This window comes from Phenylobacterium aquaticum, assembly GCF_022695515.1.
GTDB lineage: Bacteria > Pseudomonadota > Alphaproteobacteria > Caulobacterales > Caulobacteraceae > Phenylobacterium > Phenylobacterium aquaticum.
The window spans coordinates 1-54,702 of the sequence record NZ_JALDPT010000026.1 but is presented as its reverse complement, the minus strand read 5'-3'; the positions used below and the strand labels follow the sequence as shown (position 1 = coordinate 54,702).

Below are 54,702 nucleotides of genomic sequence, written 5' to 3'. Positions count from 1 at the left end.
GTCTCAGACAGATCGTGTCCGGGGGTGCGGCGCGTGGGCCACGGCGGCGAAACGTCGGCGAGGACCGCGTCAATGCATTCGACCGACACCCGCAGATCACCGCCCCCCGCGAAACTGAAGGTCAGAACGCCGCCCGGCGCCTCGCCCGGATCGAAGGTCAGGGTCAGCAACTCGATGACCGCGTCTTTCGCGCCTCGCCTCAGACGTCGCGCCTGGACGCCCAGGACGGATCCCAGTTGCAGGCCCGACCTCACGCGCGCGCCGCCGCCGGCCTCCCAGCAGAAGCGATTGAAGGTCACGGTCAGCAGCCGTCCCCGGGCGTCGAATCGAATGTCACCGATCTTGGCGACCGCATCCTGCAGCGTGGTCGCCAGCACCTGCAGGTCGTCCGCATCGGTCGCGAGCAGTCTCAGAGGCGCGTAGTCGGCCACCGTTTCAATCCTTGTAAGAGCCTTCGCTCCGGGTGCGTCGAACCGTTGCGCCTGGGGCCTGGATCGGCAGAGCCAGCATCCTGCGCGACGGCGGGGATTCGCGGGTCCGACGGCTTTGCTTCTAGCGCTTGAGCGCCGCGCCGGAAAGGCGGCGAGCCTTAGGCGCCGGACTTGGGAATCGCGGGCTTGGCGGGAGGCGCCTTCTCCCCGGCCTTCCGCCGGCGCAGATTCGCCCTGAGCGCCTCGGCCAACTTGGCCTCCCGGCTGGCGGCACCGGATTTGTCAGCTTTTTCCATGAAAATACGGGGTGCGGCGAAGGCGCGAACAGGTCAAGTGCGCTTTCCTCCGCTTTTTCACTTCACGCGGGCTTCGGCTTTGGCTATAGCCCCCGCCTCGCCTTTCGCCGCCGTAGCTCAGTGGTAGAGCGCATCCTTGGTAAGGCTGAGGTCGGCAGTTCAATCCTGCCCGGCGGCACCATCGGGGCCCAGGTTTTTCAAGAACTTGGGCCCCGACCAATTCCTTCCGCGCATCGCTTTCCAACCTCCGGATCGTTCGGCCATATGCCGGCGTCTTGACGCCCGCCGTAGTGGACCGCCCTCCCGTGGCGCGCGCCACGCCTCAGCCGCCAACAATCAGCCGCAATCGGCGCATGCGCCCCCCCCCCCTGAAATCCACCTGCAATCGCCGGGTCAAATCGTCCTGCGCCTTTGAAGGCCGCTCGACCTTGCGTGGATCGCCCAGGAGGAATGCGGGATGAAGAGCCTCTGGATTGGTCTCGGCCTGGTCATTGGCCTGCTGCCCATCGACGTGGCCCGAGCCGCGACACCGCCGCGGTCTGCGGCCACGGCCGCGCAGGAATTGATCGACTGGCTGCCGTCCCACTTCACCGGCCGCCTGGCCCGTTGGCGCAGCGAGACGCCGACCACGCTGCTGATCGCCAACACCCAGGGCGCGGCGTTCCGGGCGACCTTCTTCAGGCCCTGTCCGCAACTTGCCCACGCCAGGCGCTTTGAGTTCAAGAATCCCGACCGATCAGAGACCGGGGTCGACCGGTTCAGCGCGATCAGCGTCAAGGGCGCGACCTGCTATTTCCGCGACCTTGAGCCGGTTCCGCCCAACCTGCTCGGGGAGACGGCGATCGCGGGCGGGCAATAACCTACTTGATCTGCCGCCGGGCGGTCAGCCGCCCCACAAGCCCAAGCAAGGCTCCGCCTAGGACGACGGCGGAGGTCACGGCCTGCCCTGTCTCCGGCGACGCATGGGTCGCGGCAAGCACAGATGGAAGCAGGGTCACGCCGAGGGCCGCGACCGAGGACCCCAGGACCCCCTTGGAACGGTACCAGTCCTTGCCGCTCACCGCGGCGTTCTGGCTGGCGAGGTCGGCCGCCGTCTGGGCCGCCTTGACGATCAGGTCGGCATAGGCGTCCGCGCGCGTGGGCGTATCGAATTGAGCATCGCTCATCGGGTTTTCCTTCTTCACGGGGTGGACAACGGGGCGCCCTCGCCGATCCGCGGTCGCCGCGCGCGACCGATTCACGCCTTGCGAGGGCCATATTCATCCGGGTAGTAATCTGCGCCGAGCAGGAGCCGACCATGTCCGACCATCCGGGCGATGACACCTACACAGCCTTTGTCGGAAGCCGTCACCTCGCAGCCGGGCCGATCGGTCCGGTCTCTGCGGCCGCCCAGGCCGAAGCGGCCCGCGGCGCCACGCACATCGTCATCCTCTCGGACACGACCGGCCGGACGGTGGACGCGGCCGATCTAGAATCCGCGGGGCCGACCGAGCGGCCGGGGCGCGGCAGGCCGAAGCTCGGGGTGACCGCGCGCGAGGTGACGCTGCTCCCCCGCCATTGGGATTGGCTGGCCACACAGCCCGGCGGGGCGTCTGCCGCCCTTCGGCGGCTCGTGGATGCGGCGCGACGTGACAGCGTCGATGCCGACCAGACGCGGCGAAACCAAGAGGCGGTTCATCGGGCCATGACCACGCTCGGCGGAGATCTGCCAGGCTACGAAGACGCGCTCCGCTGTCTCTATTCCGGTGACCGAGAGCGGTTCGACGGCCTCATCGCCGCCTGGCCCACCGACATTTCAGCCTATCTGCACGCCCTCGCGGGCCGCGCCTAACGCCCGTTCTTGAGGGTCGCTCCGGCCAGGAAGGCGCCGAGCGCCGCCGCAAGCCACGGCCCCACTCGCGCCAACCATGCCCAGAAGGCGGTCACCCCGACCACCTTGTCCCTCTGAGCCTCAAGCTCGTCGATCCGCGCCAAAGCCGCCTGCAGGTCCCGCCGGACAGCGTCGACCAACTTGCCCGCTTCTTGCGCCTCGAGGCGCACGAGGCGTTCGCGGACGTCATCCATCTTGGTGCTCAGACTTTCCAGGCGCCGGGTCTGCGAGGCGATATTCTCGCCAATCTGTCTCAGGGTGAGGATTTGGACCTCCAACCCCGAGTTGAGGGCGGCCGACATGGTCTCGCTCATTGGCCGCCCGAGGCGGCCTTGAAGGCCCCAGTCAGCTGAGCGCCGCCGCTCATCAAGGAGCCGACGCCGCTCAACAGGCTGGCGATGTCCCCGATGGTCGCGCCGCTCTGGGTCTCTGTCGAATTCCGCGTGCCCGTCGAGTCGCTCGTCTGGCCATGGAACAGGTTCAGCGGCAGGCCGGAGAACATCTCCACCTGCTTCGACAGGGCCGTTGTCGGGGCGTCCCGATAGGCCTGATCCGCGCCGCGCAGTTGAGCGCCCAGGCCCGCCTGGGCCGCCACATTGGCCCGATCGTTCGCCTGGCGGTCCAGGCCCAACTGCCCCTGCCATTGGGCGTGCTGCATCGCGAGCTGGGCGTTAGCCGCAGACGCCTGCTGCCGCCGGTCGGCGTCCTGACCGGATAGCGCCGCCCCGGCGTTGAACATGTCCGCGTTCAGCTTCGAGAGCTGGCTGTTGCGCGCCCGCGCCAGCTCGCCCTCGGTCAACGACTTGGTGAGCGCCGCGCCGGAGCCGCCAAACGCGCCCTGCCCGGCCAGGGCCAGATCCTGGCTCGCCCGGGTGCGCCCCGCGTCGGCGTCGAAATCGGCCATGGCGGCGTTGGTCACCTGGTCGCGATAGGGGTTCATATAGGCCCCGATATTGTCCAGCACGCTGGCGGAGCTGACGCTCGGCGCCGGCCCCTGCATCAGCTTGTTGAACCAGCCCTGCCCGCCCACCGCCTCCGGATCGCCCGCCCCTAGCTGGGCGGCCCCGCTGGCCGCCTGACGCTCAAGGTCCGACACCGGCGCCACGCGGGAATAGGGGTCGGTCTGGCCGTACTTCTGGATCGCGCTGTTGATGCTCGACGCCGCGTCGTCCACCCATGTGGTGGTGGTCGAGACCGACACCGACGAGGTTCTGGTCAAGCGCCTCCTGCGCGGCAGCGAACCCGGACGCTTCGACCTCGAGAGCATCGTCGGCCCCACCCGGCACGACGCGCGCCTGCGGTGGGCGGCCCACATCACCGCCATCATCCCTCCGTTCCAGGCCCGGCGGATCATCGTCAGCGGCGGCTGATCGCACAGACCGCGCAGCTTCGAATTGCGATTATCTGTATTTAATATACAATTATCGCATGACCTCGCCCGATCCCCTGCCCGCCCTGATCGCGGCGGAACGCGCCCTGGACCGACACTGGTGGGAGACGCACCGCACGGACGCCGCCCGCCATGGCGGCGTGGCTTGGTCCGGCCTGTCCGCCGCCCCCTCGCCGCCCCGCACCGACGCCCAGATCCGCAAGGCGGCCGAGGCCCGCCAGCGCTTCCAGGACGCCTGGCGCAACTCGTCACAGGGCGCGACCTTGTCGGCCGTCGCCCGCATCCAGGCGGCCTGCGCAGCGGCCCATGCGGCGGCCGAGCGGGCCCGGTCCGCGGCGGCCCGAGGCCTCCCCTCCAATCCCGCCCCCTGCCAGGCCGCACTCGTAGAGGCCCGCAGTCACGCCGCGGACCTGCTGCGCGGCCTGCGCGCCGCCCGCCGCGCCCTCTCCGGACTCTAGGCCTGTGACATCGGGACATTTGCCAAGCCCTCCTCAGCTCGATAAAGATAGTTAGACGACCTAACTATAAGAGCGCCCTTGCCCCTCTCCGCCCTCACCTCCTCCGACCCGGAGCCCTTGGCCGAAGCCCTGCGCCCCCTGCTGCTGCGGGTGTCGCGCCGCCTTCGGCAGGAGGCCCAGAAGGCCGGCGTCTCGGCCCTCGACGCCCTCATCCTCGGCCAGATCAAGCGCGCGCCGGGGGTCGGCGTCTGCGACCTCGCCGACGCGGAGAAGCTCTCCCGCCCGACCATGAGCAGCCATGTGAAGCGCCTGGAGGCGGCCGGCTGGGTCGCCCGCGCCGACCACGTCGACGACGGTCGCCGGTCAGGCCTTCGGGTCACCCCCGCAGGCGAGGCGCGGCTCGAGGAGATCCGCAAACTCCGCAACGACTGGCTCTCCGTGCGCCTCGCCCGATTGTCCCCGGACGGCCGCGACCAGTTGGCCCAGGCCGCCCTGCCCCTCCTCCAGCTTCTGAGTCTCGACGCATGACGGACCTCGCCCTCAAGCCCGAAGAGACTGGCGCCAAGGCCGCCGTCACCCGCGGCTGGATCGTGCCGGCCATCATCGGCTCGGCCCTGATGATGCAGACGCTCAGCGCCACGGTGCTGTCCAACGCCCTGCCCACCATGGCCCGCGCCCTGCACGAGGATCCGCTGCGGCTCAACCTCGCCATCACCATGTATCTGCTGGCCTCGGCGGTGTTCCTGCCGGTCAGCGGCTGGGCGGCGGACAAGCTGGGGGCCAAGCGGGTCTTCCTCGCCGCCATGATCCTCTACGCCCTGGCCTCGGCCGCCTGCGGCTTTGCGAATAACCTCGCCGAACTGGTCCTGGCCCGGATCTTCCAGGGCACAGCCAGCGCCATGATGGTCCCGGTCGGACGCCTAGTCCTGTTGCGCACCACGCCCAAGAGCGAACTGGTCGGCGCCATGTCGGTACTCACCATGCCGGCCCTGCTGGGGCCGGTGATCGGCCCCGTGCTCGGCGGCGCCATCGTCACCTTCGCCGACTGGCGCTGGATCTTCTTCATGAACCTGCCGATCGCCGTGTTCGGCGGCGTCATGGTCTGGCGCTATGTGCCCAATGTCGCCGAACAGGACGTGGCCCCCATCGACTGGATCGGCATCCTGCTCACCGGGATAGGCCTCGCCACCCTGATCTTCGGCTTCGAGAACCTGGGCCGCCCCCTGCTGCCCGGCTATGCGGTCGCCGGCCTGTTCCTCACCGGCCTGGCCTCGCTCTTCGCCTATGGGGTCTATTCGCGCAGCAATCAGCACGCGATCCTCGACCTGCGCCTGTTCCGGATCCAGACCTTCTCCGCCTCGATCATCGGCGGCGGCTTCATGCGGCTCGCCATGGGCGCCATGCCCTTCATGCTGGCCATGCTGTTGCAGATCGGCTTCGGCATGAGCCCGTTCCAGGCCGGCCTGCTCACCTTCATGAGCGCCGCCGGCGCCATCGTCATGAAGACCGCCGCCCCGCCCATCCTGCGCCGCTTCGGCTTCCGCACGGTGCTGATCGTCAACGCCGTCATCACCGGGATCAGCTTCCTGGCCTATGGCCTGTTCAAGCCCACGACCCCGCACATCGTCATCATGGCCGTCCTGCTGGTCGGCGGCTTCTTCCGCTCCCTGCAGTTCACCAGCCTGAACGGCATGGCCTTCGCCGACGTGGAACAGCACCAGATGAGTCGCGCCTCGACCATGTCCAGCATGGCCCAGCAGCTGGTCCAGTCGATCGGCATCGGCCTGGCCGCCCTCCTGCTGCACTATTTTATGGTCGCCCAGGGCCAGCACCATCTGACCGCGGCCACCATCTCCCCCGCCTTCCTGGTGGTCGGCGCCATCACCTTCATTTCGCTGGTCTTCTATTTCCCCCTGCCGGCGGACGCGGGCGACGAAATGAACAGCCGTCGCCCCAGGGCCTGACGCCGCGCTGATCCCGACGCAATTCGGTGTCATTCTGCTCTGCCAGGGTCGGGGGACCACTGCAGCCCAGGAGGACAAGATGATCCGCAAAGCCCACGCCCAATGGCGCGGAACCGGTCGGGACGGGACTGGCGACCTGACGACCGAGTCCGGCGTGCTCTCGCACACGCCCTATTCCTTCAAGACCCGCTTCGAGGCCGAGCCGGGCACGAACCCGGAGGAACTGATCGCCGCCGCCCACGCCGGCTGCTTCACCATGGCTCTGGCCTTCCAGCTCCAGACCGCGGGCTTCACGCCGGAGGAGCTGAACACCGAAGCCGCCGTCTCCCTGGTCCAGGCCGACGGCGGGTTCAAAATCGAGAAATCCGCCCTCACCCTGCGCGCCAAGGTTCCGGGCCTGGACAAGGCCAGGTTCGACGAACTGGCGGGTGTGGCGGAGAAGAACTGCCCGGTCTCCCGGGTGCTGAACGCCGAGATCACCCTCGACGCCACGCTCGACTAGGGAATGCGGGCCGGCGACGCGCTTGCGCCGCCGGCCCGGGGTCCTATTCCGCGGCCATCAGGTGCTTACCGGCGGTGAGCGCGGTCTTGGCCGCGAGCGCCGCCTTGGCCGCCTCGTATTCGTCGGACAGGCGCTGCACCAGCTCGCCGGCGGTGGGGATGCTCTTCACCGCCCCGATGCCCTGGCCGCAGCCCCAGATGTCCTTCCAGGCCTTGGCCTTGGTGTTGCCACCCGAGCCGAAGTTCATCTTCGACGGGTCGGAGACCGGCAGGTTGTCCGGATCCAGCCCGGCCGCCTCGATCGAGGGGCGCAGATAGTTGCCGTGCACGCCGGTGAACAGGTTCGAATAGACGATGTCGTCGCCGCGGCTGGCGACGATCATGTCCTTATAGTCCTGCTGGGCGTTGGCTTCCTGGGTCGCGATGAAGGCCGAGCCGATATAGGCCAGGTCCGCGCCCATGGCCTGGGCGCCCAGGATCGCCGCGCCATTGGCGATCGATCCCGACAGGGCGATCGGCCCGTCGAACCACTCGCGCAGCTCCTGGATCAGGGCGAAGGGCGACAGGTGCCCGGCATGGCCGCCGGCGCCGGCCGCCACGGGAATCAGGCCGTCGGCCCCCTTCTCCACCGCCTTGCGGGCGAAGCGGTCATTGATGACGTCGTGCATCACGATGCCGCCATAGGAGTGGATCGCGGCGTTCACATCCTCGCGGGCGCCCAGCGAGGTGATGTTCACCGGCACCTTGTATTTCACGATCAGCTCGATGTCCTGCTCAAGCCGGTCATTGGTCTTGTGGACAATCTGGTTGACCGCGAAGGGCGCCGACGGCCGGTCCGGATTCTTGCGGTCCCAGTCGGCCAACTCCTCGGTGATCTGCGCCAGCCACTCGTCCAATTGGCTGATCGGACGGGCGTTCAGCGACGGAAACGACCCGACGATCCCCGCCTTGCACTGGGCGATCACCAGGGCCGGGTTGGAGATGATGAACAGCGGCGAGGCGATCACCGGCAGACGAAGACGTTCAGCGAGAATGGGGGGCAGGGCCATGGGCGCGTTTCCAATCGATGCGGTTCTTATTTTTACAGCGTATACACATGATCCGGACCTGTGCAAGCATAGGGTTTCCCTTGACCCAGCGGCGCCTTGACGCCCGGCCTTTCCCTGGCCCATCTGGCGGCCGATGACCAAGCCAGCCTCCCAAATCACCTCGCCCTTCCCGACCGCGACCGCGGCCGAATGGCGTGTCCTGGTCGAGAAGACGCTCAAGGACGCCCCCTTCGAAAGTCTCCTGCGCGAGACGCCCGAGGGCCTGCCGATCGCGCCGCTCTATGAGTCGGGCGCCAGCGCCCCGGCGATCACCCCGCGCCCCTTCGACGCCGAGCGCCCCTGGGACCTGCGCGCCGCGACCCGTCACCCCGATCCGACCGGTGCGCGCACCGAGCTGCTGGCCGACCTGGAAGGCGGCGCGGCCTCCGCCCTGATCCGCATCGACCCGACCGGCGAGACCGGAACCGCTATAGGCTCGCCCGAGGCCCTGGCCCGCGCCCTGGACGGCGTGCTGGTCGAGTTGGCGCCCGTCGCCCTGGACGCCGGCTTCCTAGGCCCCAAGGCCGCCGACTGGCTCAGCGCCTTCGCCAAGTCGGCGCCCAACGCCCTGCTCGCCTTCCACATGGACCCGCTCAGCGCCTTCGCCGAGGCCGGCGTCAGCCCTGGCCCCGTTGAGAGCCATCTGGTCTCGGCCGCCACAGTCGGCGCCCGCCTGGCCGAGATCTATCCGAAGTCGACCCTGTTCCTGGCCTCCGGCCGGGCGGTGCATGAGGCGGGCGGCGGCGAGGCGGGCGAACTGGCCTTCGCCCTCGCCGCGGCGGTCGCTTACGCCAAGGCCCAGGTCGTGGCCGGCGCCTCCATGGCCGACGCCTTCTCCCGCATCGTCCTGGGGCTCAGCGCCGACACCGACTACTTCCTGACCATCGCCAAGCTGCGGGCCGCTCGCCTGCTCTGGGCCCAGGTCACCGCCGCCTGCGGCGTCGAGGCGCCGGCCCGGATCGAGGCCCGCTCCTCGCACCGCATGCTGGCCGCCCAGGACGCCTGGACCAACATGCTGCGCCTGACCTCGGCCGCCTTTGGCGCGGCGGTCGGCGGCGCCGACGCCGTCCAGCTCGGCGCCTTCACCGATCCCCTCGGCCTGCCCACCGCCTTCGCTCGCCGCCAGGCCCGCAACGCCCAGCTGGTGCTGATGGAAGAGGCCCACCTCGGCCGGGTCGCCGATCCCGCCGCCGGGGCCGGCTATGTCGAAGCCCTCACCGACGAGATGGCCCGCGCCGCCTGGGCGGAGTTCCAGGCGATCGAGGCCAAGGGCGGCCTGATCGAGGCCCTGGCCTCCGGCCTGGTCGCCAACGAGGTCGCCAAGGTCACAGCCGCCCGCGAGGCCGCCGGCAAGCCGCGCATCGTCGGCGTCACGGCCTTCCCGCCCACTCAGCAGGCCCCGGTCGAAGTGCTGAGCGTGCGCCCGAAACCGGTCGACGCTCCCTCACCCCGCCTGCCCGGCCCTGACGGCCACTGTCCGCCCCTGCGCCCGATCCGTCTGGCGCAACCCTTCGAGGCCGCACAATGAGCCGCTTCCCCGACTTCTCCACCCTGGCCTTCGCCCCGCCCTCGGCGGACGCCGTTGCGACCGGGCCCGCCTGGGACACGCCCGAAGGCATCGCCGTGAAGCCGGGCTATGCCCCAGCCGATATCGAGGGCCTGGACGCCCTGGCCGGATATCCGGGCCTCGCCCCCTTCGTGCGCGGTCCCTATCCGACCATGTACCTGACCAACCCGTGGACGGTCCGCCAGTACGCGGGCTTCTCCACGGCCGAGGACTCCAACGCCTTCTACCGCCGCAACCTGGCGGCCGGTCAGATGGGCTTGTCGATCGCCTTCGACCTCGCCACCCACCGCGGCTACGATTCAGATCACCCGCGGGTGAAGGGCGACGTCGGCATGGCGGGCGTCGCCATCGATTCCATCCTCGACATGCGCACCCTCTTCGACGGCATCCCGCTCGATAAGATGAGCGTGTCCATGACCATGAACGGCGCGGTGCTGCCGATCCTGGCCCTCTACATCGTCGCCGGCGAGGAACAGGGTGTCAGCCACGCCCAGCTGTCAGGCACGATCCAGAACGACATCCTCAAGGAGTTCCTGGTCCGGAACACCTACATCTATCCGCCGTCGCCTTCGATGCGGATCATTTCGGACATCTTTTCATATACTTCGCGCGAAATGCCGAAGTTCAACTCTATCTCGATCTCGGGCTATCACATCCAGGAAGCCGGGGCGACGCTCGACCTGGAGCTCGCCTACACCCTCGCCGACGGCATCGAATATGTCCGCGCCGGGGTCGCCGCCGGCATGACCGTCGACCAGTTCGCGCCCCGCCTGTCCTTCTTCTGGAACGCGGGCATGAACGCCTTCATGGAGATCGCCAAGCAGCGCGCCGGCCGCCTGCTCTGGGCCAAGCTCATGAAGGAGGAGTTCGATCCCAAGGACAGCCGCTCCCTGTCGCTCCGCGCCCACACCCAGACCAGCGGCTGGAGCCTCGCGGCCTCGGACGTCTACAACAACGTCGCCCGCACCTGCGTCGAGGCCATGGCTGCAGCCGGCGGCCAGACCCAGAGCCTGCACACCAATTCGCTGGACGAGGCGCTTGCGCTTCCCACCGACTTCTCCGCCCGCATCGCCCGCAACACCCAGCTGTTCCTGCAGCTGGAAGGCGGCCAGAACCGGGTCATCGATCCCTGGGGCGGCTCCTACTATATCGAGCGCCTGACCGCCGACCTCGCCGCCCGCGCCCTGGAGCACATCGCCGAAGTCGAAGCCCTGGGCGGCATGGCCAAGGCCATTGAGGACGGTCTGCCTAAGCGCCGCATTGAGGAGGCGTCGGCCCGCACCCAGGCCCGCATCGATTCCGGTCGCCAGTCCCTGGTCGGCGTGAACCGCTACAAGCCGACCGTCGCCGACGAGATCCCGGTGCTCAAGGTCGACAACTCCGCCGTCCGCGAGCGTCAGCTCGAGAAGCTCGCCCGCCTGAAGGCCGAGCGCGACCCGGCCGCCGTCGAGGCCGCGTTGGACGCCCTGACCAAGGGCGCGGCCGGCAAAGCCAACCTGCTTGAGCTGGCCGTCGAGGCCGCCCGCGCCAAGGCCACGGTGGGCGAGATCAGCTACGCCCTGGAAAAGGTGTTCAACCGTCACTCCGCCAAGGCCTCGGCCGTCAGCGGCGTCTACCAGCGCGAGGCCGGGGCCACCCCGGCCAGCGACCGCGCCAAGGCCATGACCGCCGCCTTCGTCCAGGCCGACGGCAAGAAGCCCCGCATCCTGGTCGCCAAGATGGGCCAGGACGGCCACGACCGCGGCCAGAAGGTGATCGCCTCCGGCTTCGTCGATCTCGGCTTCGACGTCGACATCGGCGACCTGTTCCAGACCCCGGCCGAGGCGCCGCCGAGGCGGTGCGCGAGGGCGTCCATGTGGTGGGCGCGAGCTCCCTGGCGGCCGGCCACCTCACCCTGGTGCCGGAGCTGAAGGCCGAATTGGCCAAGCTCGGCCGCGCTGACATCCTGGTCGTTGTCGGAGGTGTGATCCCCCCGGAAGACTTCCAGGCCTTGCGCGACGCCGGCGTAGCCGCAATCTTCACGCCTGGAACAGTCGTTCCCGAGGCGGCGATCGAAGTTATGGAACGGCTGAACGAACAACTGGGCTACGCCCAGCTCGAGGCCAGCGCCTGATGCGGCTGGGCGCGGGGCTTCTGGCCGCCGGCCTGGCGGGCGCGCTCGCCGTCCTGCCGGCCAGCGCCGACGCTCCGGCCCGCCTGCACCTGATCGCCGCGTCCATTCCCGCCGTCGCTCCGGTGCCGATGGCGCCCAGCGTTAGCCGCACCCGCTACTGGCCGGTCGTCACCGCCCTGCCCCAGGCGACCGTCGTGCCCGCCGTCCTGGCGAACGGCCAGGTGCAGGGCAGCCGTGATCGCACCTTCGACAGCCGCCGCCCGTCCGATCCCAACAAGCCCCAGACCCGCCGCCATGTCGGGGTGGATCTGACCGCCGCCGAGGGCGACACAGTCGTCGCCATGGAGCCGGGCCGGATCGTCGCCTTCTACCCCTTCCTGGCCCGTTCGCCCGCCGACGGCGGCGAGCAGACCTGGGCGATCCTGGTCGCCCACAAGGACTATGTCGCCCTCTATGGCGAGGTGCGCGCCAGCTCGCTCGCGGACCGCCGCCTCGCGGTCGGCGACGCCGTCGCAGGCGGCCAGCCCATCGGGATGGTCAGCGGCACCGCCCAGCTGCACACCGAGATCTATCCCGCCGGGACGACGCATAACTACCAGTGGCCGGTCGGCGCCTCGCCGCCGCCCCAGATGCGCAACCCGACCCAGTTCCTGCTCGACACCGCCGCCAACGGCCTGCGGATCTATCCGGGCTCAGGCCACTCCGTCCTCACCGCCGCGCCTTAGGGTCCTGGCCGCCGCCGCGGGATCGCTGCGGAACCGCACCAGCGGCGGGACCAGCCCCTGCAGCATCAGCGCCCGGCGCACGGGCTTGTCGGCGCCGGTCAGGATCACCCGCGCCCCCCGCCGCGCCGCATTGCGCGCGAAGCTGGCCATGGCCGCGGCCCCGGACGAATCCATCATCTGCACGTCCGACAGGTCGAGGATATAGCCCTTGGGCCGCTCGCCGATGGCGTCCAGCGTCGCCCCCACCTGGGCCGTGGCCCCGAAGAAGAAGGCGCCGGAGATCTTCAGGGTGGCGATGTCGCGATCCAGGGTCAGGGCCGGACCGAACCCTTCGGAATCGTCCTCCCCCGCGTTGTCGCCGCCGCGCACATCCACCGCCTTGGCCATGCGGTGGATGAACAGCAGGGCGCCCAGCGAAAAGCCGGCGATGATGCCGGTGCTCAGGTCCTTGGCCAGTGTCAGGCCGAAGGTGGTCAGCAGCACCGCCGCATCGGCCCTGGAGGCCCGAATCAGGGTGGCGAACTCATGCTTCTCGGCCATGTTCCAGGCCACCAGGGCCAGCAGCCCGGCCAGGGCGGCCAGCGGGATATAGGCCGCGAGCGGCGCGGCCACGACCAGGAACGCCAGCAGAAAGCCGGCATGCAGCATGCCGGCGATCGGCCCCCGCGCGCCGGACCTCACATTGGTCGCGGTCCGGGCGATCGTCCCGGTCACCACGATCCCGCCGAACAGGGCCGAGCCGATATTGGCGATCCCCTGGGCGATCAGCTCGGTGTCTGGCCGATGCCGCCGCCCCGACATGCTGTCGGCCACCACCGCCGACAACAGGCTCTCGATCGCCCCCAGCAGGGTGAAGGACAGGGCCGACGGCAGAACGGACTGGACCTTGGCCAGGCTCAGCGCCGGCAGGCGCGGCGCCTCCAGCCCCTGGGCCAGGTGACCGAACCGCGCCCCGATGGTCTCCACCGGCAGATGCAGTCCCCAGGCCGCGACGGAGGCCAGCACCACGGCGATCAGCATCCCCGGCCAGAGCGGCTTGAAGCGCTTCAAGGTCAGGATCACCACGATCACCCCGACCGCGACGGCGATCGCCATCGGATTGGCGGTCGGCAGGGCGTGGACCAGGGCCGCCAGCTTGGGGATCAAGGGCCCGGGCTCTGGCCCAGTCAGCTTCAGGCCCAGCAGATCCTTCAGCTGGCTCGCCCCGATGATCACGGCGATGCCGCCGGTGAACCCGACCGTCACCGGATAGGGCATGTAGCGGATGAAGGTCCCCGCCCGGATCAGCCCGAGCGTCGCCAGCATCAGCCCTGACAGCATGGTGGCCAGCAATAGCCCGTCCAGGCCGTGGGCCTGCACCGTGGCGGCCACCAGCACGATGAACGCCCCCGCCGGCCCGCCGATCTGATAGCGGCTGCCACCCAGCAGCGAGACCAGGAAGCCGCCGACAATGGCCGTGAACAGTCCCCGGTCCGGCGACACGCCCGAGGCGATGGCGATGGCCATGGAGAGCGGCAGGGCCACGATGGCGACCGTCAGGCCCGCGATGGCGTCGGCCCGCAGGTCCCTGAGGCCATAGCCTTCTCGCAGCACGGTCAATAGCTTGGGTTCATACCACGTCCGCATCGGGAACCTCGCCGACTCCAGAGACCGGCAAGCCTACGCTCTCGCCCGCGCGCTAGGGCTTGATGCGAGTCAAACTCAATCCGCGACAGAACGACTGCACTTCCCGGCGGATGGGCCCTATCCTCCCCCTCGACGCCGACACGGCCAGCCAAGGAGCCCCGTCATGACCGAACTCGTCGCCCACGGCATCCCCGGCAGCCCGTTCCTACGGGCCGTCCTGGCGACCGCCGAGGAAAAGGCCGTGCCCTACCGCCTGGTGGCCCTGGCCCCCGGCCAGCATCGCACCGAGGCCTATCGGCGGATGCATCCGTTCAGCCGCATCCCGGTCATCGAGCACGGCGACTTCGTGCTGTACGAGACCCAGGCCATCCTGCGTTATCTGGACGCCATCGGCGAAGGCCCCGCCCTGCAACCCACCGATCCCCGGGCCGCGGCCCGCATGAACCAGATCATCGGGGTCAATGACTGGTACTTCTTCCCGAAGGTCGGCGGCCCCATGGTGTTCCAGCGCCTGATCGGCCCGATCCTGCTGGGCACCACGCCCGACGAGGCGGTGATCGCCGAGGCCTATCCCATGGCCCAGACCTGCGTGGCGGAGTTCGAGCGCCTCCTGGGCGCCTCGACCTGGCTGGCCGGCGAGCGCTTCTCCCTCGCCGATCTGATGGTCGGACCTCAGCTGGAATATCTGTCCCAGACGCCCGAAGGCCGCGCCCTTCTGGCCGGCACCCGGCTCGAGGCCTGGCTGAAACGGATCGCCGCGCGCCCCAGCTTCCAGGCGACCCTGCCGCCGGAGCCCCTGCGCCAGGCCGTCTAGCGTTTGCGCCCCTTGGGCTTCTTCTTGCCGCCCCAGCCGGCGGGAAGCTCCGAGGGGCCATGCCGCCGCTCGATGTCCTTCTGAAGGGCGTTGGCCGCCATCAGGTGGCCCTGGACGAAGACGTCGGCCGCCCAGCCCAGCAGCGGGATCTGCGACAGGGCCGAGTCGCCGGCCACATAGAGGCCCATGCGGATCAGGGTCGCGGGCGAGGCGCCGGCGGCGAAGCCCTGCCCCATCAGCAGCAGTCCTGCGCCGACGCTGTAGATGACGTCGATCGGATAGGCGAAGGCCAAGGCGCCATCCAGGCCGATGCCGAACGGACCCACACCGACCAGCCGGTCAGACAGGCGCTTGATACGCTCGGCGGCGCGCCATGCCCGGTGCGCCTGTTCCTGGGAAACCGCCATCCGCCCTTAACGCCCGCCTTCCTGTAAAGCTCCGCCTAGCCGAGAAACACCACCCGGCGCTTTTCCTTGCCGGCGCGGATCCGGGTCAGGATCTCGCGATATTCCGGGCTGGCCTGGGCGTCCTTGCGGGCGCCCTCGAAATAGATGGTGTCTTCCATGTGGTGCAGCAGCATGTCCGCCGACCACTTATGGCCCGTGAACAGCACGTCGGCGATCTTGCCCAGCTTGCCTGCCGCCCCAGCCAGGGTGTCGATGGCGATGATAGCCGTCATCTGCAGCAGCACCATCGGCGCGGCCCGCGCCCGCACGCCGTCGAAGATCAGCAGCAGACCGGCGCCCAGACTGTAGAGCTCGCCCGCGCCCGGAATCCAGGTCAGCAGGCCATCCAGGCCGATGCCCAAGGGGCCGATCCCAACCACGTTGTCCGACAGCTTCTTCGTGCGTTCGATGCTGTTGCGGATGTTGTGCAGATCGATATGCGACCGCGCGAAGACCATTCACCGCTCCTGGGGACTAGCGACGCCACCATGCCGTAAGCCACGCCGGGCTCAAAGCCCGCTCGCCCGCTTTTCGCGCGATACGATAGGCCATAGCAATTGCTTGCCCCTGTGACGGGAGAGCGTCTCGCGGGATCGCGCAACTCACCCTATATTTCAGGCATGGCCAAGTCCGAGACGCCCGTCCTGATCGTCACAACCCACTTCATCGAGGGCCGGCCGGTGCGCCAGCACCTGGGCATGGTGTCGTCCCAGGCGATCCTCGGCGCCAATGTCGTGTTCGACCTGATGGCGGCCATCCGCGACTTCATCGGCGGCCGATCCAAGGGCTATGAGCGCATCCTGTCCCAGGCCCGGGCCGACGCCCTGCGCGGCCTGGAGGAAGAGGCGCGCAAGCTCGGGGCCAACGCGGTCCTCGGCGTCGATCTCGACTACAACACTGTCGGCCCCAACGGCTCCATGCTGATGGTCTCGGTGAACGGCTCGGCCGTCGTCCTCTAGGCCTCGCCCCACAGGCCCGGCGGCGGCGGGTGGATGAGCGAACCCTCATAGACCAGCCCCGGCCGCCGATCCCCCTCCAGCAGCAGTGGCCCGTCCAGGTCGGCGAAGGCCGCGCCCTGGGCCAGGATCATGGCCGGCGCCATCGACAGCGAGGTCGCCACCATGCACCCCACCATGATCTCCAGCCCCAGCGCCCTGGCCTCGGCCGCCATCGCCAGGGCCTCGGTCAGTCCGCCGGCCTTGTCGAGCTTGATGTTCACGTGAGTGTAGCGGCGCGCGCAGGCCGTCAGCTCCAGCCGGCTGCGCAGGCTCTCGTCGGCGCAGAGGGGCACCGGACAGTCGTAGCCCTCCAACACGCCGTCCTCGCCGCTCGGCAGGGGCTGCTCGATCAGCTTGACGTCCAGCCGCGCGAACTCGGGCGCCAGGCGCTTCAGGTCCTCGAAGCTCAGGCCCTCATTGGCGTCCACGATCAGCCGGGTCTTCGGCGCGGCCTGCCGCACCGCCTCGACCCGGTCCAGGTCGCCGGCCCCGCCGATCTTCAGCTTGAGCACCGGACGCCGGCCCGCCGCCCGCGCCGCCTCGGCCATCGCATCGGGCGTGTCGAGACTGAGGGTGTAGCAGGTCTTCACGGGGTCGAGCCGCCCCCGCCCCGCCGCCTTCCAGGCCGGCTCTCCGGTGATCTTGGCTTCCAGGTCCCACAGGGCGCAATCCAGCGCATTCCGCGCCGCGCCGGCCGTGAGCAGGGACTGCAGCTCCGCCCGCGCGGCTCCGGCCTCGATGGCCGGCCGAACCCGCTCCACGGTGGCCATGACCCCCGCGACCGTTTCGCCGAACCGCGGATAAGGTACGGCCTCGCCGCGCCCGGTCACGCCCGCCTGGGTGATTTCGGCGACCACCACATGGGCCTCGGTCTTGGCGCCCCGGGCGATAGTGAAGACCTGCGCCGTGGGCCAATGCTCATCACGAACGGCGAGCGTTCGGATCACACGAAGTCGCCGGCCGCGGCTTCGAGCAGCAGATAGATGCGCCCGGCGTCCGAACTCAGCAGGGTCTCGACCAGGAAGCCTTCGTGGTCGCGCTCGGCGGCGTCCGCCAGCAGATCCTGATAGCGGTTGAGATAGGCGATCGCCTTGCGCTTCAGCTTGTCGTCCGTGAACAGCCGGCGCGACAGCCGGCGCGTCGCGGCGGGCGCCAGTCGGCGCACCACTTCCCGCGCCCCGTCGTCGTCGCGGGTCTGGATCGCCGCGGCGATCTCGTCGATCCGTCCCCGCGGCAGCAGGGCCGTGGGGTCGATTCCCATGCCGGCGATCTCCGTCGCCAGCTCGTCCTCCAGCGCCCGTTCGTCCGGCCCCGGAACCACGCCGCTGTCGTCGATGGAGGTCAGCAGGTCCTTCCAGGTCCAGCCGTCCCCGTCCCGCTCGGCAGGCGCCGCGGCCGGCGCCCGGGGCGCGCGGCCCTGGGCCTGGTCGAAAACGTCGGTGAATTCCTGGTCGGTGGCGGTCGGCGTCAGCCGCAGGCGCGGCCGTTGCGGCGGCTCCTCCACCGGCTCATTGAGCTCAAGTTCGAGCTCCTCCTCGATCGGTTCGAACCGGATGGTCGGCGGCGGCGTCTCGCGCACTGAACGCGCCAGCGGGGTCTGGGCGGGACGCACCGGCCGCTCGCGCGGCGGCGCCGGGGTGGCCAGCCCGCCGGCCGCGCCCGCGACCGAGCCCATCATGCGGACGGCCTCGCTCAGCATCTCGTAATTGCGCCGCACCCGGTCCTGGAACGCCTGGTCGATCGCCTGGGTCTCGTTCGCAGTCTTGCGGGCGTAGTCCATGAGCTCGTCGATGCTCTCGGTGACCGCCTGACGGACCTCTTCGGCCTGGTCCTTGGCGGTCGCCGGCAGGCGCGCGGCGCGCGCCTCGATCTCGGCCAGCATGCCAGCCAGCTCGTCCAGGGTCGCCCGCGCCGCCTGGGCGCCTTCGTCCAACTTGCGGGCGGTCGCCGCCCCGGCCTGCTCGACCATCTGGGCCGACTGTTCGATCAGGTCGCGCGCCTCGGCCAGCCGCGACTCGAACACCTGGTTCGCCCGCTGGCCGGCGGTGAAGGCGGCCTCGGACAGCTGGTCCACCTGCTCGCGCGCCGTGACGGCGTGCTGCTCGGCGGCCGTGCGGGTCTGTTCGGCGGCTTCGGCCAGGCCCTGGATCGCGGCCCGCGTCTGGGCCTCCAGCTTGGCCCGCTCCTGGGCGGCGGCTTCGGACACGGCCTCCAGGGAATGCAGGGTCGACTGGCCGAACTCGTCGCGCTCGGCCGCGGCCGACGCCGCCAGCTCGCGGAACTGCTCGGCCGCCTCGGCGATCAGCTGGCGCAGAGCCTCGCCGCCCTTGACCGCCCGGTCGCCCAGCTCGGCGGCCGACAGCCGCGCCTGGGTGATGAATTCCGACAGTTGGGCCGCATGGGTTTCGGACTGGGCGCCGAACGCCTCCTGCTCCGAGCGCAAGGCGTGGGCGGTGGTCACCAGTCCCGCCCGCTGCTCGGTGAGTCCCTGTTCGACCTGGGCGATCTGGTCGGCGACCCCCATGCCGGCGGTCTCCAGCCGGGCGATGTGGCGCGTTAGGTCCTCGCCGGCCACGCGGGCGGCGTCGCTGGCCTCCCCGGCGGCGGCGGCCAGGTCGGCGGCGCGGGCGGCGAGCGCGGCCTCGGCCTCGCGGATCTGGGTTTCGGCGAGGTCGGAGGCCTCGGCCACCATCCGCGCCTTCTGGGTGATGGAATCGGCGACCGCCGTGGCCTGCTGATCCAGGGTCTGGGCCAGTCCGCCCAGCTCGCTGCGCTCGCGCCCCAGGGTCTGGGCGAGTTCACTGGCGGTCCGCGCCGACTGGGCGGCGGCCTCGATCAGCTGTTCGCTCTCGGTCGCCAGGGCTTGGCGCAGGGCCAAAAGGGTCTCGCGGGCCTCGTCGGCGACCGCGCCGGCCCGGGCGATCTCCTCGCGCACAGAGCGAACCATGTCCGAGGCCTGGGCGCCGGCCGACAGGGCCGGGCCGACCATCTGGTCGGACAGGGCCTGGGCGCGCCGCGCCTCCAGCCCCAAGAGCTGCCCCTGGCGCATCATATAGGCCGCGACCCAGACAAAGGCCGCCGGCCCGAGCGCCATGGCGGTGAGCACCGCCAGCACGAAGGGATCGAAGTCGAAGGGCGACTTGGCGTGCTGATAGCCATAGGCGAAGGCGATCGGCGCGCAGGCCCACAGCACGGACACGAACAGGGCCGCGAGATAGATCGGCCAACCGCTTGGAATGTCAGCTCTTTGAGTCGGCGCCTCAGGCGGCGGCGCGGGCGGCTCGGGCCGGGTCGCCAGCGGGCGCGCAGAGGGCGCGGCGACCTGGGGCTCCGAGATCGGCGAGGGCGGAGAGGCGGCGACCGGCTCAGCCTCAAGCGGCGGAAACAGCGGCGGGTCCACGGCGGCGAGATCGAAATCCGGCGCAGCGTCGGGCGCAGGCCCGTCGGACTCGGGCGTCACGCCCTCATCCGTCATGGCCTGGAAATCTGCCGGCTGATGCCGCTTTCTGATTTTCATACGCGGACTTGCTCAAGCGCCTCTCGACCTGCGATCCGATCCGGACACTGACGTCCCGCACGAACTCGCGCCCCAGCCGAAAGGATTACCGGCGAACAGGGTCCGCGCAAAGCGTCATCGCAGGGAATCTTGTGGGGCGGAGGCGGTTTGTCGCGGCGGCCTCAACCAGATCTTGGTTAACTCTTGAAGGTCGGGCTCGGCGATTGGGCGCATTGGGCCGACTTCATCGGGTGATCGGAGACCTTGAGAATCTTCTTCGGCGTGACCGTCCGCGCAACCGTGCGTTCCGCCGGAACCGGCTTTTCGATCGGCTTGGCTTCCAGGGTGACGCCGAAATGCGAATAGGCGGCGGCGGAGGAATGCACCACCACGGCGGCGACGATTTCAGTCAAGGTCTGCACCGGAACTCTCCCGTATCCGATACGATTCCGCGTGTCCTTATAGGCCAAGCACGACCATAGGGCGATGTCGCATAACATGAATTTTCGGTCATGTTCCGCCGGCGGCGGACCGGCGGCCGCCTACCGTTTGCGGCAGAACACATCGCGCAGGATGGCGGTCTCCCCGACGAACCGCCCGGCGCTGTCCAGCGCCTGGGGCGCCCTCTGGCTGGAGTCGTAATAGGACGCCGATCCCAGGTCCATCGCACGGCAATAGGTGTTGGCCGAACCGCCGCTGGCGGCGATGTCGTAGCCCGCCACCAGCGGATAGGGGAACAGCACCCCCGTGGCGCCCTCATAGGGACGCCCGACCTGGGGCCCGCCCCAGGGCGCGCCCGGCGACCAGCTGCCGCCGTGGTCCCAGGCCCCGTCCAGATAGGCCTGCAGCGACGAGATCTTGCCGCCCATGCCGATGCTGGCGAGGTTCGGCACATCTCCAGCCACGTCCTTGCACTTGCCGCGATAGCCGGAGTCCTCGCAGACCCTCCAGCCGCCCTCGAACCGGGCGCTCTGGGCCTGGTCGTTGAAATTCATGCTCGCCAGGTTGTCCGACGCGGCGACCACGGTGATCTGCCGGCCCTGGAAGTCCGGCAGCTCGTAAAGGGTCACCCGCGGCAGCGGCGGCGTGGTCCGGGGTCCCGGACCTTGGGCGGCGGCGGCCGACGCCAGGGCGAGGAGGCCCACCCCCGCGATCACCGCTCTCAAAACAGACGCCATGAGGACTCCCGATACACGCAGGCGAGCCTAGCGGCCTCTGCGGCAATCGCAAACCGGCGCCCGCCAATGGGGAACGCCTAACTCGCGAAATGGGCGCCTTCGTGAACCAGCAGCCAGCGTTTCCTGTGCAATCCCCCGCCATATCCGGTCAGGCCGCCGTTCGCGCCGATCACCCTGTGGCAGGGCGCGACCAGGGCCACCGGGTTCGCGCCATTGGCCAGGCCCACCGCCCGCACCGCCTTGGGCGACCCGATCCGCTCGGCCAGCTGCTTGTAGCTCAGGGTCTGTCCTGCCGGGATGGTCCGCAGCGCCGCCCAGACGCGGCGCTGGAACAGGGTGCCGTTGGTGCGCATCTCCAGCGCGTCCAGGGCGTCCAGATCGCCGGCGAAATACCGCCCGAACACGTGGACCAGCTCGGCCGGGACCTCCCCCTCGGCGATCGGCTGCTCCCCATAGTGGCGACGCATCAGCCGCCGCATCCGGTCCTCATAGTCGGCGAAGTCGAAGGCGCGCAGCACACCGTCCTCGTCTGTGACCACCAGGGCCTCGCCGATCGGTGTGTCCAGGCGCGACAGGATAAGGCGCGCAGGTCTGCTGGCTTCAGGCGGCGACATCGGCGGCTCCAGGCGTGGGGGCGTAGACGGGATCGAAGTTCCACAGATGCGAGGCCGCATAGGCCCGCCAGGGTCGCCAGCGCTCGGCCCGCGCCAACAGTTCGGCCGGGCTGGGCCGAACGCCGTCGGCGTCCTCCAGCGCCCGCATCAGGCCGATATCGGCGTGCGGAAAAGCGTCAGGCTCGCGCAAGGCCCGCATGGCGATGTACTGTGCCGTCCACTCCCCGATCCCCGGCAAGGCGCGCAGCCGCGCCACCGCCTCCTCCAGGCTGCGGCGCGCCCCGAACAGGTCGGGGTCCGCAACCGCCGCCTGGGCCAGGGACACCAGGGCCCGGCCTCGGGCCCGCGGCATGCCCAGGGTCTCGACGTCGATCAGGGCCATTCGCGCCGGCGACGGGAACAGCCGCGTCAGGCCGAGCGCCCGGGCGGCCTCGTCCTGGATCTCCGCCCCATGGGCGGCGGTGATCTTGCCGGCCAGGTTTCGCGCCGCGGTCACGGTGATCTGCTGGCCCAGCACGGCCCGCACCGCCAGCTCGAACCCGTCCCAGGCGCCGGGCGCCCTCAACCCCGGCCGCGCCGCGACCATGGGGGCCAGGTCCGGATCCTCCGACAGATGCGCCCCGATCAGGCCGGGGTCGGCGGCCAGGTCGAACACCCGTCGCACCTTGGCGATCACCGCCGGCCACACCTGGACCTTGGGAAACCTCAGGGTGACCTTCAGCCAGTCGCCGGCGCCCGGTTCGACCATCACCACCCCGTGGGTGTCGCCCACTGCCAGGGTGCGGGCGTAGCGCCGCCGCGTCACCACCTCAACGCCCGGGATCGCCCGCCCCGCCAGGAAGGTGATCATGGCGTCCCAGTCATAGGGTGCGCGATAGGGCAGCTTCAGGGTCGCCCCCTCCCCGGCCGCGGCCTCAACCCCGCCCGTGCGGCGCAGTTCGCCGGGCGGCGCCCGAACAGCTGCTGAAAGGTCTCGTTGAACCGCCGCACGCTGCCGAAGCCCGCCGCCAGGGCCACCTCGGCCATCGGCAGCCGGGTCTCGTGGATCAGCTGCTTGGCCAGCAGCACCCGCCGCGTCTGGGCCACCGCGATCGGCGAGGCGCCCAGATGCTGGCGGAACAGGCGGCGCAGCTGCCGCTCCCCCACCCCCAGCCTGTCGGCCAGGGCCTCGACGTCGTCGCCGTCCATGGCCCCCTGCTCGATCAGCGCCAAGGCGCGGGTGACGGTGTTGGACGTGCCGTTCCACGAGCCGAGGTCCGGCGAGGTCTCCGGCCGGCAGCGCAGGCAGGGGCGGAAGCCCGCCGCCTGGGCCGCGGCGGCCGAGGGATAGAAGGTGATGTTCTCGCGCTTGGGCGTCCGGGCGGGACAGACCGGCCGGCAATAGATCCCCGTCGTCCGCACGGCGCCGAAGATGCGGCCGTCCAGGCGGGCGTCGCGCATGCAGAAGGCGCGGTAGCAGGCGTCGTCGTCGAGATCCATGCCGCGATCATCGGCCCCGCCCGGGCCGATGTCTCGCGGTTTTCGGACTCTCTCGGCGAACTAGAACGCCAGCACGATCTTGCCGAAGTGCTCGCCGCCCTGCATGGCCTCAAAGGCCGCCCGCGCCTCGGTCCAGGGATAGACCTTGTCGACCACCGGGCTGATCTTATGCAGTTCGATCGCCCGGCACATGGCCTCGAACATTTCGCGCGAACCGACGCTCAGCCCCTGCAACTTGGCGCTGTTGCCGATCAGCTGAGCCGGATTGAGCCCCTCGCCGGCGCCGGACACCACGCCGATGATGGCGATATGGCCGCCGATCCGCACGGCCTTCAGGCTCTGCTGGATGGTGCCCGCCCCGCCGACCTCCATGATGAAGTCCGCGCCCACCCCGCCGGTCGCGGCCCTCACCGGCTTCGACCACTCCGGCGTGGTGCGGTAGTTCACCAGATGATCGGCGCCCAAGGCCTTGGCCCGGGCCAGCTTTTCGTCCGAGGATGAGGTGATCACGGTCCGGTAGCCCGCCGCCTTGGCGAACTGCAGGCCGAAGATCGACACCCCGCCCGTCCCCTGCAGCACCACCGTGTCGCCCGGCTCCAGCCGCGCATCGAGGAACAGCCCCCGCCAGGCGGTCAGGGCCGCGCAGGCCAGCGTCGCCACCTGGTGGTCGGTGAGGAAGTCGGGAACCTTCGACACCCCCTCCTGGCTGAACGCCGCCAGTTCGCGGCCCGCGCCGGGGATCGGCGAGCCCAGCGAAGTGGTCAGTTTCTCCACCGTCGGTCGACCGGAATTCCAGCCCTGGAAGAACAGGGTCGAGACCCGGTCGCCCACCGCCACGCGGGTGACCCCCTCGCCCACCGCCTCGACCACGCCGCAGCCGTCGGAGAACGGGGTGATGGTCTCAGCCGTCGCCGAGCCTCGGCTATAGAGGCCGTTGACCATCAGGAAGTCGCGATAGTTCAGCGACACCGCCTTCATCCGCACCAGCACCTCGCCAGGGCCAGGCTTGGGGTCCTCGCGCTCAACGATGGCGATGCGGTCGAAGCCCCACGGGGCGGTGATTTCCAAGGCGCGCATGGCCGTCTCTCCCTGATGATCTGGTTGGCGGCCATAGTGGGCCGCCGCCCGGTCAGGGCAAGGCTGTCGCCGCGTCACCCGTCCAGGCGCTTGACCCCGTAGAGCCGCACGGCGCCGGCTAGGCCGGCGAGCGACATCACCGACATCACCAGATAGCCCTTCGCCCCCCATCCATCGAACAGCGCGCCCGAGCCCATGGTCGCCAGCCCCATCAGCATGCCACCGGACAGGGCCGAGTTCATCAGCTGGGCCGCCGAGGCGTTGGTCCGGCTGGACAGCCGCTCCACGATCTCCAGAGAGGCCACGAAGGTCGCCGCGTAGGTGAAGGTGTGCAGGGCCTGGACCGGGAAGGTCAGCCAGAGCGGCGGCGAGAAGGCGAGCGTCGTCCAGCGGATCACCGAGGCCGCCCCGCCCATCACCAGCAGATTGCGCGGCCCGACCTTCCGCCGCCACGGCTCCAGGAACCACAGGAAGCCGACCTCGACCGCAACGCCGACGCCCCACAGGACCCCGGTCAGGCTCTCGGGTATCCCCTGCTGCTTCCAGGCGAGCGCCGAGAACCCGTAATAGAAGGCGTGGGCTGACTGGATCAGCCCGACCGAGCTGACCGCCAGCATGAAGTCCTTGTCGCCGATCAGCTCCTTCAGGCCGCCAAGCCGATCGGACAACTGGGCCTTGGCCCCGCTCGCCAGCACCGGATCGGGCGGGATCAGGAAGCGACCGCCGAGCGCGGTCGCCAGCACCGCCATCACCATCCAGACCAGGACCAGCTCCGGCGACCACCGCGCCAGGATCGCCCCCATGCCCACATTGCCGATGATGAAGGCCGCAGAGCCCATGCCGCGCGGCCAGCCATAGTTGAAGTCGTCAGTCCGCGACCGGTTCAGCACGATGACGTCGTGCAGCGGCGGCAGAGTCGCATAGAGCGAATTGGCGACGAACCAGATCGCGAACCACCAGACAAAGCCCAGGTTCGGCGTGAGCAGCGCATAGGCCGCGGCGGTCACCAGGGCCAGCAGCACCAGGGGCGTCCGCCGCAGCTTGAAACTGTCGGCCCAGACCGCGATCGCCGGCGCCGTGACCGCCCGCGCCAGCAGGGGCGCCGACAGGATCAGGCCGATCTGCGCCCCGCTCAGGCCGCGGTGGTGGAACCACACCGGCATATAGGGCGAGCTCGCCCCGTTGCCGATGAAGATCGCCGCATAGAACAGGCCGAGGCGGACGGGCATGGACATGATCCGACGACGCCTAAACCGAGTCGCCTGCCCCGTTCCCGGCGCCGGCCCCGCAATCGACCTGACATGGGCGATCGGACCTTTCGCCGCCGCGCCCTGCCGTGCTAGCGCCAGGGCGTCATGTCCGAGCACCTCAAGTCGTCCAGCGTCTCCCAGCTCCTGGAGCTGATCGGCGCCCGAGAGGCCGCAGACGTCTCGGTGGCCGACATCCTCGAGACCTTCGGAAACCGGGCGTTCGGGGCGATGATGTTCGTCTTCGCCGCGCCCCTCGTCCTGCCCATGCCTCCGGGCGTGTCGGCCATCCTCGGCGCGCCCCTGATGTTCATCACCTTCCAGTGGATGCTGGGTCGGCGCACCCTGTGGCTGCCCAAGGCGCTGCTGGAGCGGACCATGAGCATGTCCGACTTCCGCAACCTGATGGGCAAGCTGACGCCCTATCTGGAGCGGCTGGAGCGTCGCCTGCGGCCGCGCCTGACCTTCATGTACAATCCGCTGGGCGATCGGATCGTCGGCGCCCTGTGCTTCGCGCTCTCGATCATCGTCTTCCTGCCGATCCCCTTCGGCAACATGCTGCCCTCCTTCGCCATCGCCGCCTTCGCCATCGGCGGGGCGGAACGCGACGGGGTCGCGGCCCTGATCGGCTGGATCGCGGCCATCCTCTCGTTCTTCGTGCTGGCGGTGCTCTCCAAGGCGATCATCGCCGCCGTCATGGCCTTCTTCGCCACCCTGATCGGGATGTTCTGATCCCTATTCCTGGCGCGAGACGAAACTGACCGGCCATTCCTCGGGCGGCAGGCCGCGGCACTCGGACATGACCGACTGATCAGACAGCCGGAACGCCTTGCCGTCCCAGATCCAGCTGTCGCCCTCGCCGCAGTCGGCGATCCCCCGGCCCTTGTAGAAACTGCTGAGGGTCAGGGTCGCGAGGTCGAAGCCGACGCCGATGATCTGGTTGTCCATCACCCCGCCCCGCCCGTCCTCCAGCGCCACGGGCCGCACATGGCCGCCCGCCTCGTCGGACAGGAACAGGCTGTAGACGCTCTGATAGGCGGCGTTCGAGCAGACATCGCCCCACAGGATCACCCCGGGCGCCAGCCGCGCGGATATCGGATCGCGCATATCCGCCGACAGGTCCTTGTCGCAGTCCTCGCCGAACGGGCCCGGACCGACTTGGGCAGGGTGTCGCCCACCCCTGCCTGCGAGGGGACGGGGCCGTGGCGGATCAGGGGCACGGCGGGCGGCGGCGGAACACTGGCGGCCGGCGCCGGCCCCTTGGCGACGAGGGCGGTGACGCCGCCGGCCCGCTTCTGTTGATCATCCATCCACCGCAGGGCCGCCGAACTGCCGGCGAGCGAAATAGTCACGCCCGCCCCGCTCCCCGGCTTGACGGCCAGGCCCGTCCCGTTCGCTAGGGCCGCGGTCAGGCTACGGCCCTGGGCGGGCGTCAGCGTGGCGCGTCCAAAGGGGTCCTCCTCACCCGGCCTGGCCTTCAGCCCGCCGACAATCTCCCGGTCATCGATGCGAAGCGACCAAGCCTGGCCCGCCTGCGCCCCGCCGTCCACGGCGACCGTCACCCGGGGCGCCGCATCCGCCCTCGCGGCCCGCTCGATCTTCAGGAAGGCCTGTGTCTCCGCGCCCTCCTCTGGAAATCCGAACGCGGTGCAGTTGCGGACATTGTCGCAGACCACCGTCCAGTCCTTGAAAGTCGCCTGCGCGGCCTGAGCCCCCTCGGCCCACATCGCCGCCGCCGCCGCCAACACCACGATCGATAAGTTGCCTCGCATGTCGCCTTCCCGTTGCCCGACGACAGGGTGGGGTTAAGCTGCCTTCCAGGCAACCACGGAGCGCGGAAATGGATCGTACGAACAGTCGGGACCGGGCGCTCCGCGAGCGGGCCCAGGCCGTCATTCCCGGCGGCATGTATGGCCACCAGTCCGTGGGCCTCTTGCCCGAGGACTATCCCCAGTTCTTCGCCCGCGGCGAAGGCGCCCATCTGTGGGATGTCGACGGCCGGCGCTATCTCGACTTCATGTGCGCCTACGGCCCGAACCTGTTCGGCTATGGCCAGCCGGAGATCGACGCCGCCTATGTCCGCCAGCTGGGGATCGGCGACACCCTCACCGGACCGACCGAGCTGATCGTCCAGCTGGCCGAGACCCTCACCGGCATGGTCACCCACGCCGACTGGGCGATCTTCTGCAAGAACGGAACGGACGCCACCTCCATGGCCCTGGTCACCGCCCGCGCCCATACGCGCCGCAAGACCATCATCCGGGCCAAGGGCGCCTATCACGGCGCGGCGCCCTGGTGCGTCGGCCGCCCCGCCGGCACCATTCCCACCGACAAGGCCAGCCAGATCCTCTGCGACTACAATGACGTCGCCAGCCTGGAGGCCGCGGTGGCCGAAGCCGGCGACGATCTGGCCGCCATCTTCGCCGCCCCCTTCAAGCACGACGCCTTCATCGACCAGGCCGCGCCCGATCCCGCCTATGCCCGCCGCGCCCGCGAGCTCTGCGACCAGACCGGCGCCCTCCTGGTGGTCGATGACGTCCGCGCCGGCCTGCGGCTGACCAGCGACTGCAGCTGGTCGCTGATGGGGATCCAGCCGGACCTCTCGAGCTGGGGCAAGTGCCTGGCCAACGGCCACGCCATCTCCGCCCTGCTGGGCTCGGACAAGGCCCGCAAGGCCGCCGCCTCCATCTATGTGACCGGCTCCTTCTGGTACGAGGCCGCACCCATGGCCGCGGCGCTGGAGACCCTCCGGCTGGTGCGCGAGACCGACTATCTCCAGCGGCTTGAAAGCCTGGGCCGCCGTCTCTGCGATGGCCTCAAGGCCCGCGCCGGCGCGGCGGGCTTCGGCCTGAGGGTCACCGGGCCGGTCCAGATGCCGCTGTTCCTGTTCGACGACGACCCCGACCTGCGCAAGGGCTTCTGCTGGTCCAGCGAGATGCTGGCGCGCGGCGTCTATGTGCACCCGTGGCATAACATGTTCATGTGCGCGGCCATGACCGAGGCCGACATCGACGGCGCCCTCGACGCCGCCGAGGCCGCCTTCGCGGCGCTCAAGCGTCAGGCGCCGGACCTCGGTCCGGTGGAGAAGATGGCGTTCCTCACGGCCCAAGGATGATCCGCGCATGAGCCTTCCCGACTATTCCGAACATGACGGCCTCGGCCTCGCCGCCCTCGTCGCCAAGGGCGAGGTGACGCCCACCGAGCTGGTCGAGGCCGCGATCGAGCGGGTCGAGCGCCACAATGGAACCCTCAATGCGGTGGTCTGGTCCGCCTTTGACGAGGCCCGCGCCCGCGCCAAGGGCCCCCTGCCCGACGGCCCCTTCAAGGGCGTGCCCTTCCTGATCAAGGACCTCGGCATGCCGGTGGCCGGCTGGCAGAACAGCTATGGCAGCCGTTTCGCCAGAAACGTCGTCGACGACCGCGACGGCGGGCTCACCGCCCGCTACCGCGCCGCGGGCGTCATCCCGCTCGGCCGCACCAACACTCCGGAATACGGCATCACCGGCACCACCGAAGGCGGCCATCTCGGCCCCTGCCGCAATCCCTGGAATCCGGACCACATCGCCGGCGGTTCCTCCGGCGGTTCCGCCTCCGCCGTGGCGGCCGGCATCGTCCCCCTGGCCCATGCCAGCGACGGCCTGGGCTCCATCCGCATCCCCGCCGCCTGCTGCGGCCTGGTGGGCCTGAAGGTCACCCGCGACCGCAACCCCAATCTGCCCGATGGCTTCGACTACGCCGCCGGCTTCGTGGTCGATCACGTGGTCAGCCGCACCGTGCGCGACTCGGCCGCCATGCTCGATGTCACCGGCGTGCCCGAGCCCGGCGCCCCCTATCCGGCCCCGCCCAAGGCGCGCCCCTATATGGAGGAGATCGAGCAGAGCCCCGGTCGCCTGCGCATCGCCTGGTCCGGTGAAACCCCGTCGGGCCGGCCGATTGATCCGGAGGTCCAGGCCGCCCTGGAACGCACCGCCGCCCTGCTGAAAGGCCTAGGCCATGAAGTGGTCGAGAAGGGCCTCGGCATCGACTATCGCAAGCTCTACACGGCCCGCGCCCCGCTCTCGGGCGCCAACTTCGCCGCCGGCATGCAGCGCCTGATCGAGCGCATCGGCCGCGAGCCGGAGCCGGACGAACTTGAACCCCTCACCTGGGCGGCCCTCAAGGGCGGCCGCAAGGTGACCGGCGCCCAGGCGCTCTACGCGATGCAGGAACTGCGGATGCTCAACCGCCAGACCCTGAGCTTCTTCGAGGACTGGGACGTCTATCTCTGCCCGGTGCTGGGCACCCCCGTGCCAGTCATCGGCCACATGGACCCGACCACGCTGGAGCCCGCCGAGGTCAACCGCCGCCAGGGCGCCGTCTTCCCCTTCACCCCGCCGTTCAACTTCTCCGGCCAGCCCTCGATCTCCCTGCCTCTGGAGCAGGATTCCGCCGGCCTGCCGATCGGCATGATGTTCACCGCCCGCTACGCCGATGAAGCCACCCTCTTCCGCTTGAGCGCGCAACTTGAGAAAGAGGCGCCCTGGAAGAGCCGCCGTCCGCGGCTCTGGGGGTAAGGGACACGCCTTTGGCCTGGGATCGTCGCACCTGGATGACGCTGGCCGCGGCCGGCGGCTTCATCTCCGTCGCCGTGGGCGCCTTCGCGGCCCACGGGATTTCCGACCCCCAGGCCAAGGAGTGGCTGAAGCTCGGCGCCCAGTACGGCTTCATGCACACCATGGCCACCTTCGCCTGCGCGACCTTCATGAACATCGGCGCGGTGCGGGCGCGACTGGCCCCGAAGTTCTTCCTGTCCGGCGTCGTGTTCTTCTCAGGCAGCCTCTACGCCATGGCCTTCGGGGCGCCGCGCTGGTTCGGGGCGATCACCCCGATCGGCGGCCTCCTGTTCCTGGCCGGCTGGGCGACCCTGGTCTGGGCCGCCGCCGGCGTGGACAAGCCTCAGGCCTGAGTCCGCTCCAGTCGGGGCGCCAGCACCCGCAGGGCCAGGGCCGAGCCGATCAGCGCCACCAGCATGGTGATGGCCATGGGCCTGGGCGTGCCGTCGTGGAAGACGCCCGTCGCGGTCGAGGCGATGGCCCCGGTCGCAAAGCTCGCCGCCCCCATCAGGGCCGAAATCGACCCCGCCCGGCGCGGGTCGACATTGAGCGCCCCGGCCATGGTGTTGCCCTGCATGAAGCCATAGCTGGCCAGCAACGCGAACAGCAGCGGCAGGATCGTCCAACGGCCGCCGATCCCGCTCACGGCGGCCAGCATCATCAGGAACGCCACCCCCACCGCCACCAGGCTCGCCTTGGCCAGCACCTCGTCCGGCGTGAAATGGCGCAGCACCAGGCGGTTGATCTGGCCTGCCCCGATCAGCCCCACCGCGTTCAGGCCGAACACCCAGCCGAAGCCCTGGGGCGAGATGCCGTAGGTCTTGATCAGCAGCTCCGGCGAGGCGGAGATATAGGTGAACAGGCAGGCCCCGTTCAGGCAGCCGGCCAAAGCGTAGCCCACCAGCCGCCTCTGGCCGAACAGGGCCAGATAGGCCTGCAGCGGGCTCTCGGTGCTGGCGTGCGCCGCCGTCTCCGCCGAGCGGGTCTCCGGCAGGCGGAAGAAGGCGGCGAGCGCGATGGCGACGCCGAACAGGGTCAGGACGATGAAGTTGGCCCGCCAGCCGCCCAGGGCCAGCACGGCGCCGCCCAGCAGCGGGGCCAGCACCGGCGCCAGGCCCATGACCAAGGTCAGCAGGGACAGCATCCGCGCCGTCTCGGTGTGATTGAACTGGTCGCGCACCACGGCGCGGGCCACCACCGCCCCGGCGCAGCCGCCCAGCGCCTGGACGAACCGCGCAGCGATCAGCATGGGCGCCGAGGTGGCGAGCCCGCAGACCACCGAGGCCGCAATATAGATCAGCGCGCCCACCAGCACCGGCCCCCGCCGTCCCAGCCGGTCCGAGGCCGGCCCATAGATGAGCTGCCCGAACGCCATGCCCGCCAGGAAGGCGGCGACCGTCGCCTGGGTCTCGGCCGCGCTGGCGTGCAGCCCCGCCCCGATCGCCGGCAGGCTGGGCAGGTACATGTCGATCGCCATGGGCCCGAGCGCGGTCATCGACCCCAGCAGGATCACCAGCCCCCAGGGGACTTTCACTTCGTCGGCGCGTCGGGACTCGGTCATCGCCCCCTTCTATCTGGCCGTGCGCGGGGAAACACCCTCAAGCGCTTGCCTTGCCCCGTGGGAAGCCAGCAAAGATGCGCCAAGAGCCGTTCATCAGGGAAAACGCCATGTCCTCAGCCCTCGCCCGCCAGATGCCGCCCGTCCAGCACGCGAAGGTCAACGGGATCGACATGGCCTATTATGAGGTGGGCCCCCGCGGGAAGGGCGTGCCGATCGTCTTCTGCCACGGCTTCCCGGAACTGGCCTTCTCCTGGCGCCATCAGCTCAAGGCCTGCGAGGCCGCCGGGGTCTGGGCCATCGCCCCGGACCAGCGCGGCTATGGCCTCACCTCCCGGCCTGACGCGGTCACCGACTACGACCTGGAGCATCTGACCGGTGACCTGGTCGGTCTGCTCGATCATGTCGGCGCCGACAAGGCGGTGTTCTGCGGCCACGACTGGGGCGGCCTGATCGTCTGGATGATGCCCCTGATGCATCCCACCCGCACGGCCGGCGTCATCGGGCTCAACACGCCCTTCATGCAGCGCCAGCCCATGGACCCCATCGCCCTGATGCGCATGGCGCTGGGCGAGGACATGTACATCGTCTGGTTCCAGAAGCCCGGCGAGGCGGACAAGGCGCTGGGCGCCGATGTCGACAAGACCATCCGCTTCTTCATGCGCAAGGCCGAGGCCATGGCCACGGCGCCCGACGCGCCGACCGCCAGCGCCCTGGATCCCCAGGGCAAGGCCCCCGAGGGCCAGTCGACCTTCGCCTTCCGCGAGCTGCTCGCCCAGTGGGACAAGTCCGACACCCACGGCCAGCTGCTCAATGCGGACGAACTGGCCGCCTTCGTCGAGTCCTTCGAGGCCACAGGCTTCACCGGCGGCATCAACTGGTACCGCAACTTCACCCGCAACTGGGAACGCTCGGCCGACCTGCCGACCCGCATCGACAACCTGCCCTGCCTGATGGTGATGGCCGAGCTCGACGCCGTCCTGCCGCCGTCCGCCGCCGACGGCATGGAGGACCGGATCGGGGATCTGGAAAAGGTGCTGATCAAGGGCTCCGGCCACTGGACCCAGCAGGAAAAGCCCGACGAAGTGAACCGCATCCTCCTCGACTGGATGGCCCGGCGCTTCCCCGCCTAGCGGCGGGCCGTCGCCCGAAGAACGCACATCGCAAAGTTTGAGACCGATCGGGCGCAACAGCGCTTTCCGGTCTCGGACGAACGCGCTCTAATGGCGGGGATGGAACGATATTCCCCGCCTCCCACCATGTCGTCCACCGCCAACCGGCGCGGCCTGTTCCATGAGAACGAGCCCTTCGCCCATGGCTGGCTGCCCACCGGCGGTGCGCACGAGATCTTCTATGAGGAGTGCGGCAACCCGAACGGCAAGCCCTGCGTCATCCTGCACGGCGGCCCGGGCGGGGCGATCAACCCGACCATGCGGCGGTTCTTCGATCCCTCGAAGTGGCGCATGGTCCTGTTCGACCAGCGCGGCTGCGGCAAGTCGCGGCCCAACGCCAGCCTGGAGGACAACACCACCTGGTCGCTGATCGACGACATCGAGCGTCTACGCATCCACCTCGGCATCGAGAAGTGGACGGTGTTCGGCGGCTCCTGGGGTTCCACCCTGGCGCTGGCCTACGCCATCACCCACCCCCAGCGGGTCGAGGCCATCGTCCTGCGCGGCGTCTTCCTGCTGACCCAGCGCGAGCTGAAGTGGTTCTACCAGGACGGCGCCTCGATCCTGTTCCCGGACGCCTGGGCCCGGTTTTGCGCCCCGATCCCGGAGGCCGAGCGCGGCGACATGGTCACCGCCTTCCACAAGCGCCTCACCCACAAGGACCGCCGCGTCCAGGCCGAGGCCGCCCAGGCCTGGAGCCAGTGGGAGGGCGACACCATCTCGATCCGCGGGCCCGAGGCCCGGCCGTCCAAGTTCAACGAGATCGATTTCGCCATCGCCTTCGCGCGGATCGAATGCCACTTCTTCGCCAACAAGGGCTTCTTCTCGGAAGACGGCTGGATCCTGAAGAACATCGGCAAGATCCGCGGCATCCCCGGCTGGATCGTCCAGGGCCGCTTCGACGTCGTCACTCCGATGGAGAGCGCCTGGAACCTCAAGACCGCCTGGCCCGAGGCCCGCTTCGAGGTGGTCTGGGACGCCGGCCACGCCTCCACCGAGCCCGGCATCGTCGACGCCCTGGTCCGGGCGACGGATCAGGCGCTTAAGGTCTGAGGCCTAAGGGCTTCAGGGAGGCGGCATAGGCCGCCAGGCTCACCACGTCGCGGTCGCTCAGCTTCCCGGCCACGGGCGCCATTGCCGCTGCACCCGGATTGTTCCTTACGCCAAGCCGGAAGGAGAACAGCTGGCGGGCGATGTAGCTGGGTGACCGCCCCGCCAGGGGCGGGGCTATGCCGCCCTTGAGGCCAGCGCCATGGCAGGCGGCGCAAGGCTGTGCCGCAGGGCCGCCGGTGCGTGCCAGCGCCGCCCCGTTCGCAACGGCCCCAGGTGGCACAAACGCAGTGTAGTGAAGGCGTGGGTCCCGCTTTTCGAACCCCTCGGGCGCGTCGGGCGCCTCGATAATTCGAACTCCGATGGGCTCCATCCGGCTCCTGTCCAGGCTGTAGACATAGGCCATCGGTGTCGCCCGTGGGATCTGGGCCGCCTCGACCACGCGAACATGCGAGGCGAACTTCAAGCGGCTGAAGTACAGGGCGGCAGCCTTGATTTCGGGGGCTGTGATCTCCGCCGAGGTTTTGGACATCAGCGTGTTGGGGGTCCATTCGCCTGTCGGTGGTCGGCGCTGCCCCGCCGCAAAGGCGGCCACCTGCTCTTCAATGTATCCGGCCGGGAGCCCCGCCAAGGCGGCGTTCTCAGGTCGCCCGGCCCCGTCGGGCAGATGGCAGAATCCGCAGGCCCCAGCCCCACCGTGGCCATTGGCCACCGGCTGCGGCATGGGCGGGTGGGCGTTCGGAAACCAATCCACGGCCTTCAGGCGGTCATGCAGCTCGGCCTCGGTGAAGGTCCGTGAAGTCCCGTCCAGGCCAAAAGGTTTTACCTTGTCCCATACGGGCGCCTTGTCGGGCACGCCCAGCGGCGTCAGCCAAGTCAGCGCGCTGAGCCCCGTGCTCGCCACGGCCGCCAGGGCCAGACATCGAATCAGCATCATCCGCCTTGGCCCCCCGCAGATGGCCCCAACCTGGGCTCATAGGTACATTGCGCCAGAATTCGTCGGGAACGCCAGCCTCGTGGCGCCTGGCTGGGCCGTCCTACGCCTTCAATGTCACCACCCCCGCCCCCGGCGGTTCGGCGTAGATGGCCTTCACCAACTCCGCGCGGCGCTCCAGCGTGGCCCTCTGGTTCACATAGCCCTTGTCGGTGATCTCGCCCGCGTCGATCGACGGCGGCTCGGCCAGGATCACGAACCGGCCCACCTGCCGCGACGACCCGCCCGCCTCGGCGTTGAAGGCGCGCAGCTTCTCGGCGACCAGCCCCGCCAGCTTTTCCAGAGGCGTCCCATCCCCCGGCGCCGCGGACGCCGCGGCCATGCCCGCGGCCGAGGGCCAGGCCAGCACCCCGATGAACGGCTTGTCCTGGCCGGCGATCACCACGTCCTGCAGATAGGGCGTCGCGGCCGCCACCACGTCGGGCCGCAGGGTGCCGACCGAGACCCAGGTGCCGCTGTCGAGCTTGAAGTCCTCGGTCACCCGGCCATCGAACACCAGCCCCTCGTTCGGGTCGTCGGGGTTCAGGAACTTGGCGGCGTCGCCCAGCTTGTAGAAGCCCTCCTCGTCGAAGGCCTCGGCGCTCTTGGCCGCATCGTTGTGATAGCCGGTGGTGACCGTCGGCCCCTTGACCCGCACCTCCAGCTTGCCGCCGTTCGGCACAAGCTTGATCGTGATCCCCGGCAGCGGCAGTCCGACCAGACCGACCCGCTCGGTCGCCCAGTGCACCACGGTGATGCCTTGGGTCTCCGTCGCCCCGTACATGGTGGTCAGCGGCATGCGGTGGCCGGTCTCGGCGATCGCCAGGGCCTGCATCCGGTCATAGATGTCGTTGGAGAGCGTCGCGCCCCCATAGCCCATGTACTTCAGGTTCTTGAAGAACGAGGCGCGCAGCACCGGGTCCTTCTCCATCGCCTCGGCCAGCATGGCGAAGGCGATCGGCGCCGAGCCGAACACCGCCGGCGACACCTCATAGAGGTTCTTGATGGTGGTCTCGAACATGCCCGGGATCGGCTTGCCCTCGTCCAGATAGAGGGTGCCGCCGCCCCAGAGCACGCCGTTGAAGCTGATATTGCCCGCCGAGATGTGGCTCCAGGGCATCCACTCCAGGGACTGGGTGACCTCGCCCTCCTCCGGCCATTCGGTGCGCAGGCCCTCCTGGCCGGCGATCACGCCCGCCATCATGCCGTGGGTCTGGGGCACGCCCTTGGGCATGCCGGTGGAGCCGGAGGTGAACAGGTACTTGGCGACGTGATCATGGCCCAGCCGAGCGCGCGACGCCTCGACCGCCGGCATCGGCTTGACGCTCATCAGCTCGGAGAAGTCGACCATGCCCTCGCCGGCATGGTCCGAGACCACGAAGGTGAGCGACGGATCGAGCCCGCGCAGGGTCTCGAAGGCGCGGGCGAACATCACCCCGTCCTGGGCGTAGACCACCTTGGGCCGCACCGTGGCGAAGCAGTGCTTCAGCTTGGCGTGGTCGGTGGAGATCAGGCTGTAGGCCGGGCTGATCGGGGCGATCGGCACGCCGGCCGTATAGCAGCCCAGCATCAAGAGGCCGTGGTCCAGGCCGTTGCCGGACAAGACCATGACGCTGTCGCGGGCGGTCAGGCCCCGGTCGATCAGCCACTGGGCGATCGAGTCCGCCGCCTGCTTGGCCTGGCCATAGGTCACCCCGCGCCAGGGCCCGTGGTTCGGTTCGCGCTGGAACAGATAGGGCCGGTCCGGATGGGCGGCGGCGCGGTCGGCCAGCAGCTGGGCGATGGAGCGCGGCCCCTCCGCCGGCGCATGGGTGGAGCGCACCAGGATGGAGCCGTCCTCCCGGCGCTCGACCGTCACCGACGGCGGCTTCTGGGCCAGAGGCTTGAAGGGCGGCGCGGCGGCGCGCACGGCGGCCTGGTCATCCGCGGGGGTCATGAGTGTCTCTCCTCCGGCGGGTCTCTCTGACGGAAACCCTCTCACGCCCGAAGGATGGTCGCCCTTACCCTAGGTTTGGCAAGCCGGACGGTGACACCTGGCCGTCACAGAGCCTTGAGCCAGGGAATCAGCAGGGCGTTGACCTCGGCGGGCCGCTCCTGCTGGGTCCAGTGGCCGCAGCCCTCCAGCACCTCGGCGACCTGCAGGTTCGGCACCTGGGTGCGCATCACCGCGATGGGATCGGGGCCGCCCAGCATGTTGAAGGCGAGGTCCCGCGTGCCCGAGATGAACAGGGCCGGCTGCTCGATCTTGCGATCCTTGAAGGCCTGCTGCCATTCGAAATCGCGGTCGTGGTTGCGGTATCGGTTGATCGGCCCGCGGAAGCCCGACCGGGTGAACTCACCCACATAATAGTCCAGGTCGGCATCGGTCAGCCAGGCGGGGAACGGGTCGGGATCGACCAGCCCGTCCAGCAGCTTGTCCTCGGTGGTCTTGTTGTGCGGCCAGCTGCCCTCGGGCGCATCGCCCGAGATCGCATAGTAGAACTTGCGCAGGAAATCGCGCGGATCCGCCTCCGCCTCGGCCTCCGCCACCCCCTCCTTCTGGAAATAGGCCTGGTAGAAGAACCGGCCCTTTTCGGTGAACAGGGCGTCGAAGATCTCGCGGAAAGAACGGCTGCCGATCCCCATGTGCGGCACCGACAGCGCGCCCACGGCGCGGAACTTGTCAGGGCGGGTGAGCGCCGAGTTCCAGACGATCGGCGCGCCCCAGTCGTGCCCCAGCAGGATCGCCGGCCGGCCCGGCTGCAGGGCGTCGGCGATTCCCACCAGGTCATTGGCGATGTGGGCGAGCGAATAGGCCTCGACCGGATGCGGCTTGTCCGACCCGCCATAGCCGCGCACGTCGATCGCGCAGGCTGTGAAGCCGGCCTCGGCCACCGGTCCGATCTGATGGCGCCAGCTGTACCAGCTCTCCGGGAACCCATGGACCATGATGACCAGCGGCCCCTGCCCCTGGATCACCGCGCGAATCTTCAGCTCGCCGGCGTCGATCATCGTGAATTCGGTCATGCGTCCTCCGTTGCGCCCATGCTGGGTCGCCCGGCGAGGCTTCGCAAGTATGTCCTAGAGGAAGGCGCCCTTGCCGCTGGTCACTTCCGAATAGCGGTGGACGCGGACCGACTGCACCAGGCCCCAGCCGATCATCACGGTCATCATGACGGTGCCGCCGTAGGACAAGAGCGGCATCGGCACCCCCACGACCGGCGCAAGGCCCATGACCATCGCCCCGTTGATCAGCACATAGAGGGCGAAGGTGGCCGTCGTGCCCGCCGCCGCCAGCCGCCCGAAGTGCGAGTGGGCGACCGAGGCCGTGCGCAGGGCCATGAAGATCAGCGCCCCATAGAGGAACAGCACCGAGGCGCAGCCGATGAAGCCGAATTCCTCGGCGAGCGTCGCGAAGATGAAGTCGGTCTGCTTCTCCGGCAGGAAGTTCAGCTGGCTCTGCGAGCCCAGGCCGTAGCCCTTGCCCAGCAGGCCGCCGGACCCCAGGGCGATCTTGGACTGCAGGATGTGATAGCCCGAGCCGGACGGATCGTTCTCCGGGCTCAGGAAGGTGAAGATGCGTTTGCGCTGATAGTCGTGCAGCACGAACATCACCATCGGCGGAATGGCCACCGCCGCGCTGAGCACGCCCGCGGCGATCACCCGCCAGGACAGTCCGGCCAGCACCACCACCGCCAGACCGGTCGCGGCGATCAGGATCGCGGTCCCCAGGTCCGGCTGATGGGCGACCAGCAGCACCGGCGCGCCAATCATCATGGCCGGGATCAGCAGCCACCAGGAGAACTTGGCGTCCTCGGCCGAGATGCCGTGATAGAATCGCGCCAGGGCCAGCACGATCCCCAGCTTCATGATCTCCGACGGCTGGAAGCTGCCGAGCGGCCCGAAGGACAGCCAGCGCTGGCGCCCAGACGCACATCCCCCACCACCGCCACGGCCACCAGCAAAAGCAGGCCCAGGCCGTAGATCGGATAGGCCAGCGCGAACCAGACCCGCAGGTCGATCATCGCCAGCATGATCATCATGATGAAGAACAGGCCGAACTTGAACAGGTGCGAGGCCGCCCACGGCTCCCAGTTCGACCCGGCGATCGAGAACATCATCAGGGCACCGGCCCCGGCGATCAGGCACAGGACCAGGCAGAACAGCCAGTCGATCTCGCTGAACTTGACGATCAGCCGGTCGCGTTCGCCGGGCCGGGTAAGGGCCGAAACGGTCATGTCGGGGTTCCTGGCGTCGGCGGCAGATCCGCCGGGGCGACGCCGTCCAGCACCGCGTCGGGCGGAATGTCGGGCATGGGCGTCGGCTTCTCGATGCGGGCCCGGATTTCCGGATCCTTCAGCAGGGCCACGCGCATGATCTCCCGCGCGCGGGGCGCGGCGGCGGCGGCGCCGAAGCCGCCGTGCTCGACCAGCACGCTGAGCGCATAGCGCGGATCGTCATAGGGGGCGAAGGCCACGAACCAGGCGTGGTCCTTACGGGCCCAGGCCAGGTTCTTGTTCGTCCGCTCGCCCTCGCGATAGGTGTGGGCCTGGGCGGTGCCGGTCTTGCCGGCCATCTTGATGTCGCCCAGTCCGAGCTGGGCGGTGGCCGCCGCGGTGCCCTCGGTGGTCACCGCCGCCATGGCGTTACGCACGAACTGCAGATGCTCGCGATTGACCGGCAGATCGCCGGCGGCGTCGCCGGCCGGCTGCAGCACCCCGCCGATCGACCGCACCAGGCGCGGGCGCAGGGCCTTCTCGGCGTTGGCCAGGCGCGAGACCATCACGCACAGCTGCAGGGCGTTGACGTTGGTGTAGCCCTGGCCGATCCCCATGCTGGGGGTCTCGCCGGGGTGCCAGACCGGATCCTTCTTGAAGGCCTTGCGCTTATAGGCGCGGTCGGGAACCAGGCCGGGCTTCTGGCCCGAGATCCCGATGTCGAAGGTCTCGCCCAGGCCGAACTTGCGAGCCGTGGCCGCAATCACGTCCGGGCCGATCTTGAGCGCGGTCTGGTAGAAATAGATGTCGCACGAGGTGACGATCGCCTGGTGCATGTCGACCGTGCCGTGGCTCTTGTCGCAGTGCCAGATCCGGCCCCCATAGGGCCATGACCCGCCGCAGAAGCAGGTCTGGGCCGGATTGACCCCCTGCTCGAGCGCCGCCAGGGCCACCATGGTCTTGAAGGTCGAGCCCGGCGGATACGTCGCCGTCAGCGCCTTGTTGAACAGCGGCTTGCGCTCATAGTCCGACAGGGCGCGGTACTCGGCGCCGGACAGGCCGCGCACGAAGCTGTTGGCGTCGAAGCTGGGCGCCGAGACCAGGCACAGGACGTCGCCGGTGCGGCAGTCCATCATCACCGCCGCCCCGCTCTCCTCGCCGAACACTTCCAGCGCGCGGGTCTGGATGTCGGCGTCGAGGGACAGCTGGATCTGCTTGCCGGGAATGGCCGGAATATCGCCGCCGGAGTCCTGACGGACCTCATGGCCGCGGGCGTCGACCTCGACCTTCTGCGCACCGGGCCGGCCGCGCAGATCCAGGTCGAAGGCCTTCTCCACCCCCTGGCGCCCGATCCGGAAGCCGGGGTGCAGCATGATGGGTTCGGCGTTCGGCCCGGTGGGCGTCATGTCCTCGCGGTTGACCTTGGCCACATAGCCGATGACGTGGGCGAAGGCGCCGCCATGCGGATAGACCCGCACCTCGCCCATGTCGGCGGTGACGCCGGGCAGCTCGGGCGCGCGGACATTGATCGCCGAGAACTGCTCCCAGGTCATGTCCTCCATGACCGAGACCGGCACCCGCTTGGGCGCACGGTCGATCTCCTTGATCAGCCGGGCCTGTCGCGCATCGTCCAGAGGCACGAAATTGGCCAGGGTCTTGAGCGTGGTTTCGGGGTCGTTGTCCTCTTCCCGCGCAACCAGCAGGCGGAAGTTCGGCCGGTTGGTCGCCAGCACCACGCCGGTGCGGTCGACGATCAGGCCGCGCGGAGGCGGCACCAGGCGGTAGTTGAACTGGTTGGAGGCCGAAAGCTTCTGATAGCGCTGCGCCTCGACGAGCTGAAGGTGCGCCAGCTGGCCGCCCAGGGCCGCAAGCCCCAGCCCCGCCAGACCGCCCATCAGGAAGGTCCGTCGGTGGAACACCCCCTGCTTCTCGTTCACCTCGGTGAAGAAGATGGATGGTTCGCTCATTGCCCCCGAGCCTTCCTGGCCCTCATCGCCCTACCGGAAGCGGACATCAGCGTCCTCGAACCGGTCGATCAGGCGATGAGCGAACGGATAAAGCAGGATTGTGGCGAGGAATTGCCAGAACACCGCCACCAGGCTGGGCGACGCCTGGGCGTCGAGCCGGGTGAACAGGAACCCCGCCAGCTCGGCGATCGCGCAGGCCACGGCGAACCAGGCCCACATCATCGGCCGGCTCTGACCGACTAGCATGTTGCGCATGGTCAGCACCGTCCCATAGGCCACCAGCAGCGACAGGGACCACAGCCCGACCGGCGAGCCCCAGAGAATGTCGGTGAAGGCGCCGATCGTCAGCAGGGCGAAGGGCGCGATGATCGACGGGCGGATCACCGCCCAGGCGAAGGCCGGCACCATGGCGAAGACCGGCTCGGGCGCCTGCAGGCCGAAGACCCGGACGGGCATGGCGAACAACATCGTCAGGACCACGCACTGAAGGCTGGTCAGGCCCAGCCAGCGCCAGGGATCCAGCGGGCGGGCGGCCGAAAGGCTCAATGCGGAATCTCCGCATCCGCGGGCGGCGGTGTCGAGACCGGCGCCGAGGTCGGCGGCGCGGCGGTCGAGGTCGCAGGGCGGCGCGGGGCAACAGGCTTGGGCGAGACGGGCTTGGCTGCGACGGGCTTCGCGCCCGTTGCGGCGGCCGGCTTGGTCGGCGCAGGCTTGGCCCCGACCGTCGGAACCGTCGGGGTCTTCGCGACCGATGTGGCGGCCGGCGCGGGACCGGGCGCAGGCTTCGCCGCGGGCGGCGCGGGCGCCGGTGCGGGGGCATTGACCAGACCGACATTGGTCCCGCCGGACGACGGCGGCGGCGTCGGCATCTGGTCCAGCTCCTTGGCGTTGGCCAGCTGCGAGAAGTCCTGGAACAGCAGGATCCGGACGAAATCGATGGGAGCGGCGTCAGAGGCCAGCACCACGCGCCAGCGGCCATCCAGCCCCTTGACCGCCGTGCCCACCGGCAGGCCGCGCGGCAGCACGCCGCCGTCGCCCGAGGTCAGCACCCGGTCGCCGTCCTTCACCGGGTTCTGCCCCCGCAGATATTCGAGCTTGGGATTGGGGCCGCCGTCGCCGGTCAGAATGGCCCGCGCATTGGTGCGGTCGATCATCACCGGCGTGCGCGAGGCGACGTCAGTGAGCAGCAGGATCCGGCTGGCGCCGCTGGTCACCCCGATGATCCGGCCCACAAGGCCGTTCTCGCTCATCACCGGATTGCCCGCCTTCACGCCGGCCTCCTTGCCCGCATTGGCCAGTCGGGTGTTGGCGAAGGGCCCGCGGCTGTCGGTCACCGTGCGCGCCGCCACCATCGGGATCGGCGGCTCGGTCTTGAGCCCCAGCAGGGACTTGTAGCGTTCGTTGGTGTCGCGCAGGGCGAGCGCGACGTCGCGCCACTGCCGGGCTTCCTTCAGCTCGGCTTTGAGGCGGCGGTTCTCGGCGACGGCGAAGAAATAGCCGCGCAGGCTCTCAAGCCCCATCCCGCCCCAGCGGCCGGGCGCGGCGATCGCGCCGCTGACCGGGGCCGCCACCGCGTCGCCCACCTGGCGGGTCACGCCATAGGCCTCGGCCTGGAAGGTCTCGCGACGATCGGAGAGCAGCAGGGCCACGGCCACCACCACGGCGACGAGCAGCGCCACCGCGGCGGTCAAAGCCAGCGGAACCTTCAGCTCACCAAACGGACTTTCGCGCAGCGCCACCGGTTGCTCGTCTCCAGAAAGACGCCCCCCGCGCCTTTCAGGTGCTCAATAGCAAGTTCTACGCCAGGGTGGACTCAAGAACGCCCTTCATCCACTTGGGATGCTCGAGCACCTTGCCGCAGCCGAGCGCCACGCAGGACAGCGGGTCGTCGGCCACCGTCACCGGCAGGCCGGTGTGGTCGCGAATCTCGGCGTCCAGGCCGCGCAGCAACGCGCCGCCGCCGGTCAGCATGATGCCCTTGTCGGCGATGTCGGAGGCGAGCTCCGGCGGGGTCGCCTCAAGCGCCATCTTCACCGCCTCGACGATCTGGCCGACCGGTTCAGACAGCGAGTCCGAGGCCTGCTTCTCGCTGATACGGACTTCCCGCGGCACGCCCTGCATCAGGTCGCGGCCCTTGACCTCGATGGACAGGCCTTCGCCGTCGGCCGGAGCCCGGGCGGTGCCGATCTCCTTCTTGATCCGCTCGGCGGTGGTCTCGCCGACCAGCAGGTTATGGTTGCGGCGCATGTAGCTGATGATCGCCTCGTCCATCTTGTCGCCACCGACCCGCACGGAGCGCGAATAGACGATGCCCGACAGGGACAGGACGGCGACCTCGGTGGTGCCGCCGCCGATGTCGACCACCATGGAGCCGGTCGGCTCATGGATGGGCAGGCCGGCGCCGATGGCCGCGGCCATGGGTTCGTCGATCAGGCCCACGCGACGGCCGCCGGCGTTCAGGCAGCTGTCATTGATGGCGCGACGCTCCACGGCGGTGGCGCCCGACGGCACGCACACGATCACCTTCGGGTTCACGAAGCCCTTGCGGTTGTGAACCTTGCGGATGAAGTACTTGATCATCTCCTCGGCCACTTCGAAGTCGGCGATCACCCCGTCGCGCATGGGGCGGATGGCCTCCATGTGACCCGGGGTGCGGCCCAGCATCTGCTTGGCCTCGATGCCCACGGCGTGGACGATCTTGCGTCCGCCCACATTGCGCAGCGCCACCACCGAGGGCTCGTTGAGCACGATGCCCTTACCCTTCATGTAGATGAGGGTATTCGCAGTGCCGAGGTCGATGGCGATGTCGTTGGAAATGGCGCCGAAGAGGGACGAAATCATGCAAGGCCCTGAGGGGTGGGGGTCGGAGGTGGCCGGACTGCGTAGGCGAGCGACCGAGACGCCGCACCTCGAATCAGAGGCGCCTCAACGCTCCAGCTCCCGCAAGCAGGACGCTCGTCCGTGTGCCCTGCCAATGGGTTGATTTCAAGGCTTAATGACAGTCCCGCCGCCCAGGGCGGCCGTGGGCGGTCACAAGGTCGAGAGAGGGCCGCCGTGTCGCTCTGCGGCTACAGCCTCGCGGTTCGCGTCACGCTAGAAAACCGGCTTCGATTTCGCGCCCTCCCGCGGGAGAGACTGAGGAACCCAGATGTCACGCCAGGCCGTCCTCGGTGTCGAAAACGCCAGCTTTTTCTATGGCGCTACCCGCGTCTTTGAACACGTCTCCTTCAAACTGGACGGCGCCAGGACCGCGCTGGTCGGCGACAACGGGGCCGGGAAATCCACCCTGCTGAAATGCCTCCTGGGCGAACTCGAGCTGAACGACGGTCAGATCGTCCGCTCCAGGGGCCTGAAGGTGGGCTATGTGCCGCAGGAGGTTCCCGCCGCCTTTCTCGACCAGCCCCTGCGCCAGGTGCTGGAGTCCGCCCTCGCGATCACCGATGGCTCCGAGGACTGGAAGATCGACGTCCTGCTCGACGAGATCGGCCTCTCCTACGAAACCTCCCAGCAGCCCTTTTCGGCGCTTAGCGGCGGCTGGCGCAGGCTGATGCTGATCGCCGCCGCGATCCGGTTGTCGGAGCCCGACCTGCTGATCCTAGACGAGCCCACCAACCACCTCGATCTGTCGAACATCAACACCCTGGAGGGCTGGCTCGCCGACGACGCCAGCCTGCCCATGCTGATCGTCAGTCACGACCGCGAGTTCCTGGAGCGCGCCACCACCCGCACCCTGTTCCTGCGGGCCGACGGCGCCCACAGCTTCGCCGTCCCCTTTGTCGAGGCCCGCGAGGCCCTGTTGCAGCGTGATGCCGCCGACGCCAAGCGCCGCCAGCTGGAGACCAAGGAGATCGACCGCCTGGAGAAGGTGGCCGCCCGATATCGGGTCTGGGGGATCAAGAACGCCGACTTCCACAAGAAGGCCAAGGCCACCGAGAAGCGGATCGAGCGCATCGAAGCCGACCGCACCGGCGCCTATGTGGCGCGCGAGCGGAAGCTGGAGCTGCACGACGGCGAGATCGACGCCAAGATCGCCCTGCGGGTGGAGAACTACACCGTGAAGGTCCCCGACGGGTCCCGCGACCTGTTCCGCATCGATCGGCTGAGCGTGGCCGCCGGCGATCGGATCGCCCTCCTGGGGATCAACGGCGCCGGAAAGTCGACCCTGCTCACCGCGCTCGCCCAGGCCTTCGATCCGGACCAGGAGCATTATGACGGCCAGGCGCCGATCCGCTTCAACCCCCAGGCCCGGCTGGTCTATTTCGACCAGCGCATGGCCGACCTGCCGCTGAAGATGAGCCTGGTCGACTATCTGATCGCCGCCGACGGCGCGACCACGCGGGAGGCCAACGCCCTGCTGGCCAAGGCCGGCTTCGCCTACGCCCGCATCACCGGCCCGATCGGCAATCTCAGCCACGGCGAGCGCGCGCGGCTGGCCTTCCTGAAGATGCGGCTGGCCAAGCCCAACCTCTACCTGCTGGACGAGCCCACCAACCACCTCGACATCGAGGGCCAGGAGGAACTGGAGGCCCAGCTGGACGCCTCCGAGGTCGCCTGCCTGTTCGTCTCCCACGACCGCTACTTCACCCGCACGGCCGCGACCCGGTTCATCGAGATCCGCAAGGGCCGGCTGATCGAGGTGGAGAGCCCCGACGCCTTCTTCGACGCCCAGTAGGGGCTATTGCGCCGCGTAGAGCTTCACCAGCCGGTAGAGGAAGGTGCTTCTCCAACAGCGCCTTGATCTCTTCCTTCTGCACGCCCGGGAAGATGCGGCAGTTGATATTGGCCCGCGCCCGTTGCGACGCCTTGAATGAAACGATCGCTTCATGTAACGGTCGTTTCATGGAAGCACCCGCCGACCGCCGCCGCGAACTGCTCGACAAGATCACCGAGACTCTGCTGGCCCACGGGGTCGGCGACCTCTCGCTTCGCCCGCTCGCCGAGCGGGTCGGCACCAGCGCACGCTTGCTGATCTATCACTTCGGGACGAAGGAGCAGCTGATCGCCGCCGCCCTGGCGGAAATCCGCCAGCAGATCGCCGCCGCGCTCAGCGCCCGCGCCGCCGCGGTCCAGCCGACCTCGCTCCAGGCCCTGTTGAACATGTTCTGGGACTGGGCGACCGAACCGGCCCACGCCCGCTATTTCCGCCTGCTGTTCGAGATCGACAGCCTGGCCATGTTCGACCGCATCAGCGTCCCGGACACCGCCAAGCGGGCCGGCAGCGACACCTGGATCGAGATGATCGGACGGGCCGCCGCCCGGCTGCCCGAGGGCGGGGACCGGTTCGCCGCCCACGCCACCCTGATCATGTGCGCCCTCAGCGGCCTGCTGCAGGAGGTCCTGACCACCGGCGACCGGGAGCCGCCCACGGCGGCGCTCCAGTCGCTGATCGGTCTCATATCCGCCGACATCGCCTCGCCCCCCGCAAGCCAAGGTTCCGGATCATGACCACGCCCACCCGCCCCGACCGGTGGCGCGCGATCACCGGGCATGTGGCCGTCCAGGCCCTGTTCAAGAGCGTGTTGGTCAACATGGTCGCGCCTGCCCTGCTCTACCGGTTGGCGACGCCGCACTTCCCCCCGCACAGCCTCGCGCCGCTGGCGATCTCCGGCGCGCCGCCCATCCTCTCCCTCGCCTATGGCCTGATCAGGCTGCGCGCGGTCGACTTTCTCGGCCTGTTCGCGGCCGAGAACATCGTCGTCAGCATGACCGCCCTGCTCGTGGCGCACAGCGAGCGCGGCGCCCTGATCGGACGCTCCCTGCAGAACGTCGTCCTGGCCGGCGTCTTCCTCGCCTCCATGGCCTTCGCCCGCCCCCTGGTGTTCCACATGGCCCGCCAGCTTTCCACGGGGAACGACCCGGCCAAGCGCGAGGCGTTCGACGGCGCCGCGGATCGGTCCGGCGCGCTGCGGACCTATCGCATCCTGACCCTGGGCTGGACCTTCGCCCTGCTGATCAAGGCGGCGGGAACCTACGGCCTGGCCTCGCGCCTGTCGGCGGGGGACTTCCTGATCGCCTCGCCCCTGTGGGACCTCGCCAGCGACAGCGTTCTGCTCACCTGGAGCCTCCTCTACGGCCGCCGCGGCCTGGGTCAGGCGTCTCCCCCTTGCGCCGCCCCCGAGCCCGCGACCCCCTAATCGAAGCGCAGCAGCACCGCCGTGGCGTCGTCTCGGGCCTTGTGCCGCGCATAGGTGCGGCACTCGGGATCGGCCGCTTCAATATCGCGGAGCTGGTCGTACAGGGCGGCCAGTCCATGGGTCCGCGCCGCCCGCAACAGGCTGTCGTGATCGTGGACTCCGTAGAGGTCGGTCAGGCGCGAAAAGCCGTCGCTCATCAAGAGCAGGTCCACCGGCTGGTCCGTCCGCAAGACCGTCCTTTCGGTGTGCGGGGTCCCCGCCCCGGTCAGATCCAGGATCCAATAGCCTTCCGGCGTATTGATGAGCTTGCGGTGCTCGCGCGCCATCGCCTTGCTGGCGATGCGGACCTCATCGGGCGGTACGCCTCGCGCCAACTCCTCGGCGATGCGCCGCTCCATCCGCGCGTCGAGCGCGGTCACCCCCGACGTGCCGTAGGGCTGGGCCGCGCCACCCGCGAAACTCCAGACCAGGCGGCAATCGCCCAGGTTGGCGAATTCGAGCGCATCGTCGCCGAGCGCCTGGACCAAGGTCAGGCTCGCGCAGGGCAGCTCATAGGCCTCCAGATGGTCGATGGAGGCGATCCGCCGGGCCGCGTCCGCGGCGGCCCGCGCCGACGCGGCGATGGCATGGCCCGCCGATTGGCCCGCGGCGAATTCCGCAGACAGGGCGCGGTTCACTGCGCCGACAAACCAGGCCGCGTCGCTCGGTGATGCGATGTGGGGTCGATCGCCGATGCCGGTCGCGCCGTCCAGCACCCAGACGGCCCCGTCCGCCTGCCCCCAGGCGTCCTCGTTGTGCGCCCCGCCGGTCTCGCAGACGGCCTCGACGATCTCGAGCCTCATGGCCGCGCCCGCGGGCGGCGCATCACCGGATCAAGGGCGGTCGATGAACGGCCCATGGCGTCTCCTCCTCCGCGCCTCGCGCAGTTTGGCTGGGAGACTAGGACAACCTGGGGCGGCGCCACAACCTGGCGATGGTCGCGACGCCGTGGTCAGGGCGCCGGTTGAGCGTCCCGCCCCAGGGGAGCGCCGGCGGGTCGATTGACGTCGTCGAACGCCAGCATGGACCACAGCTTCCGATCCGCCGGCGGGTCGAAACCGGCCAGCCCCTCGAAGACCTTCGGATTGTGGAACGAGCCGAAGATCATGTCCCAGATCGGCAGGTCTGCGTAGTTTCGGGCATGCACGCCGCGTTCGTGATGCGCCGCGTGAGCCTCCGGCCGCTGGATCAGATAGCCCAGCCATTGGGGGGTTCTCACGTTCAGATGCTGGAACATCCCGTAGAAGGCCGCGACATAGCCCGTGAGGGCGGCGGCCAGGGGATCCAGGCCTAGGATCAGGGTCGTCGTCACAAGCCCCATCAGGGTGAAGGCGATCATCTCCAGCGGGTGAAAGAACATGGCGCCCGACATGTCGACCCGGGTCGGGCTGTGGTGGATCTGGTGAAACATCCGCCACATCAACGGGTTGTAATGCGCCGTCCGGTGCCAGCAGAACGACACGAAGGACAGGACGAGGTAGCCCGCCATAGTCCCGCCGATCACGCCCAGACCGCTCAGGTTCAACAGGCGATGGCGCGCAAGCCACTCCGCCGGGATCAGCAACGGCGTTAGGGTCGAGACGAGACCGTTGAGGATCAGGAACAGGAGACCCAGCCACACCCAACCCCGAACTGGCGGCTGGGGGCGGGCGGGGAAGATCGCTTCTATGGCGAGCATGACGAGATAGGTGACGGGAACCAGCAGTCCCAGGAAATCCACAGCGCTCATGGACCAAGCCCTTTCAGATGGATACCTTACTCTGTAAGGTTGGGTTCAATATCTAACCTTACGGCGTAAGGATGCAAGCGAAATGGCGACCAAGGGGCGGTTGACCCGCGAGGGCATCGAACTCGCCGCGCTGGAATTGATCGAAGCCGAAGGGCTTGAGGGGTTCAGCTTCCGGGGTCTGTCGAAACGGCTCGGCTGCGAACCCATGAGCCTCTATCACCACTATCCCAGCAAGGCGGCCCTGATGGACGCTCTGCTCGACCGGGTGATCGGCGAGTTGCCGGCGCCGCCGCCTCCGGCCCCCTGGCGGGAGCGGCTGTCACGCATGGCCTACGATTTCCGCGCCATGGCCTGGCAGCGGCCGGCCTTCTTCCAGTTTCTGGCCCTGCATCGGATGAACACGCCCGGCGGTCTGCGCTGGCTGGACGGCGCGCTCGGCGCCTTTCGGGAGGCGGGGCTCGATGACGAGACCGCGGCCCGGATGTTCCGGGCCTTCGGCTACTACATCACCGGCGCGGCGCTCGATGAGACGTCCGGCTATGCGCGCGGCCCCTCGGCGGTGAATCCCCCCGACGTCGCCGAGATCGCCAGGACCTATCCGTCGGTGCTCGCCGCGGCGCCCTGGTTCGCGGCCGACCAGATCGATGGAACCTTCAAACTCGGCCTCGACCTGCTCCTCGACGGCGTGGCGGCGCGTCTCAAGGAATAGGGCGCAGATCCGTCCTGGCCACCGGCGCCACCCAGCCCGGCTCCAGCGCCTTGCGCGGATGGGAGGCCGTCACCTGGCCCATGAACGGCGGCCAGATCTCATAGCCCAGCAGGGTCTGCAGACGGGGCGACATGGCCGCCGCCATCTCGCGGGGCACGCCGAGATAGAAGTTCTCCTGGGTCCGCGCCCAGGGCTCGCAATACTGGTTGGTGTAGGCCAGCCTCGGCGCGTCGCTGCGGTTCGCGCCGCCCCGGTGCATCAGGGTCCCCTGGAAGACCAGGGCCGCGCCGGCCGGCATGACCACGGGGCGCAGCAGGGCCTTGGCCCGCTCCGGCGTCAGGGCCGCGACCTCGGCGCTGCTCCAGGCGTGACTGCCAGGGATCACCTCCGTCGCGCCATTGGTTTCGGTGAAGGCGTCGATCGCTCCGATCAGGCTGAGGCTGATGGCCGGGCGCGGGCGGGGCTGCCGATAGAAGCCATCGTCGAAATGCACCTCCTGCGCCGCCTCGCCAGGATAGATGCAGATCGCCTGGCTGGCGGTCAGCAGGTAGCCGGGCAATAGGAACCGGTCGAGCAGAGCCATCAGCCGGGCCTCCTCGGTCAGCTGCTCGAACACGCGGCCCCGCGCCACAAGGGTATAGACCCGCTCTGTGGTCAGGCCCTCGAAGCTGTTGCGCCCCCTGTGGGAGCCCAGATGCGGCGCCAACGCCGCCCGCGCGGCGGCCACGGCCTCGGCGTCCAGGAAGTCCTCAATGACCGTGAAGCCGTCCTCTCGCAGCCGCGCCCCATGGGCCGCGAGGTCGAAGTCCGCCAATGATCCCGCCATGCCGTCCCTCCCGGCGCACTGCGGCACCATGAGCGGACGATAGCTCAACCCAGGGCGGTCATCACCACCCCTGCGGCGGTGAGCAGCCCGCCCACAGTCTGGCGCAGGGTCAGCCGCTCCTTGAACAGCCGCCGCGCCGCCGCCGCCGCGATCGGGGCCTCCAGCACGCCCACCGCCCGCACCGGCCCGGCCGGCGCCATGGCGAGCGCCGCGAACCAGCAGGCTGACGCCGCCGCGCCGAAGAAGCCGGCCCCCAGCGACGCCTTCCAGGAGGCCGCCACGGCGCGCAGGGCCGAGGGCCTCCAGACGGCCAGCACGCTCCCCAGCAGCAGGGTCTGGATGAACTGGGCGACCACGACGCCCGCCGTCGCCGCATAGATCGGATGATGCGGCTCGAGCGCCATGCCCGACTGGCGGTAGGCGTTCAGGGTCACGGCGAAGGCCCCGCCTGAGGCCAGCCCCAGCAGGGACCCCATTACCGCCCCCTTGGCGCTGTCCGGCCGCGGCCAGGAGAGCACGGTCAGGCCGAGCGTCGTCGCGGCGATCCCGCCCCACTTGGCGCCGCTGAGCGCATCGCCGAACGCCACCAGCCCCACGAGCGCCCCCAGCGGCAGGGAGGACTGCTGCATGAAGGTCGCCACCGCGAAGCCGGAGCGGTGCATGGCGGTCAGCAGCGCCGCCGTGGCGGCGACCTGGGCCACCGCCCCCACCGTCACGGCGACCAGGAACCGCGCCCCGGCATGGGGCGCGGCGCCGGGCGTCAGCAGGGCGACCAGGGCGAAGATGGCGATCGAGAACGGCAGGCCGAACAGGAAGCGGACCAGGGTCGCGCCCCAGGGTCCCGCGTCGCCGATCAGGCCGCGCTGCAGCACATTGCGCGCGACCTGCAGCGGCGCGGCGGCCGCCGTCAGGATGATCCAGAGCATGTCAAATACGGCCGCTCATCCCCACGCAGGCGGGGACCCAAGCGACCTCTCCACAAGATTGCGATTCAGCTTGGATCCCCGCTTTCGCGGGGACGAGCGGATAGCTCAGAACCCCGACGCGATGGCGTCCGGCGCGCTCTTTTCCTTGCGGGCGAAGAGGTTGTTCAGGGCGTTCACATAGGCCTTGGCCGAGGCCGTCAGGGTGTCGGTGTCCGCCGCCTGGCCGGTGGCGATCCGGCCGTCCTCTTCCAGACGCACCGAGACCTGGGCCTGGGCGTCCGTGCCTTCGGTGACCGCGTGCACCTGGAACAGGCGCAGGATCGCCGTGTGCGGCACGACCTCGTGGATGGCGTTGAACACCGCGTCGACCGGACCGTCGCCGGTCGCCGTGGCCGAGCGTTCGACCCCGTCGACCGTCACGGTCAGCTGGGCTTCCTGCGGGCCTTCCGTGCCGGCGATAACCCGCAGGGCCTTCACCTGGATGCGGTCGGCGCCCGAGGCCAGGGCGTCGTCCACCAGGGCCACGATGTCGTCGTCGAAGACGTGCTTCTTCTTGTCCGCCAGGTCCTTGAAGCGCTGGAAGGCTTCGTTCAGGGCGTTCTGGCCCAGCTCATAACCCAGGGTGCGCAGCTTCTCGCGGAAGCCGGCCCGGCCGGCGTGCTTGCCCATGACCAGGTTGGAGGCGCCCTGCCCCACCGTCTCCGGGCTCATGATCTCGTAGGTGCCGCGGTCCTTCAGCATGCCGTCCTGGTGGATGCCGCTCTCATGGGCGAAAGCGTTCTTGCCGACGATCGCCTTGTTGAACTGCACCGGGAAGCCCGTGATCGCCGAGACATAGCGGCTGGCGCGGGTGATGTGCTGCGGCTCGATATTGGTGAAATAGGGCAGACGGTCGCCGCGCACCTTCAGCGCCATGACCACTTCTTCCAGGGCCGCGTTGCCGGCCCGCTCGCCGATGCCGTTGACCGCGACCTCGACCTGGCGCGCCCCGCCCTGAACGCCCGCCAGGCTGTTGGCCACGGCCAGGCCCAGGTCGTTGTGGCAGTGGGTCGACAGGATGATGGTGTCCGCGCCCGGCACGTTCTCGATCAGGTCGCGGAAGATGTCGGCGTATTCGCTGGGATAGGTGTAGCCGACGGTGTCGGGGATGTTCACCGTGCCGGCGCCGGCCTTGATCGCGGCTTCCACGCAGCGGCGCAGGAAGTCCTGCTCGGTGCGGGTGGCGTCCTGGGCCGACCATTCCACGTCGCCGCACAGGTTGCGGGCGTGGGTGACCGACTTGGTGATCATCTCCAGAATGTCTTCCTGGCTGGCGCGCAGGATGTGGTCGCGGTGGCTGGGGCTGGTCGACAGGAAGGTGTGGATCCGGCCGCGCTTGGCCGGGCGGATCGCCTCGGCGCAGCGCTCGATGTCGACCATGCCGGCCCGAGCCAGGCCGCAGATGGTGCTCTCGGTGACAATCTCGGAGATCGCCCGGACCGCCTCGAAGTCGCCGTTGGAGGCGATCGGGAAGCCGGCCTCGATCACGTCGACGCGCATCTCCTCCAGGATCTTGGCCAGTTCCAGCTTCTCCTCCAGGGACATGGAGGCGCCGGGCGACTGCTCGCCGTCACGCATGGTGGTGTCGAAGACGATGACCCGGTCACGGGCGTCGCGCACGGGGGCCTGGGCGGAATCGTTGGCGGATACGGTCATGATGTAACTCTCTTCGCGGGGGTCTTTTAATCGGCTTGGGCTGAAGGGTCATCCCCTGAAGCGCCCGGCCGCGAAGAAGCGCAGCCTACAGAGGCGCCCAGGGGCGGCTAAGCCCCAGCGAGAGAAGAAGCTGGCTGTGCGACAGGCTACGCATGAGCCGATATGTACCGAATCGGCCGGGCTGAAGCAACAGTCTTGCTCTGGCCGCGACCTCAGGCCGCCACTTGGGCAAGAACCTTGCCGACCGCCGGCCGCGTCTGCATGCGCGCGAAGTGCGCCATGACCTTCGGATAAGGCGCGGGATCGATCCCGTCGCGCTCCAGCCAGGTGGCCACGGTGTAGAGATAGGGGTCGCAGATCGAATAGGCCTCACCCATCACCCACGGCCCTTCGATCATGTGCGCCTCGATCAGGGCGAAGCAGTCGGCCACCACCAGGGGCGCCTTGCGGGCCATGTCCTTCAGGGCCGCCGGATCGTCCGCCCAGCGGTAGCCGCGATAGCGGTGGGCCGCCGCCACGTGCACGGTCGAGCAGAGATAGGTGTTGAAGGACTGGACCTGGGCCATGGCGAAGGCCTCGCCCAAGGGCGCCAGCTTCGCGGCCGGGTGGGTCTGGGCGATATAGCTCAGGATCGCCGGCGCCTCGGTGATCACCCCGCGGTCGGTGACCAGGGCCGGCACCCGGGACTTGGGATTGACCGCAAGATAGTCCGGCTGCCGCTGGGCGTTCTGGGTGAAGTCGACCCACTCCACCTCATAGTCGGCGCCCGCCTCTTCCAGGGCGATATGGCAGGCCAGGCCGATCGTGCCCTTGAACGAATAGAGCTTCAGCATCCGTGTCCTCCTAGGAAGCCTGATCCTCAGCGGCTGCGGCCGCCTCGCGCGACTTGAGCCAGCGGCGCGCGTACCAGCCGATGCCGATCCAGATCGCCGCGACCGCGATCAGGGCGCCGACGTGCTTGAACCCGCCCCCGCCCATGGCGCCCACGATCGAGGTGCCGGCGAAGGCGGTGAGCGCGATCTTGGGAATGATGCCGAGCGCCGTGCCGGCCGCGAAATCGAACACCCGCATGGGGGTCACCCCGGCGGCCATATTGACCACGATGAAGGGCGCCGACGGCACCAGCCGTACGATCAGGCTGGCCAGGAACCCGTTGCGGCCCACCAGGTCCATGAACCTCTGCATGCTCTCGCCCGACAGGGTCTTGAGCGCCCGCGCGCCTGCGAACCGGCCCAGATAGAAGCCGACCAGGGACGAGACCATGGTCCCGATCCAGCTATAGGCGAAGCCCGTCCACGTGCCGAAAGCGACCACGGCGGCTGCGATCAGCACGAACTGCGGCACGCCGATGAAGGCCAGCAGGGCGAAGGCGGAGACCGCGACCGGCAGGGACCAGGGGCCGCTGGCCGCCTTCAGCCAGTCCTGCACCGTGGCCTCGCCGTTGAAGCCCAGGACCTGGGCCCCGAACAGAAAGACCACGCCCACCCCGCCGAACAGCACGAAGGAGACCACAAGCGTGCGCCACGCCTGGGCGTCCATCTCGGTCAGGAAACGCAGGATCCGCCGCATGCCGCTCCGTTCGCCCGTTCGGACGCGCGGGTCAAGCCGGCGGCGGGATCACGGCCATTCAGCGCGGGCGGTAGGCGCCGCCGGTGGAGCGCGGATCATTGCGCACCGCCACGGGGGTCTTCAGCGTCGAGCCGGCGCCGTCGAGCGCGGATCGTGGAGCCCGCCGCGCGGCGTGGGCAGGGGTCGGAG

At 69.4% G+C, this 54,702-nt stretch carries 53 protein-coding genes, 1 tRNA gene and 3 pseudogenes (1 of these 57 only partly in view); 23 read left to right on the top strand and 34 right to left on the bottom strand.

Annotation, left to right across the window (positions count from 1 at the left end):
• Positions 1-431, bottom strand: the 5' portion of a protein-coding gene (locus tag MQH10_RS18000; protein WP_242565391.1) for a DUF2948 family protein. 4 nt of this gene lie to the left of the window's left edge; only the first 431 of its 435 coding nucleotides appear in the window; the start codon lies at positions 429-431; its stop codon lies off the left edge, out of view.
• A gap of 402 nt (positions 432-833) precedes the next feature.
• Here MQH10_RS18000 and MQH10_RS17995 point away from each other — a divergent pair.
• Positions 834-908: transfer RNA gene (locus MQH10_RS17995), tRNA-Thr, on the top strand.
• 276 nt (positions 909-1,184) lie between these two features.
• On the top strand, positions 1,185-1,586 hold the full coding sequence (locus MQH10_RS17990) for a hypothetical protein (protein WP_242565390.1): 402 nt from the start codon (positions 1,185-1,187) through the stop codon (positions 1,584-1,586).
• A gap of 1 nt (position 1,587) precedes the next feature.
• Here the strand turns inward: MQH10_RS17990 and MQH10_RS17985 are convergent, their stop codons facing one another.
• The gene (locus MQH10_RS17985; RefSeq protein WP_242565389.1) at positions 1,588-1,893 is read right to left on the bottom strand and encodes an LPXTG cell wall anchor domain-containing protein; all 306 of its coding nucleotides are present in this window, start codon (positions 1,891-1,893) and stop codon (positions 1,588-1,590) included.
• Positions 1,894-2,024: 131 nt separating this feature from the next.
• On the opposite strand from MQH10_RS17985, the gene MQH10_RS17980 reads away from it, so the two are divergent.
• Positions 2,025-2,558 (top strand): DUF2239 family protein, encoded by a 534-nt coding sequence (locus MQH10_RS17980; RefSeq protein WP_242565388.1) that lies wholly within the window; start codon positions 2,025-2,027, stop codon positions 2,556-2,558.
• Here MQH10_RS17980 and MQH10_RS17975 read toward each other — a convergent pair.
• Together MQH10_RS17975 and MQH10_RS17970 are read right to left on the bottom strand one after the other, a co-directional pair.
• On the bottom strand, positions 2,555-2,899 hold the full coding sequence (locus tag MQH10_RS17975) for a hypothetical protein (protein WP_242565387.1): 345 nt from the start codon (positions 2,897-2,899) through the stop codon (positions 2,555-2,557). The genes MQH10_RS17980 and MQH10_RS17975 overlap by 4 nt on opposite strands.
• Positions 2,900-2,907: 8 nt before the next feature.
• Complete coding sequence (locus tag MQH10_RS17970; protein ID WP_242565386.1) at positions 2,908-3,771, bottom strand: hypothetical protein; 864 nt, start codon at positions 3,769-3,771, stop codon at positions 2,908-2,910.
• Here MQH10_RS17970 and MQH10_RS17965 point away from each other — a divergent pair.
• The 5 genes from MQH10_RS17965 to MQH10_RS17945 all read left to right on the top strand — a co-directional run bounded on the left by MQH10_RS17965 (position 3,749) and on the right by MQH10_RS17945 (position 6,911).
• The gene (locus MQH10_RS17965) at positions 3,749-3,967 is read left to right on the top strand and encodes a hypothetical protein (protein WP_242565385.1); all 219 of its coding nucleotides are present in this window, start codon (positions 3,749-3,751) and stop codon (positions 3,965-3,967) included. The two genes, MQH10_RS17970 and MQH10_RS17965, sit on opposite strands and share 23 nt — an antisense overlap.
• Positions 3,968-4,025: 58 nt before the next feature.
• On the top strand, positions 4,026-4,445 hold the full coding sequence (locus MQH10_RS17960; protein WP_242565384.1) for a hypothetical protein: 420 nt from the start codon (positions 4,026-4,028) through the stop codon (positions 4,443-4,445).
• A gap of 78 nt (positions 4,446-4,523) precedes the next feature.
• Positions 4,524-4,973, top strand: a complete 450-nt coding sequence (locus MQH10_RS17955) for a MarR family winged helix-turn-helix transcriptional regulator (protein WP_242565383.1) — start codon at positions 4,524-4,526, stop codon at positions 4,971-4,973.
• Positions 4,970-6,409: an MFS transporter gene (locus MQH10_RS17950; protein WP_242565382.1), complete on the top strand. Its 1,440-nt coding sequence runs from the start codon at positions 4,970-4,972 to the stop codon at positions 6,407-6,409. Before MQH10_RS17955 ends, MQH10_RS17950 begins: the two co-directional genes overlap by 4 nt.
• Positions 6,410-6,488: 79 nt before the next feature.
• On the top strand, positions 6,489-6,911 hold the full coding sequence (locus MQH10_RS17945; protein ID WP_242565381.1) for an OsmC family protein: 423 nt from the start codon (positions 6,489-6,491) through the stop codon (positions 6,909-6,911).
• A 43-nt stretch (positions 6,912-6,954) separates the two neighbouring features.
• On the opposite strand, the gene MQH10_RS17940 is transcribed toward MQH10_RS17945, so the two are convergent.
• Positions 6,955-7,959 (bottom strand): NAD(P)H-dependent flavin oxidoreductase, encoded by a 1,005-nt coding sequence (locus MQH10_RS17940; protein WP_242565380.1) that lies wholly within the window; start codon positions 7,957-7,959, stop codon positions 6,955-6,957.
• A gap of 133 nt (positions 7,960-8,092) precedes the next feature.
• Between MQH10_RS17940 and MQH10_RS17935 the strand changes: the two genes are divergently transcribed.
• The 3 genes and pseudogenes from MQH10_RS17935 (at position 8,093) to MQH10_RS17925 (ending at position 12,403) form a co-directional block, all read left to right on the top strand.
• On the top strand, positions 8,093-9,526 hold the full coding sequence (locus MQH10_RS17935) for a methylmalonyl-CoA mutase family protein (RefSeq protein ID WP_242565379.1): 1,434 nt from the start codon (positions 8,093-8,095) through the stop codon (positions 9,524-9,526).
• Positions 9,523-11,678, top strand: a pseudogene (scpA, locus tag MQH10_RS17930) (methylmalonyl-CoA mutase). Before MQH10_RS17935 ends, scpA begins: the two are co-directional and overlap by 4 nt.
• Positions 11,678-12,403, top strand: a complete 726-nt coding sequence (locus MQH10_RS17925; RefSeq protein WP_242565378.1) for a M23 family metallopeptidase — start codon at positions 11,678-11,680, stop codon at positions 12,401-12,403. Before scpA ends, MQH10_RS17925 begins: the two are co-directional and overlap by 1 nt.
• Here the strand turns inward: MQH10_RS17925 and MQH10_RS17920 are convergent.
• Positions 12,371-14,029, bottom strand: a complete 1,659-nt coding sequence (locus MQH10_RS17920; RefSeq protein ID WP_242565377.1) for a SulP family inorganic anion transporter — start codon at positions 14,027-14,029, stop codon at positions 12,371-12,373. The two genes, MQH10_RS17925 and MQH10_RS17920, sit on opposite strands and share 33 nt — an antisense overlap.
• A gap of 163 nt (positions 14,030-14,192) precedes the next feature.
• On the opposite strand from MQH10_RS17920, the gene MQH10_RS17915 reads away from it, so the two are divergent.
• Positions 14,193-14,843: a glutathione S-transferase family protein gene (locus MQH10_RS17915; protein WP_242565376.1), complete on the top strand. Its 651-nt coding sequence runs from the start codon at positions 14,193-14,195 to the stop codon at positions 14,841-14,843.
• On the opposite strand, the gene MQH10_RS17910 is transcribed toward MQH10_RS17915, so the two are convergent.
• Together MQH10_RS17910 and MQH10_RS17905 are read right to left on the bottom strand one after the other, a co-directional pair.
• Positions 14,840-15,250 (bottom strand): DUF4112 domain-containing protein, encoded by a 411-nt coding sequence (locus MQH10_RS17910; protein ID WP_242565375.1) that lies wholly within the window; start codon positions 15,248-15,250, stop codon positions 14,840-14,842. The genes MQH10_RS17915 and MQH10_RS17910 overlap by 4 nt on opposite strands.
• A gap of 35 nt (positions 15,251-15,285) precedes the next feature.
• Positions 15,286-15,747 (bottom strand): DUF4112 domain-containing protein, encoded by a 462-nt coding sequence (locus tag MQH10_RS17905; protein ID WP_242565374.1) that lies wholly within the window; start codon positions 15,745-15,747, stop codon positions 15,286-15,288.
• Between the two features lie 162 nt (positions 15,748-15,909).
• On the opposite strand from MQH10_RS17905, the gene MQH10_RS17900 reads away from it, so the two are divergent.
• Complete coding sequence (locus tag MQH10_RS17900) at positions 15,910-16,248, top strand: heavy metal-binding domain-containing protein (RefSeq protein WP_242565373.1); 339 nt, start codon at positions 15,910-15,912, stop codon at positions 16,246-16,248.
• Here the strand turns inward: MQH10_RS17900 and dgcA are convergent.
• The 9 genes from dgcA to MQH10_RS17855 form a co-directional block, all read right to left on the bottom strand.
• Entirely contained in the window at positions 16,245-17,234 is a 990-nt protein-coding gene (gene dgcA / locus MQH10_RS26905; protein ID WP_242565372.1) for an N-acetyl-D-Glu racemase DgcA, read from the bottom strand. The two genes, MQH10_RS17900 and dgcA, sit on opposite strands and share 4 nt — an antisense overlap.
• Positions 17,231-19,747, bottom strand: a complete 2,517-nt coding sequence (locus MQH10_RS17890; RefSeq protein ID WP_242565371.1) for a coiled-coil domain-containing protein — start codon at positions 19,745-19,747, stop codon at positions 17,231-17,233. Before MQH10_RS17890 ends, dgcA begins: the two co-directional genes overlap by 4 nt.
• Positions 19,748-19,980: 233 nt before the next feature.
• Positions 19,981-20,205, bottom strand: coding sequence for a hypothetical protein (locus MQH10_RS17885; RefSeq protein ID WP_242565370.1), 225 nt, complete (start codon positions 20,203-20,205; stop codon positions 19,981-19,983).
• A gap of 120 nt (positions 20,206-20,325) precedes the next feature.
• Positions 20,326-20,961: a beta/gamma crystallin-related protein gene (locus MQH10_RS17880; protein WP_242565369.1), complete on the bottom strand. Its 636-nt coding sequence runs from the start codon at positions 20,959-20,961 to the stop codon at positions 20,326-20,328.
• Positions 20,962-21,038: 77 nt separating this feature from the next.
• On the bottom strand, positions 21,039-21,575 hold the full coding sequence (locus tag MQH10_RS17875) for a methylated-DNA--[protein]-cysteine S-methyltransferase (RefSeq protein WP_242565368.1): 537 nt from the start codon (positions 21,573-21,575) through the stop codon (positions 21,039-21,041).
• Complete coding sequence (locus MQH10_RS17870) at positions 21,562-22,425, bottom strand: DNA-3-methyladenine glycosylase family protein (protein WP_242565367.1); 864 nt, start codon at positions 22,423-22,425, stop codon at positions 21,562-21,564. The genes MQH10_RS17875 and MQH10_RS17870 overlap by 14 nt, the downstream gene beginning before the upstream one ends.
• A gap of 35 nt (positions 22,426-22,460) precedes the next feature.
• Positions 22,461-23,054 carry a bifunctional transcriptional activator/DNA repair enzyme AdaA gene (locus MQH10_RS17865; protein WP_242565366.1) on the bottom strand — a complete coding sequence of 198 codons (594 nt, stop codon included), beginning with the start codon at positions 23,052-23,054 and terminating at the stop codon, positions 22,461-22,463.
• Between the two features lie 60 nt (positions 23,055-23,114).
• Complete coding sequence (locus MQH10_RS17860) at positions 23,115-24,131, bottom strand: zinc-dependent alcohol dehydrogenase family protein (protein WP_242565365.1); 1,017 nt, start codon at positions 24,129-24,131, stop codon at positions 23,115-23,117.
• A gap of 74 nt (positions 24,132-24,205) precedes the next feature.
• Positions 24,206-25,360, bottom strand: coding sequence for an MFS transporter (locus MQH10_RS17855; protein WP_336605124.1), 1,155 nt, complete (start codon positions 25,358-25,360; stop codon positions 24,206-24,208).
• Positions 25,361-25,486: 126 nt separating this feature from the next.
• Here MQH10_RS17855 and MQH10_RS17850 point away from each other — a divergent pair, with 126 nt between their 5' ends.
• Positions 25,487-26,110 (top strand): exopolysaccharide biosynthesis protein, encoded by a 624-nt coding sequence (locus tag MQH10_RS17850; RefSeq protein ID WP_242565363.1) that lies wholly within the window; start codon positions 25,487-25,489, stop codon positions 26,108-26,110.
• Between the two features lie 3 nt (positions 26,111-26,113).
• Here MQH10_RS17850 and MQH10_RS27130 read toward each other — a convergent pair.
• Positions 26,114-27,105 (bottom strand): annotated as a pseudogene (locus tag MQH10_RS27130) (DUF1176 domain-containing protein).
• A 113-nt stretch (positions 27,106-27,218) separates the two neighbouring features.
• On the opposite strand from MQH10_RS27130, the gene MQH10_RS17840 reads away from it, so the two are divergent.
• Genes MQH10_RS17840 through MQH10_RS17830 form a run of 3 tightly spaced genes read left to right on the top strand, consistent with a single transcriptional unit; the run spans position 27,219 to position 30,323 of the window.
• Positions 27,219-28,493 (top strand): aminotransferase class III-fold pyridoxal phosphate-dependent enzyme, encoded by a 1,275-nt coding sequence (locus MQH10_RS17840; protein WP_242565362.1) that lies wholly within the window; start codon positions 27,219-27,221, stop codon positions 28,491-28,493.
• A 7-nt stretch (positions 28,494-28,500) separates the two neighbouring features.
• The gene (locus MQH10_RS17835) at positions 28,501-29,931 is read left to right on the top strand and encodes an amidase (protein ID WP_242565361.1); all 1,431 of its coding nucleotides are present in this window, start codon (positions 28,501-28,503) and stop codon (positions 29,929-29,931) included.
• A gap of 11 nt (positions 29,932-29,942) precedes the next feature.
• Positions 29,943-30,323 (top strand): DUF423 domain-containing protein, encoded by a 381-nt coding sequence (locus tag MQH10_RS17830; RefSeq protein WP_242565360.1) that lies wholly within the window; start codon positions 29,943-29,945, stop codon positions 30,321-30,323.
• Here the strand turns inward: MQH10_RS17830 and MQH10_RS17825 are convergent.
• Positions 30,314-31,531 (bottom strand): multidrug effflux MFS transporter, encoded by a 1,218-nt coding sequence (locus MQH10_RS17825; protein WP_242565359.1) that lies wholly within the window; start codon positions 31,529-31,531, stop codon positions 30,314-30,316. The genes MQH10_RS17830 and MQH10_RS17825 overlap by 10 nt on opposite strands.
• A gap of 107 nt (positions 31,532-31,638) precedes the next feature.
• Here MQH10_RS17825 and MQH10_RS17820 point away from each other — a divergent pair, with 107 nt between their 5' ends.
• Positions 31,639-32,661 (top strand): alpha/beta fold hydrolase, encoded by a 1,023-nt coding sequence (locus tag MQH10_RS17820; protein WP_242565358.1) that lies wholly within the window; start codon positions 31,639-31,641, stop codon positions 32,659-32,661.
• Between the two features lie 99 nt (positions 32,662-32,760).
• Positions 32,761-33,753: a prolyl aminopeptidase gene (gene pip / locus MQH10_RS17815; protein ID WP_242565357.1), complete on the top strand. Its 993-nt coding sequence runs from the start codon at positions 32,761-32,763 to the stop codon at positions 33,751-33,753.
• Here the strand turns inward: pip and MQH10_RS17810 are convergent.
• The 8 genes and pseudogenes from MQH10_RS17810 to MQH10_RS17775 all read right to left on the bottom strand — a co-directional run bounded on the left by MQH10_RS17810 (position 33,743) and on the right by MQH10_RS17775 (position 43,727).
• The gene (locus MQH10_RS17810; RefSeq protein WP_242565356.1) at positions 33,743-34,687 is read right to left on the bottom strand and encodes a c-type cytochrome; all 945 of its coding nucleotides are present in this window, start codon (positions 34,685-34,687) and stop codon (positions 33,743-33,745) included. The genes pip and MQH10_RS17810 overlap by 11 nt on opposite strands.
• A 100-nt stretch (positions 34,688-34,787) precedes the next feature.
• Positions 34,788-36,659, bottom strand: a complete 1,872-nt coding sequence (locus MQH10_RS17805; protein WP_242565355.1) for an AMP-binding protein — start codon at positions 36,657-36,659, stop codon at positions 34,788-34,790.
• 104 nt (positions 36,660-36,763) lie between these two features.
• Complete coding sequence (locus MQH10_RS17800; RefSeq protein WP_242565354.1) at positions 36,764-37,729, bottom strand: alpha/beta fold hydrolase; 966 nt, start codon at positions 37,727-37,729, stop codon at positions 36,764-36,766.
• Positions 37,730-37,783: 54 nt separating this feature from the next.
• Positions 37,784-38,940: pseudogene (rodA, locus tag MQH10_RS17795) on the bottom strand (rod shape-determining protein RodA).
• Entirely contained in the window at positions 38,937-40,886 is a 1,950-nt protein-coding gene (mrdA, locus tag MQH10_RS17790) for a penicillin-binding protein 2 (protein ID WP_242565353.1), read from the bottom strand. Before mrdA ends, rodA begins: the two are co-directional and overlap by 4 nt.
• A gap of 30 nt (positions 40,887-40,916) precedes the next feature.
• The gene (locus tag MQH10_RS17785) at positions 40,917-41,432 is read right to left on the bottom strand and encodes a hypothetical protein (protein WP_242565352.1); all 516 of its coding nucleotides are present in this window, start codon (positions 41,430-41,432) and stop codon (positions 40,917-40,919) included.
• A complete protein-coding gene (gene mreC / locus MQH10_RS17780; RefSeq protein WP_242565351.1) occupies positions 41,429-42,625 on the bottom strand; it encodes a rod shape-determining protein MreC in 1,197 nt (398 codons plus the stop codon). The genes MQH10_RS17785 and mreC overlap by 4 nt, the downstream gene beginning before the upstream one ends.
• Positions 42,626-42,683: 58 nt before the next feature.
• Positions 42,684-43,727, bottom strand: a complete 1,044-nt coding sequence (locus tag MQH10_RS17775; RefSeq protein ID WP_242565350.1) for a rod shape-determining protein — start codon at positions 43,725-43,727, stop codon at positions 42,684-42,686.
• A gap of 307 nt (positions 43,728-44,034) precedes the next feature.
• Here MQH10_RS17775 and MQH10_RS17770 point away from each other — a divergent pair, with 307 nt between their 5' ends.
• The 3 genes from MQH10_RS17770 to MQH10_RS17760 all read left to right on the top strand — a co-directional run bounded on the left by MQH10_RS17770 (position 44,035) and on the right by MQH10_RS17760 (position 47,020).
• A complete protein-coding gene (locus tag MQH10_RS17770; protein WP_242565349.1) occupies positions 44,035-45,558 on the top strand; it encodes an ABC-F family ATP-binding cassette domain-containing protein in 1,524 nt (507 codons plus the stop codon).
• A 167-nt stretch (positions 45,559-45,725) separates the two neighbouring features.
• Positions 45,726-46,331: a TetR/AcrR family transcriptional regulator gene (locus MQH10_RS17765; protein WP_242565348.1), complete on the top strand. Its 606-nt coding sequence runs from the start codon at positions 45,726-45,728 to the stop codon at positions 46,329-46,331.
• Positions 46,328-47,020, top strand: a complete 693-nt coding sequence (locus MQH10_RS17760; protein ID WP_242565347.1) for a VC0807 family protein — start codon at positions 46,328-46,330, stop codon at positions 47,018-47,020. The genes MQH10_RS17765 and MQH10_RS17760 overlap by 4 nt, the downstream gene beginning before the upstream one ends.
• On the opposite strand, the gene MQH10_RS17755 is transcribed toward MQH10_RS17760, so the two are convergent.
• Both MQH10_RS17755 and MQH10_RS17750 read right to left on the bottom strand, forming a co-directional pair.
• Positions 47,017-47,862: a protein phosphatase 2C domain-containing protein gene (locus MQH10_RS17755; RefSeq protein ID WP_242565346.1), complete on the bottom strand. Its 846-nt coding sequence runs from the start codon at positions 47,860-47,862 to the stop codon at positions 47,017-47,019. The genes MQH10_RS17760 and MQH10_RS17755 overlap by 4 nt on opposite strands.
• 149 nt (positions 47,863-48,011) lie before the next feature.
• A complete protein-coding gene (locus MQH10_RS17750; protein ID WP_242565345.1) occupies positions 48,012-48,788 on the bottom strand; it encodes a sterol desaturase family protein in 777 nt (258 codons plus the stop codon).
• 82 nt (positions 48,789-48,870) lie between these two features.
• Between MQH10_RS17750 and MQH10_RS17745 the strand changes: the two genes are divergently transcribed.
• Positions 48,871-49,497 carry a TetR/AcrR family transcriptional regulator gene (locus MQH10_RS17745; RefSeq protein WP_242565344.1) on the top strand — a complete coding sequence of 209 codons (627 nt, stop codon included), beginning with the start codon at positions 48,871-48,873 and terminating at the stop codon, positions 49,495-49,497.
• Here the strand turns inward: MQH10_RS17745 and MQH10_RS17740 are convergent.
• The 5 genes from MQH10_RS17740 to MQH10_RS17720 form a co-directional block, all read right to left on the bottom strand.
• Entirely contained in the window at positions 49,487-50,323 is an 837-nt protein-coding gene (locus MQH10_RS17740; RefSeq protein ID WP_242565343.1) for a phytanoyl-CoA dioxygenase family protein, read from the bottom strand. The two genes, MQH10_RS17745 and MQH10_RS17740, sit on opposite strands and share 11 nt — an antisense overlap.
• A 44-nt stretch (positions 50,324-50,367) precedes the next feature.
• Positions 50,368-51,249, bottom strand: a complete 882-nt coding sequence (locus MQH10_RS17735) for a DMT family transporter (protein WP_242565342.1) — start codon at positions 51,247-51,249, stop codon at positions 50,368-50,370.
• Positions 51,250-51,354: 105 nt separating this feature from the next.
• On the bottom strand, positions 51,355-52,944 hold the full coding sequence (locus MQH10_RS17730) for a 2-isopropylmalate synthase (RefSeq protein ID WP_242565341.1): 1,590 nt from the start codon (positions 52,942-52,944) through the stop codon (positions 51,355-51,357).
• A gap of 212 nt (positions 52,945-53,156) precedes the next feature.
• Positions 53,157-53,777 (bottom strand): glutathione S-transferase family protein, encoded by a 621-nt coding sequence (locus tag MQH10_RS17725; protein WP_242565340.1) that lies wholly within the window; start codon positions 53,775-53,777, stop codon positions 53,157-53,159.
• A 10-nt stretch (positions 53,778-53,787) separates the two neighbouring features.
• Positions 53,788-54,513 carry a TVP38/TMEM64 family protein gene (locus tag MQH10_RS17720; protein WP_242565339.1) on the bottom strand — a complete coding sequence of 242 codons (726 nt, stop codon included), beginning with the start codon at positions 54,511-54,513 and terminating at the stop codon, positions 53,788-53,790.
• Positions 54,514-54,702 lie beyond the last annotated feature (189 nt).

Excerpts from the sequence above, each read along its gene's own strand:
- MQH10_RS17990 (WP_242565390.1), top strand. The coding sequence starts at position 1,185 with ATGAAGAGCCTCTGGATTGGTCTCGGCCTGGTCATTGGCCTGCTGCCC.
- MQH10_RS17985 (WP_242565389.1), bottom strand. The coding sequence starts at position 1,893 with ATGAGCGATGCTCAATTCGATACGCCCACGCGCGCGGACGCCTATGCC.
- MQH10_RS17980 (WP_242565388.1), top strand. The coding sequence starts at position 2,025 with ATGTCCGACCATCCGGGCGATGACACCTACACAGCCTTTGTCGGAAGC.
- MQH10_RS17975 (WP_242565387.1), bottom strand. The coding sequence starts at position 2,899 with ATGTCGGCCGCCCTCAACTCGGGGTTGGAGGTCCAAATCCTCACCCTG.
- MQH10_RS17965 (WP_242565385.1), top strand. The coding sequence starts at position 3,749 with ATGCTCGACGCCGCGTCGTCCACCCATGTGGTGGTGGTCGAGACCGAC.
- MQH10_RS17960 (WP_242565384.1), top strand. The coding sequence starts at position 4,026 with ATGACCTCGCCCGATCCCCTGCCCGCCCTGATCGCGGCGGAACGCGCC.
- MQH10_RS17950 (WP_242565382.1), top strand. The coding sequence starts at position 4,970 with ATGACGGACCTCGCCCTCAAGCCCGAAGAGACTGGCGCCAAGGCCGCC.
- MQH10_RS17945 (WP_242565381.1), top strand. The coding sequence starts at position 6,489 with ATGATCCGCAAAGCCCACGCCCAATGGCGCGGAACCGGTCGGGACGGG.
- MQH10_RS17940 (WP_242565380.1), bottom strand. The coding sequence starts at position 7,959 with ATGGCCCTGCCCCCCATTCTCGCTGAACGTCTTCGTCTGCCGGTGATC.
- MQH10_RS17935 (WP_242565379.1), top strand. The coding sequence starts at position 8,093 with ATGACCAAGCCAGCCTCCCAAATCACCTCGCCCTTCCCGACCGCGACC.
- MQH10_RS17925 (WP_242565378.1), top strand. The coding sequence starts at position 11,678 with ATGCGGCTGGGCGCGGGGCTTCTGGCCGCCGGCCTGGCGGGCGCGCTC.
- MQH10_RS17920 (WP_242565377.1), bottom strand. The coding sequence starts at position 14,029 with ATGCGGACGTGGTATGAACCCAAGCTATTGACCGTGCTGCGAGAAGGC.
- MQH10_RS17915 (WP_242565376.1), top strand. The coding sequence starts at position 14,193 with ATGACCGAACTCGTCGCCCACGGCATCCCCGGCAGCCCGTTCCTACGG.
- MQH10_RS17910 (WP_242565375.1), bottom strand. The coding sequence starts at position 15,250 with ATGGCGGTTTCCCAGGAACAGGCGCACCGGGCATGGCGCGCCGCCGAG.
- MQH10_RS17905 (WP_242565374.1), bottom strand. The coding sequence starts at position 15,747 with ATGGTCTTCGCGCGGTCGCATATCGATCTGCACAACATCCGCAACAGC.
- MQH10_RS17900 (WP_242565373.1), top strand. The coding sequence starts at position 15,910 with ATGGCCAAGTCCGAGACGCCCGTCCTGATCGTCACAACCCACTTCATC.
- MQH10_RS17880 (WP_242565369.1), bottom strand. The coding sequence starts at position 20,961 with ATGGCGTCTGTTTTGAGAGCGGTGATCGCGGGGGTGGGCCTCCTCGCC.
- MQH10_RS17875 (WP_242565368.1), bottom strand. The coding sequence starts at position 21,575 with ATGTCGCCGCCTGAAGCCAGCAGACCTGCGCGCCTTATCCTGTCGCGC.
- MQH10_RS17870 (WP_242565367.1), bottom strand. The coding sequence starts at position 22,425 with ATGATCACCTTCCTGGCGGGGCGGGCGATCCCGGGCGTTGAGGTGGTG.
- MQH10_RS17865 (WP_242565366.1), bottom strand. The coding sequence starts at position 23,054 with ATGGATCTCGACGACGACGCCTGCTACCGCGCCTTCTGCATGCGCGAC.
- MQH10_RS17860 (WP_242565365.1), bottom strand. The coding sequence starts at position 24,131 with ATGCGCGCCTTGGAAATCACCGCCCCGTGGGGCTTCGACCGCATCGCC.
- MQH10_RS17855 (WP_336605124.1), bottom strand. The coding sequence starts at position 25,360 with ATGCCCGTCCGCCTCGGCCTGTTCTATGCGGCGATCTTCATCGGCAAC.
- MQH10_RS17850 (WP_242565363.1), top strand. The coding sequence starts at position 25,487 with ATGTCCGAGCACCTCAAGTCGTCCAGCGTCTCCCAGCTCCTGGAGCTG.
- MQH10_RS17840 (WP_242565362.1), top strand. The coding sequence starts at position 27,219 with ATGGATCGTACGAACAGTCGGGACCGGGCGCTCCGCGAGCGGGCCCAG.
- MQH10_RS17835 (WP_242565361.1), top strand. The coding sequence starts at position 28,501 with ATGAGCCTTCCCGACTATTCCGAACATGACGGCCTCGGCCTCGCCGCC.
- MQH10_RS17825 (WP_242565359.1), bottom strand. The coding sequence starts at position 31,531 with ATGACCGAGTCCCGACGCGCCGACGAAGTGAAAGTCCCCTGGGGGCTG.
- MQH10_RS17820 (WP_242565358.1), top strand. The coding sequence starts at position 31,639 with ATGTCCTCAGCCCTCGCCCGCCAGATGCCGCCCGTCCAGCACGCGAAG.
- pip (WP_242565357.1), top strand. The coding sequence starts at position 32,761 with ATGGAACGATATTCCCCGCCTCCCACCATGTCGTCCACCGCCAACCGG.
- MQH10_RS17810 (WP_242565356.1), bottom strand. The coding sequence starts at position 34,687 with ATGATGCTGATTCGATGTCTGGCCCTGGCGGCCGTGGCGAGCACGGGG.
- MQH10_RS17805 (WP_242565355.1), bottom strand. The coding sequence starts at position 36,659 with ATGACCCCCGCGGATGACCAGGCCGCCGTGCGCGCCGCCGCGCCGCCC.
- MQH10_RS17800 (WP_242565354.1), bottom strand. The coding sequence starts at position 37,729 with ATGACCGAATTCACGATGATCGACGCCGGCGAGCTGAAGATTCGCGCG.
- mrdA (WP_242565353.1), bottom strand. The coding sequence starts at position 40,886 with ATGAGCGAACCATCCATCTTCTTCACCGAGGTGAACGAGAAGCAGGGG.
- MQH10_RS17775 (WP_242565350.1), bottom strand. The coding sequence starts at position 43,727 with ATGATTTCGTCCCTCTTCGGCGCCATTTCCAACGACATCGCCATCGAC.
- MQH10_RS17770 (WP_242565349.1), top strand. The coding sequence starts at position 44,035 with ATGTCACGCCAGGCCGTCCTCGGTGTCGAAAACGCCAGCTTTTTCTAT.
- MQH10_RS17765 (WP_242565348.1), top strand. The coding sequence starts at position 45,726 with ATGGAAGCACCCGCCGACCGCCGCCGCGAACTGCTCGACAAGATCACC.
- MQH10_RS17760 (WP_242565347.1), top strand. The coding sequence starts at position 46,328 with ATGACCACGCCCACCCGCCCCGACCGGTGGCGCGCGATCACCGGGCAT.
- MQH10_RS17755 (WP_242565346.1), bottom strand. The coding sequence starts at position 47,862 with ATGAGGCTCGAGATCGTCGAGGCCGTCTGCGAGACCGGCGGGGCGCAC.
- MQH10_RS17750 (WP_242565345.1), bottom strand. The coding sequence starts at position 48,788 with ATGAGCGCTGTGGATTTCCTGGGACTGCTGGTTCCCGTCACCTATCTC.
- MQH10_RS17745 (WP_242565344.1), top strand. The coding sequence starts at position 48,871 with ATGGCGACCAAGGGGCGGTTGACCCGCGAGGGCATCGAACTCGCCGCG.
- MQH10_RS17740 (WP_242565343.1), bottom strand. The coding sequence starts at position 50,323 with ATGGCGGGATCATTGGCGGACTTCGACCTCGCGGCCCATGGGGCGCGG.
- MQH10_RS17735 (WP_242565342.1), bottom strand. The coding sequence starts at position 51,249 with ATGCTCTGGATCATCCTGACGGCGGCCGCCGCGCCGCTGCAGGTCGCG.
- MQH10_RS17730 (WP_242565341.1), bottom strand. The coding sequence starts at position 52,944 with ATGACCGTATCCGCCAACGATTCCGCCCAGGCCCCCGTGCGCGACGCC.
- MQH10_RS17725 (WP_242565340.1), bottom strand. The coding sequence starts at position 53,777 with ATGCTGAAGCTCTATTCGTTCAAGGGCACGATCGGCCTGGCCTGCCAT.
- MQH10_RS17720 (WP_242565339.1), bottom strand. The coding sequence starts at position 54,513 with ATGCGGCGGATCCTGCGTTTCCTGACCGAGATGGACGCCCAGGCGTGG.